This is a genomic window from Pseudidiomarina aquimaris (assembly GCF_003987395.1).
Taxonomy (GTDB): Bacteria; Pseudomonadota; Gammaproteobacteria; order Enterobacterales; family Alteromonadaceae; genus Pseudidiomarina; species Pseudidiomarina aquimaris.
The window spans coordinates 1-57671 of record NZ_PIPT01000006.1 but is presented as its reverse complement, the minus strand read 5'-3'; the positions used below and the strand labels follow the sequence as shown (position 1 = coordinate 57671).

Sequence of the window (57671 nt, the reverse complement as noted above, 5' to 3'; positions counted from 1 at the left end):
TTTGTGACGCTTTGCGGCTCGCGATATCGGCGGGCTCAGCTTGCAGCTTCTCGATATACGCTTGTGCATGCGCCGCAAAATCAGCAGGTAAGTCTCCTGCTAAGCGACGTTTTAGTTCTGCCGCCAGCTCTGGATGCGCTTGCGCATAGGCATCAAAGCGCTGGTTCCATTGGTTTTCTTGTGCGGCACCGCTGTCTTTAGCGGACCAAGCTTGATAAACATCGTCAGGCACTTCAAAGGCCGCATAGTTCCAGCCCAGTTGCTCGCGCGCCGCAGCAATTTCGTCGGCACCCAATGGTGCACCGTGGCAGCTTTCAGAGCCTTGCTTGTTTGGCGCACCAAAACCGATGATGGTTTTGCAAATAATCAGAGTCGGCTTTTCACTTTCGCTGCGCGCAGCCTGGATAGCTTTATCAATTGCTTCCGCGTCATGACCGTCAACGTCACGGATAACATGCCAGCCGTAAGCTTCGAAACGCTTGGCCGTGTCATCGGTAAACCAGCCTTCAACTTCACCATCAATCGAGATGCCGTTATCGTCATAAAAGGCAACTAGCTTGCCAAGACCAAGCGTGCCCGCCAACGAGCATACTTCATGTGAAATACCTTCCATCAAGCAGCCATCACCTAAGAAGGTGTAGGTGTAATGGTCGATGATGTCGTGGCTTGGGCGATTAAACTGTGCGGCAAGCACTTTTTCCGCTAAGGCCATCCCCACCGCATTTGAAATTCCTTGGCCTAAGGGGCCTGTCGTTGTTTCAACACCCGGCGCATAACCATATTCTGGGTGACCCGGCGTTTTTGAATGTAATTGGCGGAAATTCTTCAGCTCATCAATGGGCAAATCGTAACCGGTTAGGTGCAGCAGCGAATAGATCAGCATCGAACCATGGCCGTTTGATAAAACAAAACGGTCGCGGTCGGCCCAATTGGGGTTTGCAGGATTATGTTTCAGGTAGTCACGCCACAACACCTCGGCGATGTCGGCCATTCCCATCGGTGCACCAGGGTGCCCAGAGTTGGCTTGTTGCACGGCATCCATGCTCAGTGCACGAATAGCGTTGGCGAGATGCTTGCGTTCAGAAACTGCTGTCGTCATAACGAAAAACCCCAAATTGCTGCTTGAGAAAATGCTCACTAGGTGCGCGTATTCTCCACAATTCGGGGCTTCTAAGCAAATTAGATATCAGCGCGTAAGGCTTCAGCTTTGTCTGTTTTCTCCCACGGGAAGTCATCACGACCAAAGTGACCATAGGCTGCCGTCTGCTGATAAATCGGGCGTTCAAGGTCAAGCATTTGAATCAAGCCGTACGGGCGCAGATCAAAGTGCTTGCGTACTAAGGCAATTAATTGTTCTTCGCTGTAAGGGCTGGTGCCAAAGGTTTCGATGCTGATCGACGTTGGCTCAGCCACGCCAATTGCATAAGAAACTTGAATTTCACAACGCTCAGCAAGGCCCGCAGCCACGAGGTTCTTCGCCACATAACGCGCCGCATAAGCGGCACTGCGGTCGACTTTCGATGGATCTTTACCTGAGAAAGCGCCACCGCCGTGACGTGCCATGCCGCCATAGGTATCAACGATGATCTTACGTCCTGTTAGACCGCAATCGCCCATCGGTCCACCAATGACAAATTTGCCGGTTGGATTAATAAAGATACGCTCTTGCTTCGCTGGGAACCATTCTTCTGGCAGCACAGGTTTGATAATTGTTTCAATCACCGCTTCACGTAAATCAGCCTGACTAATCCCTTCCGCATGTTGCGTTGACAACACCACGGTATCAATTGCGACCGGTTTGCCATCTTCATAAACAAAGGTCAATTGGCTTTTCGCGTCGGGACGCAACCACGGCAAGGTGCCGTTTTTACGCACTTCAGCTTGGCGCTGCATCAGTCGGTGCGCATAAGTAATCGGGGCTGGCATCAGCACATCGGTTTCGTTAGAGGCGTAGCCAAACATCAAACCTTGGTCACCGGCCCCTTGCTCTTCTAACGAAGCGCGATCCACACCTTGATTAATATCCATCGATTGTTTGCCGATGGCATTCAATACTGCACACGAAGCACCGTCAAATCCCATATCGGAATGGGTGTAACCAATATCACGAACGGTATTGCGCGCCAGCTCTTCGATATCGACCCAAGCTTTGGTCGATACTTCACCACCAACGAGAACCATACCGGTTTTGACGTAGGTTTCGCAGGCGACGCGAGCGCGAGGATCTTGCGTAAGGATCGCATCGAGTACCGCATCTGAAATCTGATCGGCAATTTTATCTGGATGTCCCTCTGATACTGACTCAGAAGTAAAAAGGTGCTTCGCCATAGTGTTTTATCTCAACTTGTTTCAAGCCTAAAAAATTGGGCGTAGTTTATCGAAACCACGCCCAACTTTCCACATTTAGACGTCTAAAAGTCTTTATTTCTGTTTTAGCGTCGCCATATCAATTACAAAGCGATACTTCACGTCACTTTTCAGCATCCGTTCGTAGGCTTCATTGATGTCGTCCATGGCAATCATTTCAATATCGGAGGTGATGCCATGCTCGGCACAGAAGTCCAGCATTTCCTGGGTTTCAGCGATGCCACCAATCAATGAGCCCGCTAAGCTGCGACGCTTCGAAATCAAATTAAAGACGGCGGGTGATGGATGATGCTCAGCTGGAACGCCAACTAGGCACATTGTGCCATTGAGGCGCAACAGCGATAAATAAGCATCGAGGTCGTGCGGTGCAGCAACAGTGTTGAGGATGAAGTCGAGCTTGTTGGTCCACGCCTGCATTTGCTCTTCATCTTTTGAAATTACGACATGATCAGCACCTAAGCGCTTGCCGTCTTCGACCTTACCCGGTGAGGTGGTGAATAGCACTACTTCCGCACCCATGGCTGCGGCCAATTTCACTGCCATATGGCCAAGTCCGCCCAAACCAACGACACCGACTTTGTGGCCTTTGCTTACGCCCCAGTGGCGTAACGGTGAGTAAGTCGTAATACCGGCACACAACAACGGTGCTACCCCAGCTAACTCGAGTTCATCAGAAACCTTCAGAACAAAGCCTTCTTTAACGGTGATGCGGTTTGAATAACCACCAAAAGTGACGCCACCTAAGTGCTTGTCTTCACCGTTGTAGGTAGCGACAAAACCATTCTCACAGTATTGCTCGTGGCCTTCATCACAGCTGTGGCAATGGCCGCACGAATCAACCATACAGCCCACACCGACTGTATCACCGACCTTAAACTTTGCGACTTTGTCGCCAACACGGGTAACTTTGCCAACAATTTCGTGGCCTGGCACACATGGAAATACGGTGCCGCCCCACTCGTTGCGTGCTTGGTGTAAGTCAGAGTGACAAACACCACAGTAGGCAATTTCAATTTCTACATCTTCGGCCGTTGGGTCGCGACGTTCAAACTCAAAGTAATCAAGATCTTTATCGGCAGCTTGTGCTGCATAGCCTATAGCTTGTGGCATGTTGTACTCCTTATTACGGTTGCGGATAAAGCAAGGCTTCATTCACTGTTTGTGTCAGTGGGTGGTAGCCAGGCTTTGCCTGCTGGTAAATTTCTCGTGCCCATTTCAGGTTTTCTGGGCTCTTCGCCAATTCACGATAAAGCGGGCTGACCAGTTTATTACGACCGATCGTCAGCAAGTAGTTACGCAAACGATCCCGCGCTGGTTCATAGTCTTTTACAATCGACAATTTTAACCAAGCGTGAGCGATTTCAGCATTCTTACTCTGGGTCAGGTTGAACTGTTCGTCTAAGCGGCGCATGTTGACGCTAGAGATATCGAGCGGCAGGTTATTAATGAAATGCAACCACTCATGGGTCGTCCAGTCTTCGGTTTTAAGTTGACCGCCTTTGAGCCAACGTTGCATTTGCTTCTCTACTTCGGCAAAGGCATTCGAGGTAGGTTTTGGCGCATCTTCCGGTAGCCCTGGTTGGTGAATCCACTCGTTCACTTTATCCATCGATACTACGCCTGGATTTTTGGCTAACAAGTTACGTGCCAAATACTCTTTGAATTCAGCAGTCGAAATACTTTGGAAGGCAAAGTCGTCAAAATATTGACGCAAGAAGTTATCAAACGTCTCGCGACCAAATTTGTTCTCCAAATACACCAAGAACAACTGCCCTTTCACATAGGGAACTTGCGAGAACACATCATCCGGATGCCGTGTACCAAGCTCAATATTCAGCACAGTATCCTTAGGTGCTAAGCGCTCCATATTCTCGAGTAGGTCTTGATAGCCAAGCGCCAGTTCCATTTGCGCACGACGTTCGCCAAAGAGGGCTTCCATGATGCGGTTTTCAACGTAGCTAGTGAAACCTTCATTCAGCCACAAATCGCGCCAGCTGGCGTTGGTCACTAGGTTACCCGACCACGAGTGCGCCAGCTCGTGCGCAATCAAATTGATCAGCGTGCGGTCGCCGGAGACCACGGTCGGTGTAATGAACGACAAACGTGGGTTTTCCATGCCGCCAAATGGGAAGCTCGGCGGTAGTACCAGCAAGTCATAACGATCCCAGCGATAAGGACCATACATTTCTTCTGTCGCAGTGATCATCGCCGGGGTATCAGCCCACTCCCAGGCGGCATCATCAACGATGTAAGGTTCGGCAAATACCGCCACGTTGTCGCTGATTTCTTTTACCACCAGCTCACCAGCGGCGATGGCAATCAAATAAGGTGGAATCGGCTGTGGCATGCTAAACGAGTAATTGCCATCAAGTTCAGCATCGAGCTCGTTGTCAGCACTCATGACCGCAAGCATACCTACTGGCGTGCGCAAGGTTGCGTCATAAGTAAGCCGCAGTGCAGGTGTATCCTGAATAGGGATCCAGCTGCGCGCATGGATTGGCTGTGACTGACTGAACATGAATGGAAACTTGCCACTCTTGGTTTGCTCTGGTGTCAACCACTGCAGACCACTGGCGGTCGGTGCCGTGTGATAATGAATACGCACCTTATCGCTCTCTTCGCCGATACTAACAGTGAGCTCTTGGCCGAGGGTTTCGTGCGGTTCCGCTAGGGTAAATTGCGTTTCCTGCCAAGCGTTGTCCTGCCAAATCTCCGCTTTACTGATTGTCAGTTCGCGGGTGTCCATATGCACTTCTGTGGCATCACCGTGACGTACCAAGTCATACGTTGCGGTACCACGTAATTGCTTGGCTTCAAAGTCGACGGTTAAATCGAGCTCAAGATGTGGCGTTGCCACTTCCTGTAACTGAGCATAACTATGCGCGTCTTCCGCCAACGCGCTTTGCGTTGTGGCGGCGGCTACGAGTGTTGCCGCTAACGCCCATGGTTTTAGGTTGTACGTTGTCGCCATGTTGGGTTTCCTTCTGATAAGATGATGACGTTAGTTAATTAGGACCATGTTATGCGAGTACCGCGAATTTATCACCCTTTGCTTCAGCCTTTACCGGAAAATAGTGAACAACCCAGCTTAGCAGAGGGCCAAGTGTTCGCTTTAGACGACGAAGCCGCTAATCATGTCGGCCGCGTATTGCGTATGAGTGCGGGTCAAGCGCTGCAAGTCTTTACCGGTGACGGCTATGATTACAGTGCCGAGATTGTTAGTGCCAGTAAAAAGAACGTAGAAGTCCGTATCACTGGTATCCAGCTTAATAACAGCGAATCACCAGTTAAGATTCACTTAGGGCAAGGCATCTCGCGCGGCGACCGTATGGACTTTGTACTGCAAAAATCCGTAGAGCTTGGGGTGCATAGTATAACGCCACTATTTACCGAGCGCTGTGGCGTCAAACTTAGTGGTGAACGGCTCGAGAAGAAGCGTCTGCAATGGCAGAAAATCGTGGTCAGCGCGTGTGAACAAAGCGGCCGCGCTTTCGTACCTGAAGTACAGATGCCGGTTACGTTGCCGCAATGGTTGGCGAATTTACCTCCAGCTTTGCGCCTCACGCTCGACCCGCAGGCCACGAAAGCGTTGCGTGAGCAGCAGGTCATCAATCAGCAAATTCAATTGCTGGTGGGCCCAGAAGGTGGGTTAACAGACACAGAAGTTGCCGCGGCGGCAACTGCCGATTTTCAACCCGTGCAACTTGGCCCACGCGTTTTACGAACAGAAACAGCAGCACTCACCGCGTTATCAGTAGTGCAATATCAATTCGGCGATCTCGCCGGCAGTGGCAATTAATTTAAGCAGGAGTTCGAGCCATGAAGTTAGCAATGATTATGGATCCAATCGCTACCGTAAAAACCTACAAGGATACGAGCTTCCGCTTGCTACTCGAAGCCCAAGCGCGTGGCTATGAGTGTCATTATTTAGAAATGCACGACCTGTCCTTGGTGCAAGGCAAGCCAATGGCACGGAGTCGTCCGGTCAAAGTTGTCGACCAAAAAGAAAACTTCTATCAGTTGGGCGACAGCGTTGAACAGCCGCTCGCGGATTTCGATGTGGTCATGATGCGTAAAGACCCACCTTTTGATACCGAGTATGTCTACGCCACCTATATGCTCGAACTTGCCGAACAAGCGGGGGCGCTGGTCGTCAACAAACCACAGAGTTTGCGCGACTGTAACGAAAAGCTCTTTACCGCTTGGTTTGCTGATTTAACACCGCCGACGATTGTCACCCGCCGTGCCGAGCAGATTCGTGCGTTTCACCAAGAGCACCAGGATATTATTTTGAAGCCCCTTGATGGTATGGGTGGCGCATCGATTTTCCGCGTTGGGCCCGATGGCAATAACCTGGGCGTTATTATTGAAACACTCACTGATCATGGCGCACGATACGCGATGATCCAACGCTACATGCCGGAAATTAAAGACGGTGACAAACGTATTTTAATCATCGACGGCGAACCGATGCCCTACTCTCTGGCTCGCGTACCATCGGCAGGTGAAACCCGGGGTAACCTAGCTGCGGGCGGTAGTGGCCGTCCACAGCCATTGAGTGATAGTGACTGGGAACTCGCACGACGGGTTGGGCCGGAACTGAAGCGCCGCGGCTTATTGTTAGTGGGGCTTGATGTGATTGGCGATCGTATTACCGAGATAAATGTGACGAGCCCTACTTGTATGCGCGAGATTGAGGCCGCATATGATATCAATATCGCTGGGCAGCTTTTTGCCGCTATTGAAGCGCGCATCAATGCATAAAGCATAACAGCGCAAAAGGGCTACGAGGTTTATGGAAGCACTCACAAATTTACAGAATCATTTTCTAATCGCCATGCCCGATATGGAAGACCCGTTTTTCCATCGGTCCGTGACCTATATCTGTGAACATAACGCAGAAGGAGCCATGGGCCTCGTGATCAATCAACCGATTGAGTTGAATGTGGCGAAGGTTCTGGAGCAGCTGGAAATTGTTGTACCGGAGCAGTCGAGCATGTTTGATAAGCCGGTATTCGCTGGAGGCCCGTTAGCGCGGGACCGCGGTTTTGTATTGCACGGCGTGAGTAATGATTGGAATAGCTCGGCGCATATCAGCGACGACATCATGATCACGACTTCGAAGGATATTCTTGAGGCCATGGGGCGTGACCAGGCGCCGGAAAACTTTATTCTGACGTTAGGCTATGCTGGTTGGGAAGCGGGACAGCTCGAGCGTGAACTCGCGGAAAATAGTTGGCTAACCATTCCTGCAGATCCCGACATTCTTTTTCATACGCCAAGTAACGAAAGATGGCAGCGGGCTACCGAGAAGCTCGGCTTCCATGCTTGGCAACTGGGCCCAGGTGCGGGACACGCATGAGCCAACTCCTCGGTTTTGATTTTGGTACCCATAATATTGGCGTCGCTGTCGGGCAAACCATTACCGGCACAGCGTCGCCTTTACCGGCGCTGAAAGCCAAAGATGGCCAACCCGACTGGCACAAAGTTGAGAAAATCATTGCCGAATGGCAACCCAAGTTACTCGTCGTTGGACTGCCACTTAATATGGACGGAAGTGAGCAGCCACTTACCGATTTGGCGAGAAAATTCGCAAACCGCTTGCATGGCCGCTTTGGTTTGCCAGTCGAATTACAAGACGAGCGTTTGACCACAGTCGCAGCCAAAGAAGAGTTATTTGCTCGCGGCGGTTACCGCGAGCTAAGTAAAGATAAGATTGATAGCGCTGCTGCGCAGTTAATTCTCGAAGACTATCTTTCGCACTTATAAACAGTCACGTTAGAGATTCTCTTCGGCATACTGCGCCAAGTTACTGCGCACTACTCCGTTTAAGTTCACCGTAGCGCTCCCCGGATAGTCTTTAAAGCGTTCAACGATATAGGTTAAACCCGAGGTAACCGCGGTCAAATAGTAACTATCAATTTGCGCTAAGTTACCCGAACAAATGATCTTGGTGCCCGTACCGCAGCGGGTAATAATGGTCTTCAATTGCGACGCGGTTAAATTTTGCGACTCATCGAGCAGTACGATGGCATTCTGGATGCTTCGACCGCGCATAAAGTTTAGTGACTTAAACTGAATGTTGGCTTTATTCATGATGTAGTTGAGGCTGGAATCCATACTCTCATCATGCTTATGTAAAACCTCTAAAGAGTCAGTGATCGCCGCTAACCAAGGCGCCATTTTTTCCTCTTCGGTGCCGGGTAAGTAACCAATAGATTCAGCAATCTCAGGCGTATTACGGGTGACGATGATTTTCTCGTAAATACCCTGCTCAATCACAAGTTCAAGCGCCGAAGCAAGCGCCAATAGCGTCTTACCACTACCGGCAGGACCAGTGAGGATCACTAGGTCGATACTTGGATCAAGTAACGCATTCATGGCCATAGCTTGATAAATATTCTTGGGATGAATGCCCCAAGCGTGATAGCTCATCATGCGCTCAAAACCTAAATCATGTAGGCGCACATGTTCTTTATCATAGCCGACGACCTTAGCAGCGAAATGTTCTGTCTCGTCGATCAAATATTGGTTGCGAAACACCGTGGGTAGGACCTCACGTTCCACCTCATGGAAAGTCTCGCGGCCTTCTTGCACGCTGGTTACCTCGCCAACGTTCTGCCAGAAGTCGCCCTCGAGCTCGACAAAGCCCTTCGACAGGAAGCGAATGTCGTCAATGAGCTGGTCAGTACGGTAATCCTCAACATACTTAATACCCGCACCTTTGGCCTTGAGGCGCATGTTGATGTCTTTGGTCACCAATACCACTTTCGTGCCGCTGTGCTTTTTCTGCAGCTCAAGCGCTGCCTGAATAATACGATGATCGTTCTCAGATAAGTTGAGCACCGAATCGGTTTGCTTCAATTGGTAATCTGGGAAAATCGCTAACGTTCCTTCGGCATGATGCGCGCCTTGCATACGACTTAACGGCACACCGGCCAATATTTCTTCCGGACTTGCATCTTTCAGAGCGTCTTCGAGAGATCGAATGGCAACGCGTGCTTCGCGACTTACATCTTTGTGACGGTCTTTAATATTGTCGAGCTCTTCCAGCACGACCATGGGGATGACGACGTTATGTTCTTCAAAGTTCAGGAAAGCGAGGGGTTCGTGGAGTAAAATGTTGGTGTCTAACAGATAGTATTTGGGCGTCGTTTCTGTCATGCGCAACCTCAAGCAGCAGGAATGTTTAGTTATAATATTTGCGTGCCTAGCAACTTTAAGACTAGCGCAGTTTTCATGAAAATGGTGTGAACATTGAAAAAAATTTCGCTACCATGTGCGCCCTTTTTGTAAGTGGTCGTTAGAAGAGGTAATTTGCATGACTCAAAGCACGGTACAAGACCCTGCACAAGCGTTTGTCGCTGGCCAACGTTGGCTAAGTGAGACTGAACTCGAGCAAGGGCTCGGCCTGATCACGCAGGTGAACGGCCGCATGTTGACTGTGCTATTCCCCGCCACCGGCGAGCTGCGTCATTATGCCTCGCAACAAGCGCCCTTGGCGCGTTATCAATTACTACCTGATGATCGTGGACAACATGCGGAAGGTTGGTGGTTTCGCGTCACCGAAGTTGAGGTAAAGAACCATATCCTCACTTATCATGGCCTCCGCGAAGACACCGATGAAAGCGTCAGCTTGCCAGAGGCCCAATTGGCCGCGCAAGTTGCAACCCAGCATCCACTCACGCGAATCTTGGCCGGTAAAGCTGACCGCCTTGATATGTATCGGTTGCGCCAGCAAGCACAACAGCACCTACAGCGCTGGCAGCAAAGCAAAGTGACGGGCTTACTCGGAGCCCGCGCACAGTTGCTCCCGCATCAACTCTATATTGCCTATACGGTCGCCGATCGCTTCCAACCACGTGTGCTGCTAGCCGACGAAGTCGGCTTAGGTAAAACCATTGAAGCCGGTATGATCTTGCAACGCCGCCTGCTAACCGGGCGCAGCCAGCGTGCCCTTATCATTGTGCCAGACAGCCTCTGCCACCAGTGGTTAGTCGAGTTGAAACGTCGCTTTGCTCTGAGCTTCAGCCTATTTGACGCTGAACGCTGCGAGGCGCTGCGCGGTGAACATGAGAATGTGTTTGCCGCTGAGCAACTTATCCTGATACCGCAAAGCATGCTCGAGACGAGCGAATGGCTGGAGCAACTGACCACTGCAGACTTCGACCTACTGATTGCCGATGAAGCGCACCGCCTTGAGCCGGATTCTGAGCATTTTGATGCCTTGCAACAGCTCACCCAAGCGATTAGCAGTGTATTGTTACTTACTGCGACGCCTGAACAGGCTGGTATGCAGGCTCACTTTGCCCGATTACAATTGCTCGACCCCGATCGCTTTCACGATTTTTCCGCATTCCTTGCGGAACAAGAAAGTTATCAAGCGTTAACGCCCATGGCGGAGGTGCTTGCGAAACATGGCGCCGAAAAACTTCTTGACCGTCTGCTCGATTACTACGGTACAGGGCGTCTCATGTTCCGTAACAGTCGCGCCCACATCGGCGGCTTTCCAGAGCGCCACTTGCACACCTATGAACTCACTGAACTTGAGCTCGAAGGTGCAAGTGCTTTTGTGGGCAAGGCGCAATGGCTACAGCAACTGCTTAAACAGCACAAAAACGAAAAGATTGTTTTGATTTGCGGTTCGTCGCTGACGGTGCAGGAGCTCTACGACTATCTACGCATCGAGCATGGCATTCATGCGGCGGTCTTCCACGAAGGAATGTCGCTGGTTGAACGCGATCGCGCGGCGGAGTTTTTTGCCAGCCCAGAAGACGGCTGCCCGATTTTATTGTGTTCCGAAATTGGTAGCGAAGGCCGTAACTTTCAGTTTGCACAGCATTTAGTCCTGTTTGATTTGCCGCAGCACCCCGACCTATTGGAGCAACGCATTGGCCGTTTGGACCGTATTGGCCAACGCGGTGCGGTACAGATCCACGTGCCGGTTCTTTTGGGTTCACGCGATGACATTTTACTGCAATGGTATGAAGCGATGGACGCCTTCGCCCAACCAAATGCAGTTGGTGCGCTGGTGCACCAAGCCTTCGCCGCGCAATTGACCGACTTTTTGACGGCTGTTGCCAATGACGAACCGTACGATGACACGGCTTTCGAAGCCTTGTTAAGTGCTACCACTGAGCGCGCTGCTGAGTTGCGTGAAAAAATTCGTAACGGCCGTGACAAACTGCAAGAACTCAATGCTTTCCGGCCGCAACAGGCCCAAGCCATTGTCGCTGAAGTTGCTGCCAGTGAACGCAGTGATGAACTGGCGAATTTCATGCAAGAGTTTTGGGCACGCTTCGGTGTTGATTATGACGCTTTAAATGAAGAAAGCGGTTGGCTGCGCCCAACCGAACACATGCGAGTGACCCTGCCTGGACTGCCAGATGAAGGGATGACGGTCACCTTTTCGCGCGACTATGCTTTGGCCCATGAGCCTGTTGAGTTTCTCACTTGGGACCACCCGCAAGTACAACATGCGTTGGAATTGTTGACGCGCGATAGTTACGGCTCGACCTGTGTCGCCTTAATGCAAAATCGCGCGTTGCCAGCCGGCGCATGGTTTGTTGAATTGAACTTTAGCAGCCAACTGACGACCGCTCCGGCACTGGTCGCACATGAATTTTATCCGCAACAAAACTTGCGGGTCCTGCTGGACAGTCAAGGGCGCGACCTTACCACAAGAGTGGCTGCAAGCGCCCTCGATCAGCAGTTGCAGTTCGTCGACAAAAAACAAGCGCGGCAGCTCATGCAACAGTTACGCCAAGCCCTGCAGCAGCATATTAAAGCCGCATGGCAACCCGCCGAGACGCAGCAGCAACAGCGCTTGCAACAGGCACAAGCTGAACTCGAAAACTATATGGCACAAGCCAAGCAGCGCCTCAACCAACTCAAACAGCGCAATCCAGCGGTACGGCAAGCGGAGATTGATGGCGTCGAGCAGCGCCATGAGCAACTCACACAGGCACTTAAGCAGCCGTTGTTACAGCTCGACAGTGTGCGCGTCATGGTAAACTTACCGACATGACATTGCTCCATTACGCCCCGCCAACCACCCCCTATTTGACCTTAGTGCATCAGGACGATGCTTTGGTGGTGGTGAACAAACCTGCGGGCCTACTCAGTGTGCCGGGTAAAGATCCCGCGCACCGCGATTCCGTCTCAGCGCGCGTCACCCGAGTGTTTCCCGAGGCGCGCATCGTGCACCGCCTCGATATGGCGACCTCTGGGTTGATTGTATTTGCCTTAGGAAAAACGGCACAGGCGCATTTGCAGCGACAATTTGAACGTCGCCAAGTGCGTAAGTATTACCGTGCGCGCGTCGCTGGAGAACTGCCGGCAGACGCTGGCAGCATTGAGCTGGCGATGCGCTGCGATTGGCCGAACCGGCCACGGCAAATGTTAGATCTGGTAGCAGGTCGTCACGCGCAAACGCGCTACAAAGTCGTGCGTTATGCCGAGGGAGTCAGTGAGGTGTTGCTGTTTCCCGTTACTGGGCGCTCGCATCAGTTGCGCGTGCATATGCAGGCTCTGGGGACGCCGATTCTCGGCGATAAGTTTTACGCTGACGCTGCCGCCTATGCCGCAGCGCCACGCTTATTACTACATGCTGAAGAGATTGGTTTTTTACACCCGCAAACCGAGCAGCCGATTAATTTCCATTGCCCTGCTGACTTTTAATAAGTTCGTAAGCTGCTTGAATTTCTTGTGCTTTTTCTTGGGCAGACTCGCGCATCTCAGGCGGTAAACCTTGCGCGGCGAGTTTATCTGGATGGTGTTTCGCCATGAGTTTACGATAGGCTTTCTTCACCTCCGCAAAGCTTGCTTGTCGCGTGACCCCAAGAATGGCATAAGCATCATCTAGGCGTTCGCTAGGGCTTTGCGTTGCACTACCTTGGTAGCCACCGCCGCCTTGCCCGCCACGAAATCGCTGCCCCGCTTGCGCCATTTGCAGCCACATATCCAATTGTGCACGGCGAAAACCAAGCGCTTGGGTGACACGCAAGAGCACGTCATATTCCGCTTGTTCAAGTTTGCCATCGTGCAGCGCAACAACCAGAATTTGCTCAATGAAAATTTGCAGGAGGTCTTTGCGCCAACCCACCTGACGACGGAATTCCGAAACTTTGCTGACAAGTGGATAGTCAGCGTTCTTCCCCTCACGAAATGCTGCCTGCGCTTGCGACTTGGCTGATTCATCCAATTTTAGGTGCTGCATGAGAGCCGAAACATAATTGATATCTTGCTCGGTAACACGCCCCTTGGATTTCGCCAAGTGGCCCAGCACCGCAAATAAAGTATCAATAAACGACTTTTGCATCGCGGCGCCGCCACCTTGACGCATGTTCTGCTCGAGCGCTTTATCGAACCAATGACCAATCAAAACGCCTAAGAAAATTCCTGGCCAGCGCAGCAACATAAAACCAAAAAAGCCACCCAGCACTTTACCCCAAATCATGTCTACTCCTTATTAAAAACATGCTCATTGTGCGTTGTCGCTACTTACTTTGGGCAAAAGCCGGCATGACACGCTCTGTCAAAAACGCACGAAAATCGTCGAACTCCGCGTAGATAGCCGCAATATCGTGGAGATAGGCCAAATTTCGCGGAATATCTTGTAAATAGCCAGGATTGCCATCACGTTCGTAGCGGCGAGCGAAAAGCCCACTTACATAACAGTGACGTTGCATCCCCATTAAATCAAACCAACGTTGCCAGGTGGCCCGGTCAACCTGCAAATCATTGCGGATGTCGCGCAAATAATCGTAACAGTCTGTCGCCAACTGCTGGACTTGTGTTTGTGGCCAGCGCACATAACAGTCACGCAGTAAACTTACCGCATCATAAGTAATCGGCCCTATTGCGGCATCATGAAAGCCAGTAAAGGCCAATTGACCCTCGCCCTGCACCAAAATATTTCGCGCGTGCAGTTTGCGGTGTACTCCCACCTGCGGTTGCGCTTGTGCATTGTCGACGAGGCGGTCACAAAACCCCTGCCATAGATCTTGTTCGCTGGCTGTGAGTTGTAGCTGTAAGTGCTCTTTGAGTAGCCACTGGGCCATGAGTTCCAATTCAGCGCGAAGTTCTTGCTCAGCGAAAGATGGCAACGCCCCTAATTCAGAATCTTGTACCTGCATGATGTTGGCAAGATGCGGATAGACTTGCGGGTACCAGTCGGTGAGTGTCGCCTCACTCAAATGACTCAAGAGCAAGCTGGAGCCCAAATCCGTCATTAACATAAAACCACGCTGCTCATGCACGGCCACCAACTCAGGCACTAAAACTCCACGCGACTTATAGCTGTCGGCCACCGCCATGTAACTGCGTAACGCTTGCTCAGTATTCTGCGTGTCGACCGCGATAAAGCTTCGCACACCATCAGTCACACGGTAATAACGCCACGGTCGCGCATCACCGAAAACCGGCTGCAAATCTTGCTGCGGCTGCCCGGTGACAGACTCGCACCAAGCTTGCAATTGCACTTCTCGCTTATTTTCCACGCTATTTCCTCGCTCACAAATGGCAGGCTTAGTTATTTTGCTTTATCATACCTTCCACATTGGAAAGGACAACGTTGAGTCAGCTATCGCATGCATAACATTACCAAAGGAGCCTGCTTGGGCATCAGTTTCGCGCTTACGGTGGGTTTCACCAACAGTGCGGTAGCTCAAGACAATACAGACTTTCTGCAGCAATGCCCTGTGCGCTCACCGCTTTTTGCCACGACTAAGTTAAACCCAATTAAAGATTTAGCACCAGAAGCCATTGGCGTGCGTGCCGATGCAGCAGACATTGATTCTGAGACTACTCTGGCATCATTTACCGGCAACGTACAAGTTCAACTTAACGATCAGTTTCTCTTCACTGAGCAAGCGACGGTTAATCAAGCCTCGGGAAATATAAACGCCAGTGGTGCGACCCAATTCACCGATGGCTACGTGCAGGTGAGTAGTGACAACTTTCGGCTCAATTCAGGAGATAACCGTGCCTACCTTGCGGGTGCGCAATATCAGCTGCAGACAACTGGAGCGCACGGCACTGCTGAGTTACTTTCTATTTCACCCGAGCAAGTGTTGTTAGCCGGCTCGACGTTCACGACCTGTCCTACAGATCAACCTGCGTGGCAACTAAGCGCCGATGAAATTAATTTAAGCGAAGATGAAGCGTGGGGCGAAGCTTGGCATGCGAAGTTTGAGCTGTTTGGGGTCCCAGTGCTCTATGTGCCCTATATTAATTTTCCGATTACCGATGAACGCAAATCGGGTTTTTTATTCCCAACCGTGCGCTCGTCACAAAAAAATGGTTTCGAGTTTGAGCTCCCCTACTACATCAACATCGCGCCCAATCAGGATGCCACTCTAACACCTCGCTACATGGCTGAACGAGGGCTGCAGATGAAAGCCGAGTATCGCACTCTAACCGAGGGTGGGTCAGGCCAAGTAAACCTCGCCTACCTCGATAACGACGACAGCTTAGAAAGCGACGCCTCACGTTATCTTTGGCGTGTTGAACATGAGCAAAGTTGGAGCCCTAGCTGGCGTTCTTATGTCAATATTCTCGACATCAGTGACGACGACTACCTCAACGATTTGGGCAGCCAATTCGCCGGTCGAGCCGATGCCCAACTCTATCGCCACGCCCGCGTTGATTACCACACCGACAATGCGCAAGTTATGCTGCGCGCTGAGGATTTTGAAATTCTGGGTGATTATCGTTCGCCGTATCGAACCACTCCGCAATTGACGACATTTTTTAATTGGCAGGATTCGCCTGCTCTTGAAGTAAATCTTTTCTCAGAATTAACGCATTTTCGTAACCAAGATAACAGTAATGATTATGCCACGCGTTTTCACATTGAGCCGGCCGTCAAGTTCGCCTATGAAAAGCCAGCCTATGATGTATTGAGTGAGTTGCGCTACAGCTACACCTATTATGACCAAGCCGCCTCGAGTAGCTTCAATAATACGACGCTCAGCGAAAATCCATCGCGTAGCATTCCACAATTTCGGCTACGTGGACGGTTGAATCTCGAGCGCGATTTCGCTTGGGGCGACCAAACCTATCAGCAGACCTTACAACCACAGATTCAATATCTGTATGTGCCCTATCGCGACCAGTCCGATATTGGCATTTACGATTCGACATTGATGCAGGATGACTATCAAGGTTTATTCCGTGCAAGACGCTTTTCGGGGCTTGACCGCATCGCCGATGCCAATCAAGTCACCATTGGTGCCTCAACCAGCATCTTTAACGAAAATGCACGAGAAATGGTACGTTTTAGTGCCGGACAAATTTACTATTTTGACGATAGCCGAGTGAGCTTATTTGACGAAAACAGTCAGATTGCCGACGATCGCTCTGACCTTGCCTTCGAAACGCGCTTTCGTTTTAACGACCGCTTATTCTTAAATGCTGCCATGCAATACGACATGGAGCAAAATAACACCCGCAAAAGTCAGACTGCGGTTGAATATCGCATCGATGAGAGCAACCTTATCCAGTTCAGTCATCGACAAGTTACAAATATTCTTAATGACGACATCGAACAATTAGGCTTACAGACGGTCTATCAAGTGAAAGCCAACTGGCAAGTCGCCGCAAACTGGTTTTATGATCTTGAACAGAAACGTACCAACGACGCGCTTCTTGCGTTACAGTACAACGATTGTTGTTGGGCGATACGGGTGAGTGCTTACCGACGTATCAACCGAAACTTAGAATTACAAGCAACTGACCCGATGAATCGGCAACCAGAGTTCGATACAGGCGTCAGTGTACAATTTATTATTAAGGGGCTAGGGTCCGATAACAGTAACCTGTTTGAACTGATTGAACAGAGCCTGTTCGGTTATCGCCACCCGTTTTACTTAAGCAACTAGGTAGTTTTCATGAATAAGATGTTGAAGATAGTGAGCATTGCGTGGCTGACCCTCGCAAGTTTGACCGTGCCAGCGCAAGCTAACGAAGTGCTCGATCGTGTTGCCGTTATCGTAAATGATGGTGTGATTTTGCAAAGCGAAGTTGAAACCATGCTGGTGCAGATCAAGCGCAACGCTGCGGAGCAAGATATCCAATTACCAAGCGACGACGTGCTCCGCGTACAAGCTATCGACCGTTTAGTTTTGCAAGAGATTCAACTTCAAATTGCGCGCCGCAACGGTATTGAAGTGAGCGATGCACAACTCGAGCAAACCATCGCTAGCATTGCCCGTGAGGCAGGAATGAACGTGGAAGGCTTACGTGCCGAAATCACTGGCTTAGGTTCAACTTGGCAAGGCTATCGTGAGTCGATTCGCCGCGAAATGATCATCGGCGAATTACAACGTAACGCCGTGCGCGACCGTGTTTATATCTCGCCACAAGAAATTGCCAACCTCACCAGCATGATGGAAGAGATGTCGAGCAACGAAGTTGAGTATCGTCTTAGCCATATCCTTATCGGTTTGCGCGATAGTAGCAGCAGTAGCGAAGTTCAAGCCGCACGCGAACGCGCCGAGAGCGTTTTAAGTTCATTGCAAGATGGCCGCGATTTTGCAGCAACAGCGATCAGCTCATCTGCGGGCTCACGCGCGCTGGAAGGTGGTGATTTAGGTTGGATGAATATCAATGCGATGCCAACACTCTTCGCCGAAGCGGTGCGTGGCAAGCGCAAGGGCGATCTTATTGGCCCTATCAAAAGTGGCGTCGGCTTCCATATCTTAAAAGTTGCCGACACGCGCGGCATTGAAACCGTTGAAATCGAAGAAGTAAAAGCACGTCATATCTTGTTGCGTACTTCGGTTATTTTGTCGGATAACCGCGCCAAAGAACAATTAAGCACCTTCCGTCAGCAAATTATGAGCGGCGAAGCAGAGTTTTCTGAGCTTGCGCTCGAGCACTCTGATGACACCGGTTCTGCGAGTCAAGGTGGCGACTTAGGTTGGAATGAGCCAGGAATTTTTGACGAAAACTTCAAACAAGTCGTGGAGTCTGCGGAGATTGGTGAAATTAGCGAGCCATTCCGTTCACAATTTGGTTGGCACATTGTCGAAGTGCTTGATCGCCGCGTACAAGATGCGACTGAACGCAGCAAAGAAAACCGTGCCTACCAGTTACTCTACCGCCGGAAGTATCAGGAAGAGTTAGAAAACTGGCAGCAAGAAATGCGCGACCAAGCCTACATTGAAGAGATCACTGACTAAGTATGATGCGCATCGCCTATAGCAGCGGGGAACCCGCCGGCATTGGCCCAGACATTGCTGTGCTGCTAGCACAGCAAGAATGGCCTTGCGAAGTGGTGGTATTAGGTGATCAGTACGTACTCCAAGACCGAGCCAACCAGCTCGGTCTTGCCGTTTCAATAGTACCTTATGAGGCGTCACGTCCGCCGCAGCAATGGCCTGCTGGCACCCTTATTGTCGCCCACCATGCTACTACCGCGGCGGTCACTGCTGGGCAGCTGGACGCAGCGAACGGCCATTATGTTGTCGAGCTGCTGCAACACGCGGGACAAGGTTGCCTGACAAATGAATTTACCGCCGTCATGACCGGCCCAGTGCACAAGGGCGTCATTAACGACGCCGGCATTCCTTTTAGCGGTCACACTGAGTTTTTTGCCGAGCTCAGCCAGACGGAACAAGTGGTTATGATGCTTGCGACGCCAGGCCTACGCGTTGCTTTGGTGACAACTCATTTACCGCTCGCACAAGTGGCCGAGGCGATTAAGCGCCCATTAGTTGAGAGTGTTCTTCAGATTGTGCATGACGACCTGCAAAGTAAATTCGGCTGTACGCAGCCAGCGATCTTAGTTTGTGGCCTGAATCCTCATGCGGGAGAGCAAGGACACTTAGGAAGCGAAGAAATCGAGCATATCGAGCCGGCGTTGCGTCACTTGCAGCAGCAGGGCTTAAATGTCAGCGGGCCTTGGCCTGCCGATACTGTCTTCCAGCCTCACTACCTTGAAAATGCCGATGTAGTCGTCGCAATGTTCCATGATCAGGGGCTGCCCGTGCTAAAATATCGAGGCTTTGGTAATGCCGTGAATATCACGCTCGGATTACCTTTTATTCGCACTTCAGTGGACCATGGTACCGCACTAGACAAAGCTGGTACCGGCGATATTTCCATTGGCAGTGCGCGTTACGCATTGCAAACGGCCATCGAGATGGCGGACCTGCAGCAACGGAATAAATGAGAATTAAATGAGTAAAACCCACCTCGGTCATCGCGCCCGTAAACGCTTTGGACAAAACTTTTTACACGACACAATGGTCATCGATGCCATTGTGGATGCCATTAATCCACAAAACGATGAGCAATTGGTGGAGATTGGCCCAGGTCTCGCCGCCCTTACCGAGCCTGTGACCGAGCGTATTGACCACTTAACTGTGGTAGAGCTCGACCGCGACCTTGCCGATCGGCTTGAGCAACATCCGTTTTTGCAACATAAGTTAACGGTGCATCGTGGCGATGCCCTGAAAACCGATTTCCGGCAGTTCCAATCTGATTCCAGCAAGTTACGCGTGTTTGGGAACTTGCCGTATAACATCTCGACGCCGATTATTTTTCACCTTTTGGATCAGCTCGATGCGATTCAAGACATGCACTTTATGCTGCAAAAAGAAGTCGTTGACCGCTTGGCCGCCGAACCAGGTAGCAAAACCTACGGTCGCTTATCCGTTTCTGTGCAACAAGCGTGCGCTGTTGAGCCCGTACTGACAGTGCCTGCCGGCGCTTTTACGCCGCCGCCAAAAGTTGAGTCGGCGGTCGTGCGCTTAACGCCTTACAGCGAACCGCCTCATCCTGTGCATGACCGTAAAACGCTACAGCAGTTGTGTTTAGTCGCGTTTAACCAACGCCGCAAAACCATTCGCAATAACCTTAAGCAGCACATTCCAGCCGAACAGCTGGAAGCACTTGGCATCGACCCAGGCGCCCGTCCAGAAACCTTAAGCGTCGCCGATTACTGTCGGTTGGCGAATTGGTATTATGAACAGCAAGGAGACTTATGAGTACGATAGCTATTGACGTCAAAACCCATTACCTTGCCGCGCAGTCTGATCCTGATAACGGGCAATATGTGTTCGCCTATACCATCACGATTACCAATCAAGGTGAGGCCAGCGTGCAGTTGCTGAATCGCGCATGGCGCATCACCGACGCCGACCATAAAATTACCCGCGTTGCTGGTGATGGTGTGGTTGGCGAGCAACCGCATATTGCCCCGGGCGAATCTTACAGCTATACCAGCGGTACTGTACTCGCGACGCCTATCGGCACCATGGAGGGGCACTACGGAATGATTCATGCGGACGGTAGTAAATTCGAGGCCAAGATCCCATCGTTCCGTCTCGCTGTACCGAACATACTGCATTAAGTCGAAACCACGATGGCACGCTATTTCGTTGGCGACCTCCAGGGTTGCGTACAACAACTCGATGAGTTGCTTACCAAGGTCAATTTCAATCCACGCTTTGACGAACTCTGGTGCGTCGGTGATATTGTAGCCCGTGGGCCCGACTCACTTGCCTGTTTACAGCGTTTGGCCAGTTTGGGCGATGCACTGAAATGCGTGCTTGGGAATCATGATCTCAACCTTCTTGCTGTGCTCTGCGGCATCCGCAAAGCCAATCCGAAAGATCACCTCGATGCGATTCTCGCCCTACCGGAACAGCAACAGCGTCAATGGATCGACTTCCTCGTAAAGCAGCCGCTTATTCAACATGCTGATGACGTTGTCATGACCCATGCGGGACTGTTTCCGCAGTGGAGCCTTGCGCAAGCTAAGGCCCTCGCCCAAGAGGTGAGCGAAAGCCTACAACGCGCGTGGCGCCACGATAAACTCGGACTTTGGCTGGATAAGATGTACGGCAACGAGCCCGCATGTTGGTCGACACAATTGAGTGGCCCAGAGCGTATCCGCTTTGTCATTAATGCCTTCACTCGCATGCGTTTTCTAGATGCGAAGCAGTGTCTTAATATGACGATTAAAACAGCTCCAAATGACGAAACCCGCGCACAAGGTCTGCAGCCATGGTTTGATTACTGGCAACCGCAGCAATTTAGTATCGTTTTTGGTCATTGGGCAGCGTTACAGGGGGCAACGCAACGAGATGATGTGATTGGCTTAGACACGGGTTGTGTCTGGGGCGAGCATATGACACTTATGCGCTGGCCCGATGGCCAGCGCTGGCATGCAGAAAACAATTAGTTCAGTGTGACGCGCGCAAACTTACGCTTACCCACTTGGTAGACAGCGGTCGTTCCAGCTTGCACCTGTAACTTGGTGTCCGTTACTTTTTCACCGTCAATTTTCACCGCACTTTGTTTGATCATGCGCATACCGTCTGAGGTTGAGTTAACTAGGCCTGCGTCTTTCAGTAAGTTACAAATACCGAGGCTGCCTTCTTCACTCGCAAGCTCCAGTTCTGGCATATCATCAGGAATAGCATTTTTACTGAAGCGCTGAACAAAGTCTTGCTCTGCTGCATCAGCTGCAGCCTCATCATGAAAACGCGCAATGATCTCTTTCGCTAATAACACTTTATAGTCCCGTGGATTCGCTCCATCTGCAATGGCTTGCTTAAAGCTAGCGATTTCATCCAGCGGGCGGAAGCTCAACAGCTCATAATAGCGCCACATCAACTCATCAGAGATTGACATCAGCTTGCCGAACATATCGTTCGGGGCTTCGGTAATACCGACATAATTCCCCAATGATTTCGACATCTTTTGCACGCCATCGAGACCTTCGAGTAAAGGAACCATGATGACTGTTTGTGGCTTCTGGCCTTCTTCTTTTTGCAGTTCACGCCCCATCAATAGATTGAAACGCTGGTCAGTGCCGCCCATTTCTACGTCGGCTTTGAGCTCAACCGAATCCCAACCTTGTACTAGCGGGTACAAGAACTCGTGAATCGCGATTGGCTGGCCAGTGTTGTAACGCTTCTTAAAGTCGTCGCGTTCAAGCATGCGCGCAACGGTCTGTCGGGCAGCAAGCTTGATCATATCGTCAGCACCAAACTTACTCATCCACTCTGAATTAAAGCGCACTTCTGTTTTGGCTGGATCGAGAATTTTGAACACTTGTTCTTTGTAGGTCTGCGCGTTGGCTAACACGTCGTCCCGCGATAAAGGTTTACGCGTAACATTCTTGCCTGTCGGGTCACCGATCATGCCAGTGAAATCACCAATCAGGAAAACAACTTTGTGGCCGTAGTCTTGAAACAAGCGGAGTTTATTAATCAATACGGTATGGCCAAGGTGCAAATCGGGTGCTGTTGGGTCAAAACCGGCCTTTATCACTAGCGGTTTGCCCTGTGCTAACTTTTCTTTAAGCTCTTCTGTTAGCAGAATTTCTTCGGTACCACGCGCGATTTCGGCAAGCGCATCCGCTACTGACATTGCCATGCTCTCGATTCTCCTGATGATAAAAACAAACGACCTATAAGTGCGTTAAACGGCTCATTGTATGCTATTTGCGGCGTTGTTTTAAGCGCAAATAAAGGTAAAGCGACTGGAAAATCATCAAACTTCGTATTATTCTGCAGTGAAACCTATTTTAAATTAGGCTGTCGTAACGTTCATGGTAACGGACATAACGTAACCGCAGTAACGTAACGAAACTATAAAGTGCGCTAACCTCAGGAAGTTTATGAAGGTCATTACCCAACGAATGGCAGGGCTGTTTGCACAGCTTCCGCGCCGTCATCAAGTTCTCTTGTCTGCAGTGGCGTTGACCACGCTGACGCTTGTGTTGCTGCCCTCCGATCCAGCAACTGCATCGCGTAATACATCCGATCCAAGCCTCGCCGATAAGCAACTTATTCTGGGCGAGCGTCTAGAAGTACCTATTCAAGTGAAAGCTGGCGTAAAAGCACCGGCAGCACAGGTACTCAGTAACCGTCAACTACCCGCGGTAGATGACACCAGTGCCGCCGATACCGTTGTCGCTGAAGAACCGGTGCAGCCGACCGTGCATTGGAGCGGTTACGAAGTAAAATCTGGCGACAGCCTGGCACGCATTTTTGATGTCATGGGCTTTACCCCTCAACAGCTGTACAAGCTAACCCAAGATGATCAAGCCGAAAAATACTTACTGAAAATTCATCCTGGCGATACCTTGCGCTTCGCTAAAGATCCAGATGGAGAGCTGGTTCAGTTGGCGTTTCAAATAAGTCCAATTGAAACTCTTATCGTCAGCCAGACTGATAAAGGCTATGTCAGCGAAATAGCCACCAAAGAAGTACAGATTCAAGAAGCCTTCGCTTACGCCGAAATCGATTCTAATTTCTGGAATGCTGGTATCAACGCCGGCCTTACCGACAATCAAATCATGAGTATCGCCAACATTTTTGGTTGGGATATCGACTTTGCTTTGGATTTGCGTAAAGGCGACGAATTCTCGGTTATTTATGAGAAAGAGTACGTCGATGGCGAGTTCGCTGGCTACGGCAAGGTGCTTGCAGCTGAATTCGTTAATCAAGGCAATAAATATCAGGCAATTTTACATGACAACGGTGAGTACTACGCCGCCGACGGCAAAGCCATGCGGAAGTCGTTTTTGCGTTCACCGGTTAAATTTACCTATATTAGCTCAAGCTTTAACCCGCGTCGCTTACACCCAGTTACCGGTCGCGTACGACCGCACAATGGCACCGACTATGCTGCCAACGTCGGCACCCCAGTAATGTCATCGGGTGCAGGTAAGGTTATTGCCAGTGCCTACAACAATCTGAACGGTAACTACGTCTTTATTCAGCATGGCGAACGTTATGTCACCAAATACTTGCACTTGAGTAAGCGCTTGGTGAAACGCGGCGACCGCGTGAAACAAGGCGAAGTGATTGGTCGTGTCGGCGCTACGGGCCGTGTAACCGGCGCTCACTTGCATTACGAGTTCCTCGTGGACGGCGTCCATCGCAATCCGCGTACCGTTAAATTCCCGCAAGCAGAATCATTGACTGCGCAAGAATTACCAGCGTTTAACAAGATTGCTGAACAGCGGTTAGCCATGTTGGCTGACCAGAAACGTGTTCAGCTCGCCATGCGCTAGCGCGAGTTATGGCGTCCCAACCAGAACTCTATATCGGGCTAATGTCAGGCACCAGCATGGACGCACTTGATGCCGTGCTGGTGGATTTTCAAACGGGCCAGCCGCGCCTTATTAAACACCTCGATACTCCTCTTGGCGAGCCACTCCGCAGTGAACTACTCAACCTATGTAGTCCTGGCGCCAATGAGCTGCACCGGCTTGCACTGGCCGATCGGCAGTTCGCTGAACTCTCTGCAGAGCTTGTCTTGGCATTATTACAAGCGACTGGCTACAAGGCCGACAGCATAAAGGCGATCGGCAGCCATGGCCAGACCGTACGCCATATGCCAGATGCAATCTCAGCCTATACGGTCCAACTTGGCGATCCTAATACCATTGCAGCGCTGACTGGTATTCCGGTGGTCGCCGATTTTAGACGCAAAGATATCGCACTCGGTGGGCAGGGGGCGCCACTGGTTCCGGCGTTTCACGATGCGCTTTTTCGGCAACACGCAAAAGCAGCAGAGGCACTAGCTATTCTGAATCTGGGCGGTATCGCCAATATTTCCGTGTTACCAGCTAATTCAACAGAGGTGTTGGGCTTTGATACCGGCCCTGCCAACACCTTGCTTGACCTATGGTACCAACTGCAACATCCCGATGCCGCCGATAGCTTTGACCGCAACGGTGCCTATGCGGCTAGTGGTGACGTGAACCCACGGCTGTTGGCCAAGTTTATGCAAGACCCCTATATTCAGCAGACACCGCCGAAAAGCACGGGGCGCGAATACTTTAATCAGAGTTGGCTAGAGGATTATCTAGAGCAGCTCCCCCACTGGCACGGCGCCGACTTACAAGCGACGCTTGCTGAGTTCACCGCACAGTCGGTTGCGCATGGCTTACAGCAATGCCTAAAAGCCGCAGATTTGGGAGCAATCTCGAAGGTCTATGTGGCAGGTGGTGGCGCCTTTAACGACGACTTAATACAACGCTTAGCGCGTAACTATCCGCAGGCCAGTTGGCATTCCGTCGCCGAGCTGGGCGTTGACCCGCAGCATTTAGAAGCTATGGCTTTTGCCTGGCTAGCACGTCAATTTATGCAGCGCCAGCCGGGCAATCTACCAAGTGTGACGGGCGCCAGCCGCGCCACAGTCCTTGGTGGGCTTTTCCTTCCTTAAAGCTTGGCGAATGCGTCGCGGGTAAGGTTTTCGTTGTTACCGTTCTCACCCACGACAATGCTGTCTTCAATGCGCACACCGCCGTATGGACGTAGCTCGTCAATACGTTCCCAATTCAATTCTTTCGCATCGGCATGGGCTTCAAGCAGTTGGTCCACGACATACAAACCAGGCTCGATAGTGAACACCTGTCCGGCTTCAATCGGACGCAGCAGACGTAAGAATGGATGACGCGGGTCACGGTCATACAAGTCACCGCGGTCGTTACGTAAGAAGCCGCCGACATCATGAACCTGCAGACCAATAAAATGACCTAAACCGTGCGGGAAGAAAGCACTTGAGAAACCTTGCTCGTAAATATTCTCAGCAGAGCCGCGCACTAAATCGAAGTCACTCAAGATTTGCGCGATCTTCAAGTGCTGCGAAACGTGCAGTTGATAGTAGTCAAGACCCGGCTTAATTTCAGTCAATAACTCTTGCTGAGCCGCGTCTACAGCCTTCACTAGGTCGGCAAAAAAGCCGGTCTCACTGCGACTATAGGTACGCGTGATATCTGCACAGTAGCCTCGATAGGTCGCCCCAGCATCAATCAAGAACGAGCGGCTTTCGGCAGGTGCAGTGGTTTCGTAGACGTCATAATGCAGAATCGCACCATGTTCGTTCAATCCAACGATGCTGTTATAAGGTAGTTCGCTCTCACGGAAGTTAATTGCCGCCAAATACGCGTGATGAATCTCGAGTTCGCTTTTACCAGCAAAAAACGCCTCTTTTGCCGCTAGGTGGGCTTTCGCCGCACGCTCGTTAGCGACGCGTAAGTTCTCGATTTCCCAGTCGGTTTTTAAGGCACGGTGAAAGTGCAGATGATCAATCAGCTGTTGTGGATTGCGCGCCCGCACCGGCCAGCTCTTTACTGGCTCAGCGAAGTCTTCGCCTAGGAATGCGGTCGTTTTGATTTTGTCACCCAAGTAAGCGGTCAGCTTATCAAGTTCATCAATCACCACTAACTCAACGTGTTCTTGCCACTCAGCAGGGGCAATTTTTACCGCCGCATGCCAAAAGTCACGTGGCTGGAACAAAAACACCACCGGGCGTTCACCAGGCGTATAGAAAATTGCGCTTTTCGGGCTATCTGTGACAGGGATCCAATACTTGAATAACGGATTCACTTTAAACGGCGCAGCGTTGTCGTCTAAAAACGCCACTCGAGGTTGTCCTGCGTAGACTAGGACTGACTCAAAATCGGTCGCAGCCAAGGCTGCATCAAAACGTGCTTGAACCGTCGCAATATGCGCCGCGTAAGAATTCATGAGGACCTCGCTTGCGAGTTATACAGAGAAGCTAGCGCCACAACCGCAAGTGGTTGTCGCATTAGGATTGTCCACGAAGAAGCGTGCACCTTGTAGGCCTTCTTCGTAATTGACGGTGCCGCCCACTAAGTACTGAAGACTCATCGGATCGACCACCAGGATCACGCCATTTTTTTCAATTTCCATGTCACCAGGATTTACTTTCTCGTCAAAAGTAAAGCCATACTGGAAGCCTGAACAACCGCCCCCGGTTACGTAAACACGCAACTTTAACGCCGGATTCTCTTCATCGGCGATGAGGGTTTTCACTTTATTGGCTGCCGCTTCTGTAAATTGAATTGGCATCGCTTGTGCTGCATCAGTCATTCGAATACTACCTCCACTAATAAGGCGTCTATTTTCGCTTACCTGACTATAGTGGTCAAGTATTGTCCCCAGTTAGTTCGCTCCACAAAAACAACCGCTCTAACTCGCGTGGCGAACCGTCGTCGAGCACAACACGCAGGCGCACTTGCTCAGCAGCAAAATCGGTGGGTAACTTAAAACTGCCGGTTTGAGCTTTGAAGTACCGCATGGTAAAGCTTTGCTCGTCAGGACTGAGCCCAGCGAGCTCATAGAGATCGAATACCATAGGCTGATTCGCTTCGCCGCGCCCCTCGAGCGTAGCCTCGATAGTGCCTTTGACAAAGCCTCGCTGCCGCTCGGTTTGCAACACCGCAAAGCGGAATTGATAATGCCCCTCCTCACTCAGGCGTTTGAGCTCAAAGTCATCGACCACGACGCCTTCGGCGGTTAATTCGGGCGCCATAATTTTTTGATAAAAACTCAATTCGCGTTTGAGCGCTAAGGCTTCATCTTGCGCAGCGGCAAGCTCCTGTTGCAACTGTTGACTCGCCGCCTGCTCGATCCCGAGCTCAACTTCCGCCATATGCTTTTGATAGTCCGCCGTTTCAGCTTGCTCATACAGCGTGGCTTGGCGCTCTTCCAGATCCGCTACGCGCTGCAGCAAGTACCAGTTTTGTCCAGCACCGAGTAAATAGCCAATCGCAACGCCGGCTAAACCGAACAAAACGAAGAATATGTATTTTTGCTTCTCATTCATAACGGATGTTCTTATCATGGGTTGCACGACATGGTACCAACATTTTAGGAATGAACAATGACATTGCTTTGGGTTAAAGGCCTGCATCTGGCATTCATGGTGGCTTGGTTTGCTGGAATCTTCTACCTTCCGCGCTTGTTCGTTTATCACGCGCAAACTGAGTCGAGTGAAGTCAGCGCGCAACTCAAAGTCATGGAACGGCGCTTGCTCTACTTTGTCACTCCTTTCGCCATTTTAACCCTAGTGTTTGGCCTTTGGCTGATTTTTGCCTATGGCAGTGCTTGGTTCGCGGCCAGTGGCTGGATGCATGTAAAACTGGTCATCGTCGCATTGCTCTACGGCTATCATATTTACTGTTTTAAATTACTGGCTGATTTTGCCCACGACCGCAACCGCCGCAGCCACAAGTTTTACCGCGTGTTTAATGAAGTTCCGGTGTTGGCACTTTTTGCCATTATTCTGCTCGCAGTGTTGAAGCCTTTTTAATCGGCAGCGTTCTTTTTACGGCGGTTATTTGCTATCATTGCGGCCCAGTGTTTGAACACCTTTTCTCAACTCACTGAGGCCTTACGCTATGAATTTTACCGGCGCCAACATTCTCTCTGTCGAGCAGTTTAACCGCGATAGCATCGATCAAGTTTTTCAAGTGGCGGATCGCATGTTGCCGTATGCGCGTCGGCAAAAGCGCACGCGAGTTCTCGATGGTGCCATTCTCGGTAATCTGTTTTTCGAACCCTCTACCCGTACGCGGGTCAGCTTTGGCACCGCATTTAATCTACTGGGTGGTGAAGTCCGTGAGACGACGGGCATGGAAAGCTCAGCCTTAGCCAAAGGCGAGTCACTCTATGACACAGCGCGCGTCCTCAGTAGCTACAGTGACGTGATTGCCATGCGCCACCCGAAATCGGGCTCGGTTGCCGAGTTTGCCGAGGGGAGTCGCGTGCCGGTGATTAATGGTGGTGATGGCGCCAATGAGCACCCAACCCAAGCCCTCCTCGATTTGTACACGATCAAGAAAGAGCTGGCATATCACGGTCATGGTATCGATGGCATGCACATTTGCATGATGGGAGACTTGAAGTTCGGCCGCACGGTGCACTCGCTCTCACGCTTACTCGCATTGTATGACAATATTCGTTTCACACTTATTTCGCCACGTGAGTTGATGATGCCCGATAGCGTCATGAACGCACTTGAAAAAGCTGGCCATCACGTCATGGTAACCGACCAAGTGAGCGGGAGTTCGGATGCCGATATTGTCTATCAAACTCGCATTCAACAAGAACGTTTCACTTCACCGGCTGAAGCTGATCAATATCGCGGAAAGTTTCGTTTAAACAGCGATATTTATACCAAGCATTACAAACCCAATACTGTCATTATGCATCCATTGCCTCGTGACTCACGCGCAGAGGCCAATGAACTCGATAATGACCTGAATCAGAACCCGAATTTGGCTATTTTCCGCCAGGCGGACAATGGCGTACTGATACGCATGGCGTTATTTGCGCTTACCTTAGGTGTTGCTGACCAAGTTGAAAAATACGAATGTGAAGTCAACTGGTATAGCGACAAGCGCAACGTCTAACTAACGAAAAGAGGATCACGATGTCTCGATCTGAAGACTTATTTGCCCAAGCCCAACTCACCATTCCTGGCGGTGTAAACTCACCTGTACGTGCTTTCAATGGCGTCGGCGGTTCACCTATTTTTATCGAGCGTGCCGATGGCGCATATATGTACGATGCAGATGGTCAGCGCTACATTGACTATGTCGGCTCTTGGGGCCCGATGATCCTCGGCCACAATAATGCTGCCATTCGCGAAGCAACGCACGCAGCAGTGGAACGTGGCTTGAGTTTTGGTACGCCAACCGCCAGTGAAATCACCATGGCAGAGAAGATTATCTCGTTGGTACCGTCGATCGAAAAGGTTCGCATGGTGAATTCAGGTACTGAAGCGACCATGACCGCTATCCGTCTAGCACGTGGTTATACCGGGCGCGACAAGATCTTGAAGTTTGAAGGCTGTTACCACGGCCACGCCGATGCCTTATTAGTGAAAGCAGGTTCTGGCGCACTTACCCTGGGCGTACCTAATTCTCCCGGGATCCCTGAAGACTTTGCCAAGCATACGCTGACCGTTACCTTCAACGATCTTGACTCAGTGCGCGCTATCTTCAAAGAGATGGGCGACGACATCGCCACTATCATTGTCGAGCCAGTGGCTGGCAACATGAACTGCATTCCACCGGCGCCAGGCTTCTTAGAAGGCTTGCGCGAGATCTGTGATGAATACGGCAGCGTGCTGATCTTTGACGAGGTCATGTCCGGCTTCCGTGTTGCGCGTGGCGGCGCTCAAGAATTCTATAAGGTGACGCCTGACTTAACCACACTCGGTAAGGTCATCGGTGGTGGTATGCCGGTCGGAGCCTTCGGTGGTAAACGTGAAATCATGGATTACATTGCCCCGGTAGGGCCGGTGTATCAAGCGGGCACGCTGTCAGGCAACCCTGTGGCAATGGCGGCTGGCCTTGCCGCACTTAATCAACTCGACGATGCTGAGTTGTATCCACAGCTAACAGCGAGAGTAGAACGCTTAGTCAACGGCATGCAGCAGCTTGCCGATGATGCCGGAGTGCCATTCACGACCAATCGTGCGGGCTCAATGTTTGGCTTTTTCTTTAGCAAAGACAAGCAGGTTAGCAGCTATCAACAGGCCACCGAGTGCAACATGGAACACTTCAAGAAGTTCTATCACAGCATGCTCAAGCAAGGCGTGTACTTGGCACCGTCAGCTTTTGAAGCAGGCTTTATGTCTGCAGCGCACACCGACGCCGACATTGACGCTACCTTGGCGGCGGCAAAAGTAGCTTTCGCCGAGCTGTAAGCTAGCAATTAGGTCGTGGTGGTTAGAAAATTTTCTCCCACCACGACTTTTCTTCAAGCACGCCTTCACAATTCATATCTTCCGCTACACTCACCGGAAAAGCAGGAAACGTTCGTTGCTGACGGCAATCGGCAGGAATCGCCACCCCCGTTTGCGGATGAAAGGCTTGGTATTGCAACGGTGCTGGTAAAGCTACGTCGAGAGACTGCACGCCCAACTCACTGAAGGTATTAGCGACGACCGGCAACGCTCCTGTTGCACCAGTCAAGTTGATCGGTTTGTTGTCATCACGCCCTAACCAAACTGTCATCAACTGCTGCGCATCATAAGCAACAAACCAACTGTCACGATAATCATTGGTGGTACCGCTTTTACCCGCTAAGGCATCACGCCCAAACAACGTCCCCAAACGCTTCCCGGTGCCGTCATTTACCACGCCGCGCAAGCCGTAATTCACCAGCGCCGTGGTTAACGGATCAAACACCTCGCGTCCTGCGCTTGGCCGATGCTGATACAGACGCAGACCGTCATGGTTGGTCAGTGAGTCAATGGTTGTGTAAGGGCGATAGCGACCGTAATGCGCCCAGACACCATAGAGTTCGGTCATTTGCAGCGGGGATAACTCGACTGAGCCTAAGGCCAGTGAGGGCACATTTGGAATCGGGGTGGTAATCCCGGCTTGTCGCAACTTGCTAACCACCGCCTCGATTCCCACTTCGAGTGCTAATTTTACCGCTGGAACATTACGTGATTGAGCTAAGGCATCATAAAGCATAATGTCGCCAACGAATTCACCGTCATAATTTTCTGGCTGCCATATGCGGCCATCGACCTCTTCTAGGGTAATGGGGGTATCTTCTAGAATACTCGCGAGGTTATAGCTGCCTGGCTGCGACAGTGCCAGCCCATAGAGTGTTGGCTTCATTAACGAACCCACTTGACGCATCGCCCCAGTAGCTCGATTGAATCCCAATTGCTGGTGATCGCGGTCGCCGACCAGTGCGCGCAAACTGGCTTGCTGATGATTCGCGATGACTGCCGCTACCTGCAATTCTTTACTTTCACTTAAGCGCGGGAGTTGCTCAGCAATACTTTTCTCCAATGCCTGTTGCGCAATTGGGTCGAAGTAAGTAAACACTCGCAAACCTTGTTCATTCCACTCTTGCGGCACTTGCAACTGACCCAGTTCCTGTTTGACTTGGGCTAAGTAGTGCGGCGCCCAAGTTCTTCCCTCACTTGCACGGCGAGGCGGTACCAACGGCTCCTCTAACGCGGCCAAATACGAACGCTGGTTGATCAGCTGCTGCGCAAACATCAACTGTAAAATCATATCGCGGCGCTCCCGTACGCGGTCTGCGTAACGATACGGGTTGTAATAGGAAGGTCCTTTGACAATCGCCACGAGCATAGCTATTTCGGCTGCACTTAGTTCTTCCACTTGCTTGCCAAAGTAGAAGCGGCTGGCCAGCCCAACGCCATGAATTGCACGGCCACCGTCCTGACCGAAGTAGATCTCATTAAAGTAGGTTTCTAGGATTTCATCTTTACTAAAGCGGAAGTCAATTATCAGCGCCATCAGCGCTTCATTGGCTTTGCGCCACAAAGTTTGTTCGCGGCTCAAGTAGAGATTCTTCACTAACTGCTGAGTTAAAGTACTGCCGCCTTGCACCGTATCCATCGCAGCTAAATTAGCCAGGGCAGCGCGGCCAATGGAAGAGAGTGATACACCCGCATGATGGTAAAAATCACGGTCCTCTACTAAAAGTAACGTCTCAATAAGCAAGCTTGGCAAGCGCTCAAGGCCAACGATCAGCCGGTCCTCGCCGTTTTCACCGGTAACTTGTCCTAACACCAAGGGATCAATTTGAAAGCGATTTAGCTCTCGGCCGTCGGGCAAACTTTGGATTCCGGCAATGACGCCACCACGGGCAAAGCGTACACGCACTTTTTGTGCCATCGCTGGGCCATCAGCAAAATCGAACGGCCGCCGGTGCAGTTCGATTGCGCTGCCTTGGTCATGATAGGAGCCACTTTGTGTGAGTGTGGCATCTTGGCGGTAACGCAACTGCTGCAACTCTTGCAATAGCTGCTGCGGACGCAAAGGTTTGTTTGGCGCAAGTTCTAGCGGGCGGGCATAAACAATTGCTGAGGCCTCATAGCGCTCAGTCGCAAAGCGTTGCGTCAGGGAGCTGTCTAGATAAATGACATAGAAGCAAGTAACAGCCAAAACTGCCAACGCTAATTTAGCAAAGAGAACCAATATAAAACGCATATACCTTCCAGTACCGAGTTATTTCGACTGTGCAATCATCCGTTTTGTCTTTTGCGTCGCCTGCGCCTGCAACGGATCATCTGGCCAAGGATGCTTAGGATACCGCCCTTTCATCTCTTTTTTTACTTGTTGATAGGCATTTTGCCAAAAACTTGCTAAATCAGCTGTGCGTTGTAAGGGTCGCTGCGCTGGCGAGAGTAACTCAAGCACCAACGTAACCTGCCCTTGACATAGCTTAGGCGAAACGGGCTCACCGAAAACCTCTTGCAACTTAAGCGCCACTGCTGGTGCGTCGCCTTGATAGTTAATCTTATGCTGCAAGCCACTCGGCGCCTGCCAATGCGTGGGGCAAAGTTGCGCTAAGCGCTGTTGTTGACCGTAGTCTAAGCGCGCTTGCAGCGCAGCTAACGGCGACCATTTGCGTAACTGGGCAAGGCTCTGTATATCGTGCCAATAAGGTCCCGCCCAGCTTTCGAGCTGCTGTCTGAGCGCCGCTTCGCTAAACTCCGGCCATTGCTCGTTTGCTGGCAAATGCTGCTGAGCCAAGCGCACGCGGGCAAGAAATTGCTGGCTTTTAGGCTCTTGCAGCAACTCTTGTAGCAACTCTCGCTGTTCCTGTACCAGCGCAACCAACAAGTGCACCCGTTCTGCAACCGTCGGTTGCTGTTGTGCCGGGCGCTCAGCTAATACTAAGGCGCCGAGTCGTTGGCGTTCAAGCGCTTGTAGACGTTGCTGTGGCCCTTGCCACGCCAATTCAGTCTGCCAAGTAACGGCTAACGCTGGGTGCGCGAGGTCAGCACTACTTAGCGGCACAACGTCATCGATAATGGCATCCGCATTGCGCTCACTCAGGCGCATCGACAAAATTAGCAGTAGCGCGTCGCCGCCGCGGGTATCTTGCTCATGAAATTGGGCTCCGCCCCCATATGCGACGAAATAGTTTTTGTCGTTATCGCGAGCAGTTCGCCGCTGCGCCACACGATCCGGAAATCCCCATAAGGCAAGTTCGATAACTGCCGCAGAGCTTAACTCCTGAACTGGCTCAGCGACCTTGAGCTTACGTAACCACCACTGCCACCGTTGACGGGCGGGTTTACTTAACTTTTTTGCAGGTACTGGAAAGTGAGCAGATGACGTCGGATATTCTAACTGTGCAAGCAGCAAAGCTGCTTCTGCTCGCATCGGTTCAGCCTGTGAGGTTGCAGCAACGGCAATTCGCGCTAACCGCGGTTCAGTGCCCTGTGCGGCGACTTGCTGACCTATCGAAGTGAGCACACCGCGGTCATCAACGATGCCCAGCTTTTGCAACAGCTGTTCGCCGACCTCGAGGTGAACTTCATTCGGTGGACTAAGAAATTGCAACTCCCCAACATCACTCCCCCAACGTTTCGCCTCGAGCACTATACCCGCTAAGTCTTCCGTTTCGAGCGCGGGCGCATCGTAGTCGCGTAGGCCTTGGGTTTCGCCTTCTGCCCAAATACGCAAACAATGACCGGGCCCCAGTCGACCAGCTCGACCGGCACGTTGGGTAGCTGCAGCCTTGCTTATGCGCTCAGTTGCCAAACGCGTCAGACCATGACGAGGGTAAAAAGTCGCGCGGCGCTCGCGACCACTATCAACGACCACATCGATACCCGGAATGGTTACACTGGTCTCAGCTATATTGGTCGCCAATACAACCTTTTTCTCGCCGGCAGGGACAGGGCGCAACGCTGCCTGCTGCTCGGCCAGTGCAAGTTGTCGATGCAATGGTTGTACCTGGATGCCCTCACCCAGTGCAAGGCCCTCAGTTAAGCGTTGGATCTCACGCCAGCCTGGTAAAAACACCAACACGCCGTGCTCGGCTAGCTGCACCGCCTCGCGTACCACGGTTGCGGTATGTTGCAGCCAGTCGCTACGCGGCGGCACCGGACGGTAATGATAGGTGATAGGGTGTTGGCGTCCGGCACTCTGCAAAACCTTGGCGTCGCCTAGCCAAGCGGCAATTTGTTCAGCCGGGAGCGTTGCCGACATAATCAATAGGCCAAGATCAGGTCGCAGCGGTAACGCCTCAAGCAACATGGCCAAACCCAGGTCGCTAAACAGGTTACGCTCGTGAAATTCATCAAATAGCACCAAACCCACCCCATTGAGTTCTGGGTCCTGCTGCAGATATTGGGTAAAGGTGCCTTCGGTAACAATCAGCAGGCGCGTTGCGGCACTACTGCGTTGCTCGCCGCGGACATGGTAGCCGACCAGCTCGCCGACCTGCTCACCTAACTGACGGGCAAGATAATGGGCTATTGAAATTGCTGCTAAACGGCGCGGTTGCAGCAGGATAATCCGTTGCTGCTGCCACTCTTCTGCGGCCAGCAAAGCAAGAGGTAAAGCGGTGGACTTGCCGGCACCGGGCGGCGCCTGCAAGACCACTTTTTGCCCCGGTAACAGCGCGATGACCTCAGAGAGTAGCGCCGTTATCGGTAGCTCATTGAATTGTGTTGCGGCCAACTTAGTCCTGCAGTAATGCCGCAATAGTGCGCACGCCTAGCGCAGTGGCACCGGTTGCCCACATTGCATTGGCGCTGTTGTGATAGGCGCCCGCGATGTCGAAATGTAACCAGCCCTTACCGTCATTCGGCGCAAAGCGTAGCAAGAAGCCCGCCGCATTGCTCGCACCACCAGTACCGCCACCTTTTTGTGGGCGGCTGTTGGCGCAATCTGCAAAGGCTGATGGAGTATTTTCCTTATGCCACGGCTGTAAAGGTAGGCGCCACAAGTTCTCACGTTGCGCTGCAGCAGTACTCAAAGCTTTGTTGGCGAGCTCATCATCGACACTAAACAAGGCGTTGTACTCATTGCCCACAGCCACTTGCGCGGCACCCGTTAGGGTTGCTGCATCTATGACGCGTTTGGCGCCAACTTCGCCAGCATATTGCAAGCCATCCGCTAGCACCAAGCGGCCCTCGGCGTCGGTGTTAACGACTTCGACAGTCAGCCCATTTTTGTAGGTAATGATATCGCCGAGTAAATAAGCGCTGCCGTCGACCAAGTTCTCCGCGCAACACAGCACCAGCTGCACACGCTTTTGCAAGCCTTGCTCGATAGCCAAGCCCAAAGCGCCAGCAACTGTAGCCGCACCACCCATGTCGCATTTCATGGCTAACATGCCTTCACTCGACTTCAGGCTGTAACCACCAGAGTCGAAAGTGATGCCCTTGCCCACCAAAACCGTATCGATCTCAGCGTCGGCGTTACCTGTAGGATTGTAGTCAACGACCAGCATGCAAGGGGGGCGCTTACTGGCGCGGCCTACGGTATGAATGCCCATCCAGCCTTCCTGCAAGAGTTCATCGCCTTTAATGACGCGACTACTTACTTTCTCTGGCGCTAAGCTTTCTAACTTTTCGGCGACCCGTTGTGCTAACGCTTCTGGGTAAATGTCCATCGGCGGTAAGTTCACCAGCTCACGTGTCCAATTCACCACATTCCGCGTTTGCGTCAGCGCTTCACTATTGCTCGCCCACTCTAGTTTGTTGGTACTACGCGTGTCGGTGTAGCCATTGGCAAAGGCCCACTGGCGCTCAAAATCCCAGCCTTCACCACTTAATTTCGCCGAACTCACACCGAGGTTGTCCAACTGGCGCCCTGCTTTTTGCACTTTGCGTAAGTTCTCGCTTTCATCTTGCCCTAAGTAAATGGTCGCGCCCTGCTCTCCGACAATCACCGGTGCGGACTTTTTCCAAGCAGAATCCGAAAACTCTTGTTGAACAACAAAAACAGCAAGTGCAGTAGACATGGTTACTAGCTCCCAGTATGGTTGCGAATGAATTGAAGTATATCCTATCTAAGCTACATGAGGCTGACAATGCAGTTTGACAACCCCTTGCAGCAGGCTTTTTTAGTGCGCCGCTACAAGCGTTTTTTAGCCGATGTTTATCATCCCGAGTGGCCTGAGCATAATAGCCCCGACGATCCGTTAACGGTGCATTGTCCGAATACGGGGGCGATGACCGGCTGCGCTGAACCCGGTATGCCGGTATGGTTGAGTGATTCCAACAACCCCAAGCGCAAGTATCGCTACACGTGGGAACTAGCATCGACAGCCGATGGCGACATGATTTGCGTGAACACCCACCGAGCTAACTCCGTCGTCGGTGAAGCACTCGAGCACGGCGTGCTAAGTGAACTTGGTAAGCTCACGCAACTGCGGGCCGAGCAACGTTATGGCTATGATAACCGCCGCATTGATTGGTTGGCAGAGAATGTCGCTGGGCAGCAGATCTTTATTGAAGTCAAAAGCGTAACTTTGGCGCAAGAACAGCAAGGTTACTTCCCAGATACCGTCAGTCAACGCGCCAGCGATCATTTGCGCAGCTTGATCACCATGGTCGAGGAAGGGCACCGAGCGGTCGTGTTGTATTGCGTTTTTCATGGTGCCGTGCAACAGGTCAGCGCAGCTGAACATTGTGACCCGAGCTACGCTGAAATGGCTCAGCTTGCAAAACAGAAAGGCGTTGAGTTTTATGCACTTGAATGCATGATAAGCGCCAGCGGAATTAACCCAAAAGGACTTTTACCGGTCATTTAAGAAACAACCTTTTGCACAAATAAAATTGCGCAGGGTTGAGCTTTCTGGTATATGTACCGACCTTTTTGAAGAACCCTCTCATATAGGAGATCCACAATGCCTCAAGGAACGCCGAAAAAAGCTCATGGCATTTTGGCACAAGCTGGCTTGGAACCATACCAAGAGCAGCCGAATGAAGAGTACATGAATGAGAAGCAACGGGCGCACTTCCGCAAGATTTTGGAAGTTTGGCGTAACCAGTTGCGTGAAGAAGTGGATCGCACCGTGCATCATATGAAAGATGAAGCGGCAAACTTCCCTGATCCTGTTGATCGCGCGGCACAAGAAGAAGAGTTTAGTCTTGAATTACGCACGCGTGACCGTGAACGTAAATTAATCAAGAAAATCGAGAAAACACTGCAGAAAATTGAAGCTGATGACTTTGGCTTCTGTGACCAGTGTGGCATCGAAATCGGCATCCGTCGTTTAGAGGCACGCCCTACTGCTGACCTTTGTGTCGACTGTAAAACTCTTGCCGAAATCAAAGAGAAGCAACTTACTGGCGCCTAAGGTGGCCATTGACCTTCCTTATTGTGGACGCTTCGCCCCGACTCCGTCGGGGCCACTTCACTTCGGCTCGTTGGTTGCCGCCGTCGCTAGCTACCTTGACGCTCAAGCCCACTGCGGTAAATGGCTAGTACGTATTGAAGATGTTGACCAACCGCGCGCGGTTGCCGGCGCTGACAGCATTATTCTAAGACAACTTGAAGCCTTTGGCTTGCATTGGGACGGCGAGGTCATGTACCAATCACAACGCGATGAAGCCTACCGTATCGCGCTCCAGCAACTGCAAGCACAACACCTTTGCTATTACTGCACCTGTACCCGTAAACAAATCAAAGCACGTGGCCCCTACTACACTGGCTATTGCCGCGATAAACAGCGCAATGCCGAGAATGCAGCGATTCGCATCCTCAACGATCGGCCCATTGCGAACTTTTACGACCGTTGGCAAGGCGAGGTGAACATCGAGCCGAACTTCGCCGCAGAAGACTTTGTGCTTTTTCGCCGCGACCAACTTTACACCTACCAACTGGCGGTAGTCGTCGACGATATTGCACAAGGTGTTACTGACTTGGTGCGTGGCGTCGATTTACTTACCCCCACCGCTTGGCAACTGACACTCTGGCAACAGTTTGAGGCGCGCCAACCACGGCTTATGCACGTTCCTCTCGCGCTGGATGTTAATGGCCGTAAACTGAGTAAGCAAAATCATGCGCCCGCGCTGAACGCTAAGGAACCTAAAGAGCAATTAGCCCGTGCAATTGCTTTTCTCGGCTTAGGTGAGGTCGACACCGGAAATGACATTCAGCAACTTTTAGCTGAGGCGAGTCAGGCTTGGGCGGCAAAGTATCTTTCCTGAAAGCTGCGGACAGGCTACAATACGCTGGTTTTTAATACAGTTGTCGATTAGGGAGACACCACCATTATCAAACGCATGAAAGCCCTCGCTAAGAAAGCGCTTGGCGCCAAACCACAAAACAGCGAGCTGCCCAAGAATATTCTTGCTAAACCCTTGGTGATCTCCCGTGATCAACACCCTATTTCGCGTAAGGATATCGCAGAGCCTGCGTTGAAGGTTCTCTATCGTCTGCACAATGCCGGTTATGAAGCCTATCTTGTCGGCGGTTGTGTGCGAGATCTCCTGCTCGGCCTCAAACCTAAAGACTTTGATGTTGCGACCAATGCAAGTCCTGAACAAGTTCACAAACTCTTTCGCAATTGCCGCCTTGTTGGACGCCGCTTCCGCTTAGCACACATCATGTTTGGCCGCGAAGTGATTGAAGTCGCAACCTTCCGTGGCCACCATGACGACGACGGGGATGCGCAAAAGCACGCCAAGAGTGACGCACAAGGTATGCTCGTACGAGACAACGTTTACGGCAGTATCGAAGAAGACGCCCAACGCCGCGACTTTACCGTCAATGCCTTGTACTACAACATCGCTGACTTCGCGATTTACGATTTCGCTAATGGTGTCCGCGACATTGAAGCTGGCGTACTACGTATGATCGGCGATGCCGAGACGCGCTACCGTGAAGATCCCGTGCGCATGCTGCGGGCGATTCGTTTCGCCACTAAGCTCTCCATGCGCATGGATGACAGTGTCGCCAAGCCGATACACGAACATGCTTCGTTACTGCAAAACATACCTCCAGCGCGTCTATTCGAGGAATGTCTAAAGCTATTTACCGCAGGTAAAGCGTTAGCCAATTTTGAGATGCTCAGCGAATACCATTTGTTTCAGCAGCTCTTCCCGATGCTAAAAAGCTATTTGCAGACGCCGGACGAAGCGCCCTACCAAATGTTACGGCAGACCTTCGCCGACACCGATAGTCGCATTCAGCAAGGGTTAAGCATCACGCCAGCCTACCTGTTTGCTGCACTTTTATGGTGGCCACTCCAGGCGCGTATGGAACAACTGATGTTCGAAAGCGGCTTGCCGCCGGTGGACGCTATGAATATCGCTGCCGCAGATGTTTGGGGCCGGCAGGTTCAGACCGTATCGGTGCCGAAGCGCTTTACGATTCCTGCGCGCGAAATCTGGCAGATGCAGCAACGCCTCGAACGCGCCAAGGGCAAACGTGTGCAAACGTTACTTGGCCACCCCCGCTTCCGTGCTGCCTATGACTTTTTACTCTTGCGTGCCGCAACTGCGACCCCTCTCGAGCGCAAGAAGCTTAGCGAGCAAGCGCAGTTTTGGACCGAACAACAAAAAGGCATGCAGCCTGCCGACAAACGCCATGACGATGCGCCCGCCCCGCGCAAAAAGCGCGGTCGACGCGGCGGTCGACGCCGCGGGGGGCCTCGCAAGCGTCCAAGCGGTGACAACAACAAATCATGAACACGGTTTACATAGCGCTCGGCGCTAATTTAGGCGAGCCGGTAGAGACTCTGCGCGCGTTGTTGCAACGTTTGCATCATGTGCCCGAACTCGCCCACGTGGAGTGCTCGAGTCTCTACCGCAGCGCACCAATGGGGCCACAAGACCAACCCGACTACGTAAATGCCGTATTGCGCGCAGAAACCAACCTTGCGCCGTTAGCCTTGCTTGACCTTTTGCAACAACTCGAAGACGCGTTTGGTCGCGTACGCAGTCGACGCTGGGGCGCCCGTACCCTCGATCTCGATCTGTTGCTATTTGCCAACTTAGAATTGCAACATCCACGCCTAACCGTGCCCCATCCAGGGATGGCGGAACGTGATTTTGTATTGGTGCCTCTGCACGAGCTTGCACCCGAACTGACCCTTCCTGATGGACGCAGTATAGCAGCGTTGCTCGAGGGCCTACCGAGCCATGACCTAGTGAAAATTACCTGATACAATCGAGGCTATCGTCCTCTAAAGGTAAGGATCTGAAATGGCTGCAATGACCATCGCCAAACTCGCTAAAATGAAGGCGGACGGCGAGAAAATCGCTTCACTCACTGCTTACGATGCCTCTTTTGCGAAGTTATTTGCACAACAAGGCGTCGACTTCATGTTGGTCGGCGACTCACTGGGTAATGTTGTCCTCGGCGAATCCAGCACCTTACCGGTAACAGTCAACGATGTCGCCTATCACACCCGTGCCGTTCGCAACGGTGCACCCGATGCCTTTGTTATGGCCGATATGCCATTCATGAGTTATGCCACGCCGCAACAAGCCTGCCAAGAGGCGGCCAAGTTAATGCGCGCAGGCGCCAATATGGTCAAACTCGAGGGCGGTGACTGGCTCCTTGATACCATCCGCCAATTGGTCGAACGCAGTGTTCCTGTTTGTGCACATTTGGGCCTGTTACCGCAATCCGTCAATGTCCTCGGTGGCTACAAAGTCCAAGGCAAAGAAGCGAGTGCAGCAGAAAATACCCTGCGCCAAGCCTTGGCTCTGCAAGAAGCAGGAGCCCAGCTGTTAGTGCTTGAATGTGTGCCAAGCTCTCTTGCCAAGCGCATTACCGAGGCGCTCGACATTCCCACGATTGGCATTGGTGCAGGCCCCGACTGTGACGGGCAAATCCTCGTCATGCACGATATGTTGGGCATGAACAGTGATTATTTGCCAAAATTTGTGAAGGACTTCTTAGCCGAAGCAAATGACCTTGCCGGTGCCGTCGATTTGTACGTGAAGCAAGTCAAAGAAGGCAGCTTCCCTGGCCCCGAACACAGCTTCAAAGGTTAACTCATGCAATTGTTCAAAAGCTTGCAAGAATTACGTGCTTGGCGCGCACAGCAAACTGGCCGCATCGCCCTAGTACCAACCATGGGTAATTTGCATGAAGGGCATCTAAAATTAGTGGATCTCGCCAAACAACACGCCGACGTGGTCATCGTCAGTATTTTCGTTAACCCGATGCAGTTTGGCGCCAATGAAGATTTGGACAACTATCCCAGAACCCTAGATGCCGATTGCCAAGCCTTAGCCGAGCGCGGTGCGCACGGTGTCTTTGCGCCACAGGTGAGCGATGTTTATCCACGTGGCTTAGCTGTTCAAACCTATATTGAAGTTCCCAAAATCTCCGAAACATTGTGTGGCGCAAGTCGTCCCGGCCACTTTCGCGGGGTCGCGACCATCGTCGCGAAGCTGTTCAATATGGTGCAACCGCATACTGCGGTATTTGGGGAAAAAGACTTTCAGCAACTGCAGGTCATCCGTCTCATGACGCAAGATTTGAGCTTGCCTGTTGAAGTCATCGGTATGCCGACTGAGCGCGCTGAAGATGGACTCGCACTGAGCTCGCGCAATGGTTATTTGTCGCCTTCGGAACGCCAGCTTGCGCCGGTTATCTATAAGACCTTAACAGCGCTTGCAGACGCCATTCATCAACAGGGAATTGATGATGAAATCGCACTCGCAGGCGCGCGCCATGAACTTGAAGAGCATGGCTTTCGAATTGATTACTTAGAATTGCGAAGACGCTCCGATCTGCAACCGGCTCGGGGAGACGACCATGAGCTGGTGGTATTGGTTGCAGCATTTCTAGGCCGCACTCGCTTGATCGACAACTTACAATTCACACGCCACGCTTAGGCTTGGCGCGCTAACAGCCCAAGTTCGCGCATCTCAGTGTGCAACGCACCGCGCAAACTCATGGCTTCGTTGGCGATAGCACGCTGTTCCTCTAGGACTTCGCGTAACATGTCGGTTGTCGTCAGCGGGTTGGCTAAGACAACGCGAAAGACCACCGTCGGTTCACGCTGATATTGGCCTGGATTTAACTTGGTTCGCGACACAAACGAACGTCCCGTTTCCCGCTGTCGCTTCTGAATAAAGCGCGTGATTGCATTCAAGTGCGGGGTCAGGCGCTTTACTTGCTCTGGAGTCGCTTGCTGTAAGGCAGCCTTCACTTGCTTTGGCACAAAACGATAGGTCAATAAGCACAACTGTGGCTCAGTGATCACCTCAAAGTCATCTTGCGCAGCAATCAACTCGGCGAAAGCTTTGGCCTTTTCGATGCTCTTGTCGATGAGCAACTCATAGCCGCGTCGTCCCATCACATGCATGGCTGAGTAGACCAGCATCGCCATGCCCGGGCGTGAGCCTTCCATGGTGTGGGCACCCAGATCTTTCGAGCCATGGCGTATCACGTATTCCGCGTGGTGCTCAATCGCACGTACCATGCCAGGTTCTTTAAACAACACCATGCCTGCACCCATTGGCACGTACATTTGTTTATGTGCGTCAATCGTTACGCTATCTGCACGCTCGACGCCAGCCAATAGCTCACGGTGTTTGGCCGACATGAGCGTTGCGCCGCCCCAAGCAGCATCAACATGGAAATGTGCGCCAATTTCCTCGGCGTAGTCAGCCAGCTCACTCAATGGGTCGATATGTCCGGTCTCGGTCGTTCCGCCAACGCCCACAATGGCCATTACCTTGCCACCGTCGGCGGCCACTTGCTCGCACGCCTCGCGCAATTTATCCATACGAATGCGATTATGATCATCGGTCGCGACACCAATCAGGTTTTGGCGACCAATGCCAAGCACATCCGCAGCTTTGGCCAATGAGTAATGCCCACGCTCAGAGACCATTACGGTCAAGCGACGATAACCATAGTGCTGCAAGCCCGCCGCTAGACCTTCGGCAGCAACGCCGGCAAAGCCTGTAGTGGGTTTAAGTAACAGGTTGCGTGCAACCCAAAGCGCGGTAATGTTGGCCACCGTACCACCGGAACACATCGCCCCCAGCGAGTGCTGAGCACTGTGCATCCAACGTCGGTAGAATTCGGCATCGCGTCCGTAAACCAGATTATGGAGCATGCCGAGCACGTTACGCTCGAGCGGGGTGAAGGCCTTCGAAGTCTCAATTTTCACCAAGTTTTGATTTAGACCTACCATCAACTTTGCCAACGGCAACAAGAAATACGGTAGGGCTGAAGTCATGTGACCAATGAAACGCGGCGAAGAGGTGTGGACCGAGTGGGCAACTAAGTTATTCAGCAAGAACTCGGTGTGATCAGACACATAACGTGGCTGCTCAGGGACCTCGCTAGCGGAGAAATTTTGCTCGATCTCATGCAAAGGTTTCTCACGCGCGACAATATGCTCACCAAGAAAGCCCATCAAATTTTCTGACAGATCTTTTTCAATACGACCGAGGGTCGAATCCGGCGCCTCCGGTAGCGTGAAGATTTTTAATAGTGCTTCTTCACTTACCTCAGCAAAAACTTGGTCACTCAACACGTTATCCTTAGAGTTGAAACTCAAACGTTACAGAACTGCTTATTCTGCCTCGATCGCTGAAAAATAGCGACCGTCTTCAGGGAGGTTAGCATTCAATTGCCAAAGTTGCTGGCCACTGCGTTGATATTTGCGTTCAAAAGGGGTGATTGGCGCATGTTTAGCAAGCAACGGTTGCAGCTGTGCGGCACAGTTCACCAAAGCGAGGCTACTCGCTACCTCGGTCAAGTAGGTCACCCAATTTGAGCGCATCACCAATTCACCGCCAAGACCTAGAACATAGGGCCAAACTGGACTCCCATGCCAACGACGGCTGAGGTGAGCGGCCTTGGGCCAAGGGTTCGGATACAAAATATAGTGCTTGCTCAGTTGCCAGTGTTGCTCAACCGCAAGGCGCCAAAAGTCTTGCAAATCTGCGCGAACCAACAGATAGCGTTGACCTTGCGCAGAAGTTTGATAGTTCGCATGACGTTGTAGGCGATGTGCGGATTTATCGACACCAATGACCAGCGCATCAGGATACTCTTGCGCCAGCCATGCCGTGCTCTCGCCAACGCCGCAACAACTATCAAGGATTACCGGCCCCTGCCACTTGGCGACTTGCTCCGCCGCTTGCTCAAAGGCTGCCCTATTATGCTCTTGGATAGGCTTCTTGAACGGCGAGCGCAAATGGCGCATGACGACTTGGGTTAAATCGTCATGATTGCCATGTTGATTGGTGGTAACTGGGCGTGATTCCATTGCCGTCACGAGCGAATCCCTACACCGCGTTGTAACAAGATATATGCGGTCAAGAAAAAGGCCACGTTAAAGGCGATAATCACGCCTAGCGCAACCCCAACATTGACGTCTGAAACACCCAAGAAACCATAACGGAAGGCATTTACCATATAAAGTATCGGATTGGCCTGAGCAACGGTTTCCCAAATACCTGGCAATAAGCTGATACTGAAAAATACCCCGCCAAGATAAGTCAGCGGCGTCAGCACAAAAGTTGGCACAATCGAGATGTCATCAAACGTCTTGGCATAAACGGCATTAATCAAGCCAGCGAGCGAAAACAAGGTCGACGTTAAAATCACTGTTAGGATAAGAATCCCAGCATGGTTAATACTGACATTTTCGACAAACGCGAACGACACGATGGTGACAATAACCGCGACAATGAGCGCCCGCGCCAGCCCACCGCCAACGTAGCCGGCAATAATCACTGGCGTTGATACGGGAGCTACCAGCATCTCTTCAATATTGCGCTGAAACTTAGCACTGAAAAATGACGATGCTACATTTGAATACGAGTTGGTGATCACCGACATCATGATAAGGCCTGGCACGATAAATTCCATGTAAGGCCGACCACTCATCTCACCAATGCGCTCGCCCACGATGCTGCCGAAAATAATAAAATACAGCGTCATGGTAATCGCTGGTGGTACCAACGTCTGAATCCAAATACGTAAAAACCGCGTGCACTCTTTAATCCAAATCGTTTTCAATGCGATGAAACTATAAGACGATGCCATTACTTCGCTCCTGCTGCCGATTTGTTTGCGCGCCCACGCTCCACCAGGTCAACGAAGAGCTCTTCGAGGCGGTTGGCTTTATTACGCATGGACAGAACTTTAATCTCCTGTGCACTCAATTGCTCAAATACCTTATTGAGTCCCTGCGACTTTTCCACATCGACTTCGATGGTATGGTCATCGATTTGGCGCATGGTAAAACCATCGAGTTGCGGTTCGATGCGTTGCTCTTCACCACGACTTAAGTCCAAAACAAAGGTCTCGCGATTCAAAGTCGTCAATAAACGCTTAATAGAGGTGTTCTCGACAATGGTGCCTTGGTCGATAATGGCAATATTGCGGCACAGCGTTTCCGCTTCTTCTAAATAATGAGTGGTAAGGATAATCGTAATACCTTGCTTGTTTATTTCCTCAAGGTAGTCCCACATACTGCGGCGCAGCTCGATATCTACACCAGCGGTAGGTTCATCCAAAATAAGTAAGCGTGGCTCGTGCAATAATGCCCGGGCGATCATCAGGCGACGTTTCATCCCGCCTGAGAGCATCCGCGCCGGCGCATCGCGCTTATCCCACAAGCCGAGCTGCTTGAGATAATGCTCTGCACGTTCATGGGCGACTTCGCGAGGCACACCATAATAACCAGCTTGATTCACCACGATTTGGCGGACTGTTTCGAACTGGTTAAAGTTAAACTCCTGCGGAACCAGCCCAATTTGGCGTTTCAGGTCAACCAATTGTGTATCTAGGTCATAGCCAAAGACACTGACCTCCCCGGAGGTCTTGTTGACCAAAGATGAAATGATTCCAATGGTGGTCGATTTGCCGGCGCCATTTGGCCCCAACAAAGCAAAAAAGTCGCCTTCAGCAACTTCTAAGTCGATCCCTTTCAAGGCCTCAAATCCGCCTTTGTATGTCTTCCGTAGGTCTTTAATAGATAGAGCTTTCATGTACTTTTACGACTCCTCACGCGTTGCCGCTGACTGATCGTAGCCCCAACGCGGTTGCAGTTCCTGCGAGAGCTGCAGATGATCAAGAATTCGAGCAACCACGAAGTCGACTAAGTCGTCGATGCTTTGCGGCTGATGGTAAAAACCCGGTGCTGCCGGCATTACGGTCACGCCTAACTGTGCTAATTTCAGCATATTTTCCAAATGAATTGCGGAAAGTGGCATCTCGCGTGGTACCACGATCAATTGCCCACGCTCTTTGATAACCACATCGGCGGCGCGCTCGAGTAGGGTATCGCTTGCACCTTGTGCAATAGCCGACAAGGAGCCTGTCGAACAAGGACAAATAACCATACGCTTAGGCGCTGCCGAGCCTGAAGCCACCGGCGAGAACCATTGCTCTTTGCCGTATATTTGCAACTGTTCTGGACCTACCTGAAAGTGCTCACGCAAGGCGTCACCCATCGCTTTCGGTGCGGCAGGCAATTGCCAATTCAACTCAGTCGCAAATACCACTCGAGCTGCGCTCGACATTAACAGGTGAACCTGTTGTTTTTGTTGCAGCAGACATTCTAACAAACGCACCGCATAAGGTGCACCTGACGCTCCAGTTATCGCAAGCGTGATTGCGTTATTCTGTGGACTCATGGGTAAGTTCCTCAGCTTCTTTTAATGCTGCAAGTAGCCTCTGGTGAAGACCGCCAAAGCCGCCATTGCTCATAATTAAAACATGCTCGTGTGGCGCTAACGTACGTTGCAACTTCGCAAGTAGTTCATCAACACTATGACTGATGTTGGCATTGGGCACGTAGTCGCTTAGTTGCCACTCAATCCCTTCCGGTTGCAGCAGATAACACGCGTCTGCAGACGCCAGCGCAGGCGCCAACTCAGCGGCATGCACACCACGTTTCATGGTATTGGAGCGCGGCTCGAGCACAGCGACGATACGCTCTTTACCTACTTTAGCACGCAGGGCATCAAGCGTTAGTTTAATCGCTGTGGGATGATGGGCAAAATCATCGTAAACTGCGACTTTGTTAGGCTCTCCCAACAGCTCTAGACGTCGCTTGGTGTTCTTAAATTCGCCCAACGCCGCTGCCGCAACATCGAGCGGAACGCCGACATGATGTGCTGCCGCGATGGCCATAACACCGTTAGCAGCGTTGTGGGCGCCAACCACCTGCCATTCCACTACAACGCTCTCACTTCCATGACGCACCTCAAACTGCGTTGCGTCATCACTTAACAGCTTAAACTGCCAATCACCGCCAAGCGTTTTGAGCTCGCTCCAGCAGCCTTTATCCAGCACTGCCTGTAGGTTGTCATCCTGTGCTGGATAAATAATCTGGCCATGTCCAGGAATAATTCGCACCAAGTGATGAAACTGCGTTTGAATTGCGGCAAGATCTGGGAAAATATCCGCATGGTCGTATTCGAGGTTATTCAAAATTAGTGTCGACGGCTGGTAGTGCACAAACTTCGATCGCTTATCAAAAAACGCCGTATCGTATTCATCTGCTTCAATGACAAAGAAGTCGCTATTACCCAACTGCGCCGAGCAGCCGAAGTTAGCCAGTACGCCGCCAACCAAAAACCCAGGTTGATAACCTGCATAGGCCAAAATCCAAGTTAGCATGCTCGAGGTAGTGGTTTTACCATGTGTACCCGCAACAGCTAGCACCCACTTCTCCTGCAGTAACTCATCGTGTAACCACTGTGCTCCGGATCGATAAGGAATACGTTGGTTTAACACAGCCTCTACCGCCTCATTGCCGCGGCTCAACACGTTACCGATGATCACCAAATCAGGTCGAGGATTCAGCTGTGAGGCGTCATAGCCTTGGTAAACATCAATACCTAATGCAGCCAGTTGATCACTCATCGGCGGATACACGTGGGCATCACTGCCAGTTACATGATGGCCCAGCGCTTTTGCAAGGGCCGCAATGCCGCCCATGAAAGTGCCACAAATGCCTAAAATATGAATGTGCATAGAAATTTAGCTCGTTCTACAGTTTCGGTGCCCGAAAAAATGCGGCTAGTGTAGCATGCAAGTCACTTTTACGGAGATTCTTGCAGGCAATTTACCTAATTTTGCGGTAAACTTAGCCGCGATTTTGAGCAGCCCACCAAATGAGGATGTTATGCAGCGTTTAATTCCGACGTTACGCCGTGATCAAGTCGCAGAAGGCCTTATCTCAGTCATAAATACCCTGCAGATTTGCGCCAAAGAAATCTCCTACCGACTTCATCAAGGTGAACTTGCCGGCGTGTTAGGTTCTACTCTTGATGAGAATATTCAGGGCGAAACCCAGAAAAAGCTCGACGTTCTTTCTAACCAACTGCTGAAAGATATCCTACTCGAGAACAAATTTGTACGCGCAGTTGCCTCTGAGGAAGAAGAAGGAATCGTCGATGGCTTCGCTGACGGTAAGTACCTTATCGCATTTGATCCACTCGACGGCAGCTCCAATATTGACATCAATAGCATGGTGGGAACCATCTTTTCGGTATTACCAGCGCCAACTAACGAGCGCTCTGGCGCCGACATGTTCTTGCAGCCAGGTCACCAACAATTGATGGCGGGCTACGTGCTATACGGCCCATCGACAATGTTAGTATTCACTACAGGTAAGGGGCTTCGTGTTTTCACGCTCGATACCACAGTCGGTGAATTTTTGCTAACCGACGAGAATTTAGAAATACCTACAGATACCTGTGAATTTGCCATCAATATGTCGAATTACCGCCATTGGCAACCTGAAATGCGCAGCTATATCGATGATTTATTAGCAGGTGAAACAGGGCCGCGCTGTAAAAACTTTAATATGCGCTGGATTGCAGCAATGGTTGCAGATGTTCATCGGGTTCTCTGTCGTGGTGGTCTATTCACCTACCCATGGGACAACCGCAAGCCAGGCAAGCCGTATAAATTGCGCTTGATGTACGAAGGTAATCCGATGGCGTATCTGGTCGAGCAGGCGGGCGGTAAAGCCCACAGTGGCGAGCAACGCATCATGGACATCGAACCAAATGATATTCACCAGCGTATTGGCGTTATACTGGGCTCAGCCAATGAAGTTGATACCTGTTTAAGTTATCTACAAGGTTCGCAATCGAAGCCAAGCAACGTATAATAAGCGGCCAAAATTTTATTCTGACATTAAGTTATCAATAGGAAAAACCATGAGCTTGAGTGATGTGAGCGCAGGCAAGAACCTGCCAGATGAAGTAAATGTGATCATCGAGATTCCTGCCAATGCAGATCCGATCAAGTACGAAGTCGACAAAGACACCGGTACACTATGGGTTGATCGTTTCATGGCAACGCCAATGTTCTACCCTGCGAACTACGGTTTCGTAAATGACACTTTGTCACTCGACGGCGACCCAGTCGACGTGCTTGTGCCTACTCCTTACCCTCTGCAAGCTGGCTCGGTTATCAAATGTCGTCCCGTGGGCGTATTGAAAATGACCGATGAGTCGGGCGAAGACGCAAAAGTTATCGCGGTACCAATTAGCAAACTCAGCAAAGAATACGATCACATCCAAGATGTGAACGACCTGCCAGAATTGCTGAAAGCGCAAATTACACACTTCTTCGAGCGTTACAAAGAGCTCGAGAAAGGTAAATGGGTGAAAGTTGAAGGCTGGGGCGATATCAACGAAGCAAAAGAAGAAATCGTTTCTTCGTTTGAACGCGCTCAAGCTAAGTAAGACCTATGAGCACCTGCATTGAACTGAAACAACTTCAGTTTAAATGGCCGGGTGCTCAGTTACCGCTGCTGAGCATTCCGGAACTGACCATCGCACGCGGTGAGCGTGTGTTGTTGCGGGGTGCCAGTGGCAGCGGTAAATCGACCTTGCTTGGTCTCATTGCCGGTATTCATACAACAGGCGCTGGGCAAGTTAAGGTTCTCGGGCAAGATTTGGCTGGTTTGAATCAGCATCGCCGAGACCAATTGCGAGCCAACGAAATCGGCTATATTTTCCAGCAGTTTAATCTTCTTCCTTATCTCTCAGCACGCGCTAATGTGACTTTGGCTTGTCAATTTGCTCCAGCCCGGCGCAAGCGTCTTTCTCAGCAGTCGATAGAACAAGAAGCAAAGCAATTATTAACGCGCTTAGGTCTCACGCCCGAGCAGCAACAGCAGCCCTCGCATCAACTCAGCGTTGGGCAACAACAGCGCGTCGCTGCGGCACGTGCTCTGCTTGGTAGTCCAGCGCTTATTATTGCCGATGAGCCAACCTCAGCGCTCGATCAAGCGCATCGAGATAACTTTATTCAGTTACTTTTTGAAGCTTGTGATGCACAAAACACAACGCTCTTATTTGTCACTCATGACGCTACACTTGCGCCGCTATTTCCGCGCGCCATCGAGCTAAGTGAGATCAATCAAGGAGCCGTCGCAGATGTTTAAGTTGGCGCTCGCGAGCCTTTGGAACCGCCGTGGCAGTGTCTGGTTAACCGTCATTGCTATTGCCGTCAGTACCTTACTTTTGTTGGGCGTCGAGCGCATACGGGTACAAACCCAAGAGAACTTTTCCAATACCATTTCTGGCACGGACCTTATTGTCGGTGCGCGTACTGGCTCGACCGAGCTGCTGTTAAGCAGCGTGTTTCATATTGGAAATTTATCCAACACGCTAAGTTGGCAAAGTTACGAGCACCTGCAGTCGCTTCCCGGTGTTAGCTGGCATATTCCAATGGCCATGGGCGATAGCGTGCATGGCTACCCTGTCATCGCCACGACTGACGCGTTGTTTGAAAACTTTAAATATGGCAATAAGCGGCCTCTTTCATTCGCTGCTGGAGGTGCTTTTGCGGAGCAAAATGAGGTGACCGTTGCCGTGCTCGGTGCGGAAGTTGCACGTGAACGCCAACTGTCAGTGGGGAGTGATTTAATTGTCGCACATGGCACTGGAGAGATTAGTTTCAGCCAGCACGACGCTCACCCTTTTCAGGTGGTTGGCGTGCTTGAGCGGACCGGAACGCCGATCGACCGCGGGGTCTTTATTCCACTCACCGCGCAAGGCTTAGTGCACGGCGAATATTTGCCCGACTCGGGTGCAGAAGAACATTCTCACGACCATGAGCATGAGCATGAGAATGAAAACGTCGTCACAACTGAGCCGCCTGTTTACACATTAAGCGCAGTACTGCTCGGCCTCGAGAATCCAGCCCTCGCATTGCGCTTACAACGTACGATCAATACCTATCGAGGTGAAGCGTTATCAGCCATTATGCCAGGCTTGGCGCTGCAGAATTTTTGGCGCACCCTAAGCCTGTTTGAACGCGCACTGGTAGCCATTTCAATACTCGTCGTCATTACTGGGTTGCTCGGCATGTTAACGACATTGTTAGCAAGCTTGCGTGAACGCCGCCGCGAAATGGCGGTCTTACGTTCTATCGGTGCAGGCCCGATTACGATTCTCGGATTATTAGTCGTCGAAGCGTTTGTGGTCACTTTGGTCGGCGTGACGCTTGGGACGGCTGGGCTCTATACGGTATTGCTATTCGGCGCCGAGCTGTTGCAACAGCAAATGGGTATTCAAGTCAGTGCCAGTGTCTTAACCTTGCGCGAGATCTACCTGTTGCTTGCCATATTAGTGGCCGCGACCTTACTCAGTTTATTCCCGGCATGGCGAGCCTATCGCAATGCCTTGGCAGATGGTTTAACGGTGAAATTATGAAGTCGTTTTTTGCAAGTTTACTGGCACTCTGTGTGTTTGTCGCAATGCCTGTGCAGGGGCAAGAGTTTGTCGAAACTGAATGGAAAGACTTGGTCCCAGAAGGGTACAAGCCCCCACCAGTGCGTAGTCAAGCCTTCTACGATATGAACCCAGAAGCGATGGGGCAACCCGAGCTAAACGCGCCGGTAGTTGAAGCGCTCGATGGTAGAAAAGTACGCATTCCCGGTTTCGTTGTGCAATTGCAAGCCGAGGACAGTAAAGTCACCGAGTTCTTGTTGGTGCCCTATGAAGGGGCCTGTATCCACGTTCCGCCACCACCACCGAATCAAGTTGTATTGGTGCGGTTTCCTGAGGGCTACCCGATTCGTCAGGCGTTCAACCCTGTCTGGGTAGAAGGAACAATTAAAGTTGAACGTGCTGAAGGTGATTTGGCCGTTGTCGCCTATCAAATGGATGCTGTAAACGTAGCGCCGTATCAATAACGGCGCTCGCAAGCTTTATTGAACTCCCTTAGAAATGGAATTCGATACCTAGGTATGGACCTTTGTATTCTAGGTTTGAGTAAACACCGTCGAGGTCGTCAAGTTCAACATTGAACACGCGATAACCTAGTTGCAAATTAACATCGACTGCTAAGTTCTCAATCGGACGATACTCAACACCGAATTCATAATCTTCAACTTTCGAGTCTTCAATACTAACTGCATTGGCAAGACCATAAAGCGTGAGATCTGTGGCCGGAATGCCAACCCTAAGCTGACTGTAGAGCGTCGGGATCCAACCGTCAGTGCTCTGCCCTTGCAACGTTTGTTCGCCACGAACTTCAATACTGCCATCCACCCGCTTAGCGGTCACCCCCAAGTCAAACGACACTAGGTCGTTATCAAACAGCTCATAATAGAGCGTGTAATCGGTGTGGCTCAAGTCAGCGGTATAGTTAACACGGCTATTGGCTGCGAAATTCGTACCGAAGAATGAAAAGTCTTCATTCAATAGTTGGCTGCCGTCTGTTACCAAATCATTGTGGCGAACTTTGACGTTAGGGAATAGTGGAATAGGATGCTCAAAGGCAATATAAGCACTACCTTGTTGATCGTCGGCAAACGAAAAGTCAGAAGTGGAACGCTCGGAACCGAATGAGCCACTGGTATCGGCTTTCCATGTCTGAGCCCCTGCGTAGACACCGAAAACTGTATCGGCATTGGCTTGGGGGGCGGCTATGAGTCCACCAGCACTGATCACCAATGCTAGCGAGAGTGTTACTTTGCGCATGCCTTACTCCTTTACGCTAAGGTTTATTTGAGCGGTCGTACTTCGGCCACTACGTCTAGCGCATCAGCATCAGCGAATTGCAGTTGAAAAGCAACGCTACTACCCACTTTAAACGGATTTTTTACACCAAAGAACATGACGTGATAACTTCCGGGTTGGAATGTCACTTGTTCACCGGCAGCCAACGTCAATTCCGGGACGCGACGCATACGCATCATGCCTTCGTCATTCATCACATGTTGATGCACTTCGCTAGCGCGAGCGACATCGGTCTTTACGCCCACCAATGTCACAGCCGACGTGCCTTGGTTCTCAATGACAAAATAACCGGCGCCATTTTCAGTACCTGGAATAGTCGGCTTGACCCATGCATCGCTCACTACGACTTCTGCCCAGCCGCTCAACGGCAGGACCAAGCATGCGGCGAGCGCTAATTGACGAATTACTTTCACAAGTTTCTCCCCATAATGAATCATGGGGTTAGTTTACACAGCTTTGGGGCGTTTTCGCACTAACAAATACAAAATGCCCAACAACAATAGATACGGCCACAGCCAACTGAATAAGACAGCGACTAAGGCAACTGCAGCGACTGCGACCGCTACCGCAATACTACCGCCAATGGCAACGACTAACGCAAAAGCTCCGAGTGCAATGGCTACCAATAATAAGCCAGTCACACCAATGCTAATGACCAAACCGACTACGGCGCCGATAAGTCCCAGAATCTCATCGCCAAACAAAAAGAAAGCTAGAACAGCAGCGATAACCCAAAGCCAAGTTGATTGTTTACGCATTTTTTTCTCCAACTAAAGACAACTTCAAGAGGTTGCTAAATTTTTATCCTCTCTTGGATATTCAATAATCGTGCCATCTTTTAAACCTCTGTTTTTCTTAGGGTTAGACTAAAGTTAAAGTGTTTGGGCATAAAAAAACCGCCACAAAGTGGCGGTTTTCACACAATCGAAAAACTCTAACGTTAGAAGTTGTACGTCAACTCAGCGTAGTAATAACCGCCGTTAAAGCCAAACGGAGCATTGGTATTCGGATACATAAAGATTCCGTTGAATTGGCTTGCCGGACGTTGCTTGTCAGGATACTCATCAAACAAATTTTGTACCCCAGCACTTACTGTTAACTGGTCGGTGAGTAGATACTTCGCCGATAGATCAGTCACCCACTTCGCACCAAACTCGGTTTGTACGCCTTGGCTGTTCTCCAGTACGTAATCACCAAAGTAATTAAAGGCTACGCGCGTTTGTAGATCTCCCAAAGTATGGGTGAAAGCAACGCTGCCGCTATTACGCGGAACTGAGCGTGTCATTCGCGTGCGCTCGACGCCGTCGAACAAGTTATCCTCAAGTCCGTCTAACAAAACGGGTAGATTGATATCGTCAATCTCGGTTTTGTTGTAACCATAGGCCAATTGCGCACGCAGCGAGCCCATATCATCAAGCTCAAAGGTTTGTGACGCCACAACATCAACACCACGCGTTGTTGTATCGACTGCGTTCACGAAGAAACGTGCGTTATCTGCGCCACTGGCAGCTAATGCCTCAGCTACTGCGTCAGAATCTTGAGGGCTCAAATCACCAGAGAGAATGATCCGATCATCAATTGCGATCTGGAAGGCATCGATGGTCAAGGTAAAACCCTCGTAGCCGTTATAAACCAAACCTGCACTAAAGCTCTGAGACTCTTCAGGCTCTAAACCTTCAATCCCTAATGCACTTGCCACCGGACTGATGTTGTTAAAGGTACCGCTTTGCTCTGGTTGCAACCCATCACCACGGTCGACAAATAACGTCGAGATATTAGAGAAATAGAGCTGTTGCACACTAGGTGCGCGGAAGCCAGTATTTGCCGTCGCACGAACCGCCCACTGGTCATTCAGATCATAGCGACCTGATACCTTCCAACTGGTATTACTACCGAAGTCAGAATAGTCTTCATAGCGAACCGCTGCGCCCCACTGGAAGTTGGCGGTCAGCATATTTTCGACTTCGAGGTAGAAACCTGTATTGTCACGCGACTGGTCCACTTCTGACTCAGGTTTAAAACCGGTAAAGCCTTGGCTGCCGCCTGGGCGATTATCGTAGCCACCATTGATATACGAGGCTTCTTCACCGGCGGCAATTTGGTAACTATTTTCACGATAGCTGACGCCAAATGCCACAGCGAGATCTGAGTTGTTGACGAACGGGAAGAAACGCTGAAAATCTATCGTTGCATTGAGCTCATCCGTTGTTAGTGTTCCGGCATCAAACTGAGTTTGTGAGCTCGGACCAATGGATGCGTTCAGCGAGTTCTCTAAACGATATTGGAACTCGCTTTCCCCGTAGCCTGCACTGGCATCAACATCCCAGCCGGCAAGGTTGAAACGATAGCCAACGTAACCCGACATATCTTGGGTTTCTGGGCTCAACAACGGTAAGAAACCGTCTGGATAAATTTCGAGGATATTACGGTTATCAAGGGCGCGACGATAAAATGCGCCGCTTTGTGAGGTACGGTCACTCACCCCACCAAACGCATAGAATTCACCTTCGCCAGCCGCAATGGCGGCATTGAAAAAGACGGCTTTGTTTTCAAAGGAGGCAGCACCCACATGGTGATTCAAACGGTCAAATGTAGCTTCGCGTGGGTCCAACTCGCCGTCGACCAATGGATACTGTTGACGTGGATCAAGACCGGCACGATTAGTTTTGTTCTTGTGGTGATATTCAGCAGATAGCGTAAAGTGACCATCGTCACCCAGTGCGAATCCGGTGCTACCATGAATTTTGTACTGCTCACCATCACCTTCATAGGTTTGACCGGCATTTGCGGTGATCGAACCGCCTTCAGACTGGTCTTTCAATACAATATTGATTACACCCGCAATCGCATCTGAGCCGTACAGTGCCGCAGCACCATCACGCAATACTTCAATGCGTTTGATTGATGAAATTGGGATAGCGTTCAAATCAACGTTCGAACTACCACGACCGGTGGTACCATTCAAATGCACCAACGCACTCATATGACGGCGTTTACCGTTCACGAGAACTAAGGTGTGATCAGGAGATAAGCCACGTAAAGACGCTGGGCGTACGGCATCAGAACCATCGGTGATCGATGACGAAGGGAAGTTAAAGCTTGGAACCGCATACTGGAGCGCACGTGCAGTTTCGGTGATACCGCTCGCGGTGAGCTCTTCACCTGAAATAATATCAACAGGTGCAGTACCATCAGTAGCGGTACGCATCGATAAACGCGAACCGACAACCTGAATTCGCTCCTCCGCTTCAACCGTCGCGCTCGTATCTTCTTGCGCTATAGCGGTTGTGTTCATTAAGGTTAAGCTCGACAAGGCGCCGGTGCTTAACATTGCAAGCAACGTTTTATTCTTCTTCATGATGTTTACCTCTCCTAGACTAGTACTTCTTATAGTCTTACAAGCATAGCAACGGATCATGCAATTGCTTAGTTGACTTTAGTCTAAGAAAGAACGAAGAGCGATGTTCGATGTATGCTGTTCGCTGTTTGTTTAAATACAAAAGCGTTACTCGTTATTCGTCCGTTCGGCTATGCCTCACTGTTCGTCCACTCACTGCGTTCGCTGTTCGAACAGCGCAGCGGACGAAGCACGAACAGCGTAGCGCACGAACAACGCAGTTGTCTTTGAGGCATAAAAAAACCCCAGTCCATCTGGACTGGGGTTCTCTATTTAAAGCCTGGCGGTGTCCTACTCTCACATGGGGAAGCCCCACACTACCATCGGCGCTGAAGCGTTTCACGTCTGAGTTCGGAATGGATCAGGTGGTTCCACTTCGCTATGGCCGCCAGGCATAAACTTG

53 protein-coding genes and 1 rRNA gene (1 of these 54 running past the window's edge) are annotated in these 57671 nt (G+C 51.1%); 29 read left to right on the top strand and 25 right to left on the bottom strand.

What is annotated here, in order from left to right; genetic code table 11:
- The 4 genes from tkt to CWE21_RS08500 all read right to left on the bottom strand — a co-directional run.
- Window positions 1–1099, bottom strand: the 5' portion of a protein-coding gene (gene tkt, locus CWE21_RS08515) for a transketolase (RefSeq protein WP_126834018.1). 914 nt of this gene lie to the left of the window's left edge; only the first 1099 of its 2013 coding nucleotides appear in the window; the start codon lies at window positions 1097–1099; its stop codon lies beyond the left edge, outside the window.
- A gap of 80 nt (window positions 1100–1179) precedes the next feature.
- Entirely contained in the window at window positions 1180–2328 is a 1149-nt protein-coding gene (gene metK / locus CWE21_RS08510) for a methionine adenosyltransferase (protein ID WP_126834017.1), read from the bottom strand.
- 93 nt (window positions 2329–2421) lie between these two features.
- Window positions 2422–3477 (bottom strand): NAD(P)-dependent alcohol dehydrogenase, encoded by a 1056-nt coding sequence (locus tag CWE21_RS08505; RefSeq protein ID WP_126834016.1) that lies wholly within the window; start codon window positions 3475–3477, stop codon window positions 2422–2424.
- A 13-nt stretch (window positions 3478–3490) separates the two neighbouring features.
- On the bottom strand, window positions 3491–5338 hold the full coding sequence (locus tag CWE21_RS08500; RefSeq protein WP_126834015.1) for a M1 family metallopeptidase: 1848 nt from the start codon (window positions 5336–5338) through the stop codon (window positions 3491–3493).
- A 51-nt stretch (window positions 5339–5389) separates the two neighbouring features.
- Here CWE21_RS08500 and CWE21_RS08495 point away from each other — a divergent pair, with 51 nt between their 5' ends.
- The 4 genes from CWE21_RS08495 to ruvX are packed head-to-tail and all read left to right on the top strand — an operon-like array spanning window position 5390 to window position 8136.
- Window positions 5390–6166 carry a 16S rRNA (uracil(1498)-N(3))-methyltransferase gene (locus CWE21_RS08495; protein ID WP_126834014.1) on the top strand — a complete coding sequence of 259 codons (777 nt, stop codon included), beginning with the start codon at window positions 5390–5392 and terminating at the stop codon, window positions 6164–6166.
- Between the two features lie 20 nt (window positions 6167–6186).
- Window positions 6187–7131 (top strand): glutathione synthase, encoded by a 945-nt coding sequence (gshB, locus tag CWE21_RS08490; RefSeq protein WP_126834013.1) that lies wholly within the window; start codon window positions 6187–6189, stop codon window positions 7129–7131.
- Between the two features lie 31 nt (window positions 7132–7162).
- Window positions 7163–7729, top strand: a complete 567-nt coding sequence (locus CWE21_RS08485) for a YqgE/AlgH family protein (RefSeq protein WP_126834012.1) — start codon at window positions 7163–7165, stop codon at window positions 7727–7729.
- Window positions 7726–8136 carry a Holliday junction resolvase RuvX gene (ruvX, locus tag CWE21_RS08480; protein WP_126834011.1) on the top strand — a complete coding sequence of 137 codons (411 nt, stop codon included), beginning with the start codon at window positions 7726–7728 and terminating at the stop codon, window positions 8134–8136. The genes CWE21_RS08485 and ruvX overlap by 4 nt, the downstream gene beginning before the upstream one ends.
- Before the next feature lie 9 nt (window positions 8137–8145).
- On the opposite strand, the gene CWE21_RS08475 is transcribed toward ruvX, so the two are convergent.
- Window positions 8146–9531 carry a PhoH family protein gene (locus tag CWE21_RS08475; RefSeq protein WP_126834010.1) on the bottom strand — a complete coding sequence of 462 codons (1386 nt, stop codon included), beginning with the start codon at window positions 9529–9531 and terminating at the stop codon, window positions 8146–8148.
- 157 nt (window positions 9532–9688) lie between these two features.
- Here CWE21_RS08475 and CWE21_RS08470 point away from each other — a divergent pair, with 157 nt between their 5' ends.
- Together CWE21_RS08470 and CWE21_RS08465 are read left to right on the top strand one after the other, a co-directional pair.
- Window positions 9689–12394 carry a helicase-related protein gene (locus CWE21_RS08470; protein WP_126834009.1) on the top strand — a complete coding sequence of 902 codons (2706 nt, stop codon included), beginning with the start codon at window positions 9689–9691 and terminating at the stop codon, window positions 12392–12394.
- Window positions 12391–13047 (top strand): pseudouridine synthase, encoded by a 657-nt coding sequence (locus CWE21_RS08465; RefSeq protein ID WP_126834008.1) that lies wholly within the window; start codon window positions 12391–12393, stop codon window positions 13045–13047. The genes CWE21_RS08470 and CWE21_RS08465 overlap by 4 nt, the downstream gene beginning before the upstream one ends.
- On the opposite strand, the gene djlA is transcribed toward CWE21_RS08465, so the two are convergent.
- Both djlA and CWE21_RS08455 read right to left on the bottom strand, forming a co-directional pair.
- Window positions 13019–13825 (bottom strand): co-chaperone DjlA, encoded by an 807-nt coding sequence (djlA, locus tag CWE21_RS08460; protein WP_126834007.1) that lies wholly within the window; start codon window positions 13823–13825, stop codon window positions 13019–13021. The genes CWE21_RS08465 and djlA overlap by 29 nt on opposite strands.
- A gap of 40 nt (window positions 13826–13865) precedes the next feature.
- Complete coding sequence (locus CWE21_RS08455; protein ID WP_157982748.1) at window positions 13866–14867, bottom strand: aminoglycoside phosphotransferase family protein; 1002 nt, start codon at window positions 14865–14867, stop codon at window positions 13866–13868.
- Between the two features lie 117 nt (window positions 14868–14984).
- Between CWE21_RS08455 and CWE21_RS08450 the strand changes: the two genes are divergently transcribed.
- Genes CWE21_RS08450 through CWE21_RS08425 form a run of 6 tightly spaced genes read left to right on the top strand, consistent with a single transcriptional unit; the run spans window position 14985 to window position 21559 of the window.
- Window positions 14985–17249 carry an LPS-assembly protein LptD gene (locus tag CWE21_RS08450; protein ID WP_198675091.1) on the top strand — a complete coding sequence of 755 codons (2265 nt, stop codon included), beginning with the start codon at window positions 14985–14987 and terminating at the stop codon, window positions 17247–17249.
- A 9-nt stretch (window positions 17250–17258) separates the two neighbouring features.
- Complete coding sequence (surA, locus tag CWE21_RS08445; RefSeq protein WP_126834004.1) at window positions 17259–18551, top strand: peptidylprolyl isomerase SurA; 1293 nt, start codon at window positions 17259–17261, stop codon at window positions 18549–18551.
- A gap of 2 nt (window positions 18552–18553) precedes the next feature.
- On the top strand, window positions 18554–19543 hold the full coding sequence (gene pdxA / locus CWE21_RS08440) for a 4-hydroxythreonine-4-phosphate dehydrogenase PdxA (RefSeq protein WP_126834003.1): 990 nt from the start codon (window positions 18554–18556) through the stop codon (window positions 19541–19543).
- A 7-nt stretch (window positions 19544–19550) separates the two neighbouring features.
- Window positions 19551–20360: a 16S rRNA (adenine(1518)-N(6)/adenine(1519)-N(6))-dimethyltransferase RsmA gene (gene rsmA / locus CWE21_RS08435; RefSeq protein WP_126834002.1), complete on the top strand. Its 810-nt coding sequence runs from the start codon at window positions 19551–19553 to the stop codon at window positions 20358–20360.
- The gene (gene apaG, locus CWE21_RS08430) at window positions 20357–20725 is read left to right on the top strand and encodes a Co2+/Mg2+ efflux protein ApaG (RefSeq protein ID WP_126834001.1); all 369 of its coding nucleotides are present in this window, start codon (window positions 20357–20359) and stop codon (window positions 20723–20725) included. The genes rsmA and apaG overlap by 4 nt, the downstream gene beginning before the upstream one ends.
- Window positions 20726–20737: 12 nt before the next feature.
- Complete coding sequence (locus CWE21_RS08425; RefSeq protein WP_126834000.1) at window positions 20738–21559, top strand: symmetrical bis(5'-nucleosyl)-tetraphosphatase; 822 nt, start codon at window positions 20738–20740, stop codon at window positions 21557–21559.
- Here CWE21_RS08425 and tyrS read toward each other — a convergent pair.
- Window positions 21556–22758, bottom strand: a complete 1203-nt coding sequence (tyrS, locus tag CWE21_RS08420) for a tyrosine--tRNA ligase (RefSeq protein ID WP_126833999.1) — start codon at window positions 22756–22758, stop codon at window positions 21556–21558. The two genes, CWE21_RS08425 and tyrS, sit on opposite strands and share 4 nt — an antisense overlap.
- A 244-nt stretch (window positions 22759–23002) precedes the next feature.
- On the opposite strand from tyrS, the gene CWE21_RS08415 reads away from it, so the two are divergent.
- Together CWE21_RS08415 and CWE21_RS08410 are read left to right on the top strand one after the other, a co-directional pair.
- The gene (locus CWE21_RS08415; RefSeq protein WP_241970257.1) at window positions 23003–24403 is read left to right on the top strand and encodes a peptidoglycan DD-metalloendopeptidase family protein; all 1401 of its coding nucleotides are present in this window, start codon (window positions 23003–23005) and stop codon (window positions 24401–24403) included.
- A gap of 8 nt (window positions 24404–24411) precedes the next feature.
- Window positions 24412–25560 (top strand): anhydro-N-acetylmuramic acid kinase, encoded by a 1149-nt coding sequence (locus tag CWE21_RS08410; RefSeq protein ID WP_126833998.1) that lies wholly within the window; start codon window positions 24412–24414, stop codon window positions 25558–25560.
- On the opposite strand, the gene pepQ is transcribed toward CWE21_RS08410, so the two are convergent.
- From pepQ to CWE21_RS08395, 3 genes are read right to left on the bottom strand one after another with little or no spacing between them, the layout of a single operon-like run.
- Entirely contained in the window at window positions 25557–26867 is a 1311-nt protein-coding gene (gene pepQ, locus CWE21_RS08405) for a Xaa-Pro dipeptidase (protein ID WP_126833997.1), read from the bottom strand. The two genes, CWE21_RS08410 and pepQ, sit on opposite strands and share 4 nt — an antisense overlap.
- Before the next feature lie 18 nt (window positions 26868–26885).
- Complete coding sequence (gene erpA / locus CWE21_RS08400) at window positions 26886–27233, bottom strand: iron-sulfur cluster insertion protein ErpA (protein WP_126774004.1); 348 nt, start codon at window positions 27231–27233, stop codon at window positions 26886–26888.
- Window positions 27234–27288: 55 nt separating this feature from the next.
- A complete protein-coding gene (locus tag CWE21_RS08395) occupies window positions 27289–27969 on the bottom strand; it encodes a DUF6776 family protein (RefSeq protein ID WP_126833996.1) in 681 nt (226 codons plus the stop codon).
- Between the two features lie 57 nt (window positions 27970–28026).
- On the opposite strand from CWE21_RS08395, the gene hemJ reads away from it, so the two are divergent.
- The 3 genes from hemJ (at window position 28027) to hemL (ending at window position 30858) form a co-directional block, all read left to right on the top strand.
- Window positions 28027–28455: a protoporphyrinogen oxidase HemJ gene (gene hemJ, locus CWE21_RS08390; RefSeq protein WP_126833995.1), complete on the top strand. Its 429-nt coding sequence runs from the start codon at window positions 28027–28029 to the stop codon at window positions 28453–28455.
- 88 nt (window positions 28456–28543) lie between these two features.
- Window positions 28544–29557 carry an aspartate carbamoyltransferase gene (locus CWE21_RS08385; protein ID WP_126833994.1) on the top strand — a complete coding sequence of 338 codons (1014 nt, stop codon included), beginning with the start codon at window positions 28544–28546 and terminating at the stop codon, window positions 29555–29557.
- Between the two features lie 20 nt (window positions 29558–29577).
- Complete coding sequence (gene hemL, locus CWE21_RS08380) at window positions 29578–30858, top strand: glutamate-1-semialdehyde 2,1-aminomutase (protein ID WP_126833993.1); 1281 nt, start codon at window positions 29578–29580, stop codon at window positions 30856–30858.
- Window positions 30859–30880: 22 nt separating this feature from the next.
- Here the strand turns inward: hemL and mrcB are convergent, their stop codons facing one another.
- Genes mrcB through pepB form a run of 3 tightly spaced genes read right to left on the bottom strand, consistent with a single transcriptional unit; the run spans window position 30881 to window position 36905 of the window.
- On the bottom strand, window positions 30881–33130 hold the full coding sequence (gene mrcB / locus CWE21_RS08375; protein ID WP_126833992.1) for a penicillin-binding protein 1B: 2250 nt from the start codon (window positions 33128–33130) through the stop codon (window positions 30881–30883).
- An 18-nt stretch (window positions 33131–33148) separates the two neighbouring features.
- Entirely contained in the window at window positions 33149–35617 is a 2469-nt protein-coding gene (gene hrpB / locus CWE21_RS08370; protein WP_157982747.1) for an ATP-dependent helicase HrpB, read from the bottom strand.
- A gap of 1 nt (window position 35618) precedes the next feature.
- Complete coding sequence (gene pepB / locus CWE21_RS08365) at window positions 35619–36905, bottom strand: aminopeptidase PepB (protein ID WP_126833990.1); 1287 nt, start codon at window positions 36903–36905, stop codon at window positions 35619–35621.
- 69 nt (window positions 36906–36974) lie between these two features.
- Here pepB and sfsA point away from each other — a divergent pair, with 69 nt between their 5' ends.
- The 7 genes from sfsA (at window position 36975) to panC (ending at window position 42744) form a co-directional block, all read left to right on the top strand.
- On the top strand, window positions 36975–37697 hold the full coding sequence (gene sfsA, locus CWE21_RS08360; protein ID WP_126833989.1) for a DNA/RNA nuclease SfsA: 723 nt from the start codon (window positions 36975–36977) through the stop codon (window positions 37695–37697).
- Window positions 37698–37793: 96 nt separating this feature from the next.
- Window positions 37794–38246 carry an RNA polymerase-binding protein DksA gene (gene dksA, locus CWE21_RS08355; protein WP_126774019.1) on the top strand — a complete coding sequence of 151 codons (453 nt, stop codon included), beginning with the start codon at window positions 37794–37796 and terminating at the stop codon, window positions 38244–38246.
- A gap of 7 nt (window positions 38247–38253) precedes the next feature.
- Window positions 38254–39099 (top strand): tRNA glutamyl-Q(34) synthetase GluQRS, encoded by an 846-nt coding sequence (gluQRS, locus tag CWE21_RS08350; protein WP_198675095.1) that lies wholly within the window; start codon window positions 38254–38256, stop codon window positions 39097–39099.
- Window positions 39100–39258: 159 nt separating this feature from the next.
- Window positions 39259–40581, top strand: coding sequence for a polynucleotide adenylyltransferase PcnB (gene pcnB, locus CWE21_RS08345; protein WP_417680937.1), 1323 nt, complete (start codon window positions 39259–39261; stop codon window positions 40579–40581).
- Window positions 40578–41057, top strand: a complete 480-nt coding sequence (gene folK, locus CWE21_RS08340) for a 2-amino-4-hydroxy-6-hydroxymethyldihydropteridine diphosphokinase (RefSeq protein ID WP_126833987.1) — start codon at window positions 40578–40580, stop codon at window positions 41055–41057. The genes pcnB and folK overlap by 4 nt, the downstream gene beginning before the upstream one ends.
- Window positions 41058–41097: 40 nt before the next feature.
- Window positions 41098–41895, top strand: coding sequence for a 3-methyl-2-oxobutanoate hydroxymethyltransferase (gene panB, locus CWE21_RS08335; RefSeq protein WP_126833986.1), 798 nt, complete (start codon window positions 41098–41100; stop codon window positions 41893–41895).
- Window positions 41896–41898: 3 nt separating this feature from the next.
- Window positions 41899–42744, top strand: coding sequence for a pantoate--beta-alanine ligase (panC, locus tag CWE21_RS08330; protein WP_126833985.1), 846 nt, complete (start codon window positions 41899–41901; stop codon window positions 42742–42744).
- Here panC and panP read toward each other — a convergent pair.
- From panP to mpl, 6 genes are read right to left on the bottom strand one after another with little or no spacing between them, the layout of a single operon-like run.
- Window positions 42741–44396 carry a pyridoxal-dependent aspartate 1-decarboxylase PanP gene (gene panP / locus CWE21_RS08325; RefSeq protein ID WP_198675090.1) on the bottom strand — a complete coding sequence of 552 codons (1656 nt, stop codon included), beginning with the start codon at window positions 44394–44396 and terminating at the stop codon, window positions 42741–42743. The two genes, panC and panP, sit on opposite strands and share 4 nt — an antisense overlap.
- Window positions 44397–44438: 42 nt before the next feature.
- Entirely contained in the window at window positions 44439–45146 is a 708-nt protein-coding gene (gene trmB / locus CWE21_RS08320; RefSeq protein WP_198675089.1) for a tRNA (guanine(46)-N(7))-methyltransferase TrmB, read from the bottom strand.
- The gene (locus tag CWE21_RS08315; protein WP_126833983.1) at window positions 45143–45919 is read right to left on the bottom strand and encodes an ABC transporter permease; all 777 of its coding nucleotides are present in this window, start codon (window positions 45917–45919) and stop codon (window positions 45143–45145) included. The genes trmB and CWE21_RS08315 overlap by 4 nt, the downstream gene beginning before the upstream one ends.
- A complete protein-coding gene (locus CWE21_RS08310; protein ID WP_126833982.1) occupies window positions 45919–46866 on the bottom strand; it encodes an ABC transporter ATP-binding protein in 948 nt (315 codons plus the stop codon). Before CWE21_RS08310 ends, CWE21_RS08315 begins: the two co-directional genes overlap by 1 nt.
- Before the next feature lie 6 nt (window positions 46867–46872).
- Window positions 46873–47514, bottom strand: a complete 642-nt coding sequence (locus CWE21_RS08305; protein WP_126833981.1) for a flavin prenyltransferase UbiX — start codon at window positions 47512–47514, stop codon at window positions 46873–46875.
- On the bottom strand, window positions 47498–48859 hold the full coding sequence (gene mpl, locus CWE21_RS08300) for a UDP-N-acetylmuramate:L-alanyl-gamma-D-glutamyl-meso-diaminopimelate ligase (RefSeq protein ID WP_126833980.1): 1362 nt from the start codon (window positions 48857–48859) through the stop codon (window positions 47498–47500). Before mpl ends, CWE21_RS08305 begins: the two co-directional genes overlap by 17 nt.
- Before the next feature lie 151 nt (window positions 48860–49010).
- On the opposite strand from mpl, the gene CWE21_RS08295 reads away from it, so the two are divergent.
- The 5 genes from CWE21_RS08295 to CWE21_RS08275 are packed head-to-tail and all read left to right on the top strand — an operon-like array spanning window position 49011 to window position 53042.
- Entirely contained in the window at window positions 49011–50003 is a 993-nt protein-coding gene (locus tag CWE21_RS08295) for a class 1 fructose-bisphosphatase (RefSeq protein ID WP_126833979.1), read from the top strand.
- Window positions 50004–50052: 49 nt separating this feature from the next.
- Window positions 50053–50583, top strand: coding sequence for an inorganic diphosphatase (gene ppa / locus CWE21_RS08290; protein ID WP_126833978.1), 531 nt, complete (start codon window positions 50053–50055; stop codon window positions 50581–50583).
- A gap of 5 nt (window positions 50584–50588) precedes the next feature.
- The gene (locus tag CWE21_RS08285; RefSeq protein ID WP_126833977.1) at window positions 50589–51287 is read left to right on the top strand and encodes an ABC transporter ATP-binding protein; all 699 of its coding nucleotides are present in this window, start codon (window positions 50589–50591) and stop codon (window positions 51285–51287) included.
- The gene (locus CWE21_RS08280; RefSeq protein WP_126833976.1) at window positions 51280–52560 is read left to right on the top strand and encodes an ABC transporter permease; all 1281 of its coding nucleotides are present in this window, start codon (window positions 51280–51282) and stop codon (window positions 52558–52560) included. The genes CWE21_RS08285 and CWE21_RS08280 overlap by 8 nt, the downstream gene beginning before the upstream one ends.
- Complete coding sequence (locus tag CWE21_RS08275) at window positions 52557–53042, top strand: DUF3299 domain-containing protein (protein ID WP_126833975.1); 486 nt, start codon at window positions 52557–52559, stop codon at window positions 53040–53042. Before CWE21_RS08280 ends, CWE21_RS08275 begins: the two co-directional genes overlap by 4 nt.
- Window positions 53043–53070: 28 nt before the next feature.
- Here CWE21_RS08275 and CWE21_RS08270 read toward each other — a convergent pair whose 3' ends face one another.
- The 5 genes from CWE21_RS08270 to rrf all read right to left on the bottom strand — a co-directional run bounded on the left by CWE21_RS08270 (window position 53071) and on the right by rrf (window position 57661).
- The gene (locus CWE21_RS08270; RefSeq protein WP_126833974.1) at window positions 53071–53832 is read right to left on the bottom strand and encodes a TIGR04219 family outer membrane beta-barrel protein; all 762 of its coding nucleotides are present in this window, start codon (window positions 53830–53832) and stop codon (window positions 53071–53073) included.
- Between the two features lie 23 nt (window positions 53833–53855).
- Complete coding sequence (locus CWE21_RS08265; RefSeq protein WP_157982746.1) at window positions 53856–54284, bottom strand: copper chaperone PCu(A)C; 429 nt, start codon at window positions 54282–54284, stop codon at window positions 53856–53858.
- Between the two features lie 33 nt (window positions 54285–54317).
- Window positions 54318–54629: a hypothetical protein gene (locus tag CWE21_RS08260; RefSeq protein ID WP_126833972.1), complete on the bottom strand. Its 312-nt coding sequence runs from the start codon at window positions 54627–54629 to the stop codon at window positions 54318–54320.
- A 182-nt stretch (window positions 54630–54811) separates the two neighbouring features.
- Entirely contained in the window at window positions 54812–57229 is a 2418-nt protein-coding gene (locus tag CWE21_RS08255) for a TonB-dependent receptor plug domain-containing protein (RefSeq protein WP_420821126.1), read from the bottom strand.
- A gap of 317 nt (window positions 57230–57546) precedes the next feature.
- Window positions 57547–57661, bottom strand: a 5S ribosomal RNA gene (gene rrf, locus CWE21_RS08250).
- Window positions 57662–57671: the final 10 nt, after the last annotated feature.

Bases quoted from the DNA above. Each gene is read 5' to 3' on its own strand.
- CWE21_RS08485 (WP_126834012.1), top strand. From the start codon at position 7,163: ATGGAAGCACTCACAAATTTACAGAATCATTTTCTAATCGCCATGCCC.
- CWE21_RS08470 (WP_126834009.1), top strand. From the start codon at position 9,689: ATGACTCAAAGCACGGTACAAGACCCTGCACAAGCGTTTGTCGCTGGC.
- CWE21_RS08385 (WP_126833994.1), top strand. From the start codon at position 28,544: ATGAATTTTACCGGCGCCAACATTCTCTCTGTCGAGCAGTTTAACCGC.
- ruvX (WP_126834011.1), top strand. From the start codon at position 7,726: ATGAGCCAACTCCTCGGTTTTGATTTTGGTACCCATAATATTGGCGTC.
- CWE21_RS08475 (WP_126834010.1), bottom strand. From the start codon at position 9,531: ATGACAGAAACGACGCCCAAATACTATCTGTTAGACACCAACATTTTA.
- CWE21_RS08305 (WP_126833981.1), bottom strand. From the start codon at position 47,514: ATGAGTCCACAGAATAACGCAATCACGCTTGCGATAACTGGAGCGTCA.
- metK (WP_126834017.1), bottom strand. From the start codon at position 2,328: ATGGCGAAGCACCTTTTTACTTCTGAGTCAGTATCAGAGGGACATCCA.
- folK (WP_126833987.1), top strand. From the start codon at position 40,578: ATGAACACGGTTTACATAGCGCTCGGCGCTAATTTAGGCGAGCCGGTA.
- panB (WP_126833986.1), top strand. From the start codon at position 41,098: ATGGCTGCAATGACCATCGCCAAACTCGCTAAAATGAAGGCGGACGGC.
- CWE21_RS08255 (WP_420821126.1), bottom strand. From the start codon at position 57,229: ATGAAGAAGAATAAAACGTTGCTTGCAATGTTAAGCACCGGCGCCTTG.
- CWE21_RS08270 (WP_126833974.1), bottom strand. From the start codon at position 53,832: ATGCGCAAAGTAACACTCTCGCTAGCATTGGTGATCAGTGCTGGTGGA.
- tyrS (WP_126833999.1), bottom strand. From the start codon at position 22,758: ATGGCAATGTCAGTAGCGGATGCGCTTGCCGAAATCGCGCGTGGTACC.
- CWE21_RS08260 (WP_126833972.1), bottom strand. From the start codon at position 54,629: ATGCGTAAACAATCAACTTGGCTTTGGGTTATCGCTGCTGTTCTAGCT.
- pepQ (WP_126833997.1), bottom strand. From the start codon at position 26,867: ATGAATTCTTACGCGGCGCATATTGCGACGGTTCAAGCACGTTTTGAT.
- apaG (WP_126834001.1), top strand. From the start codon at position 20,357: ATGAGTACGATAGCTATTGACGTCAAAACCCATTACCTTGCCGCGCAG.
- CWE21_RS08465 (WP_126834008.1), top strand. From the start codon at position 12,391: ATGACATTGCTCCATTACGCCCCGCCAACCACCCCCTATTTGACCTTA.
- CWE21_RS08415 (WP_241970257.1), top strand. From the start codon at position 23,003: ATGAAGGTCATTACCCAACGAATGGCAGGGCTGTTTGCACAGCTTCCG.
- CWE21_RS08275 (WP_126833975.1), top strand. From the start codon at position 52,557: ATGAAGTCGTTTTTTGCAAGTTTACTGGCACTCTGTGTGTTTGTCGCA.
- mrcB (WP_126833992.1), bottom strand. From the start codon at position 33,130: ATGCGTTTTATATTGGTTCTCTTTGCTAAATTAGCGTTGGCAGTTTTG.
- pepB (WP_126833990.1), bottom strand. From the start codon at position 36,905: ATGTCTACTGCACTTGCTGTTTTTGTTGTTCAACAAGAGTTTTCGGAT.
- CWE21_RS08410 (WP_126833998.1), top strand. From the start codon at position 24,412: ATGGCGTCCCAACCAGAACTCTATATCGGGCTAATGTCAGGCACCAGC.
- CWE21_RS08495 (WP_126834014.1), top strand. From the start codon at position 5,390: ATGCGAGTACCGCGAATTTATCACCCTTTGCTTCAGCCTTTACCGGAA.
- hemJ (WP_126833995.1), top strand. From the start codon at position 28,027: ATGACATTGCTTTGGGTTAAAGGCCTGCATCTGGCATTCATGGTGGCT.
- CWE21_RS08295 (WP_126833979.1), top strand. From the start codon at position 49,011: ATGCAGCGTTTAATTCCGACGTTACGCCGTGATCAAGTCGCAGAAGGC.
- hemL (WP_126833993.1), top strand. From the start codon at position 29,578: ATGTCTCGATCTGAAGACTTATTTGCCCAAGCCCAACTCACCATTCCT.
- mpl (WP_126833980.1), bottom strand. From the start codon at position 48,859: ATGCACATTCATATTTTAGGCATTTGTGGCACTTTCATGGGCGGCATT.
- sfsA (WP_126833989.1), top strand. From the start codon at position 36,975: ATGCAGTTTGACAACCCCTTGCAGCAGGCTTTTTTAGTGCGCCGCTAC.
- surA (WP_126834004.1), top strand. From the start codon at position 17,259: ATGAATAAGATGTTGAAGATAGTGAGCATTGCGTGGCTGACCCTCGCA.
- ppa (WP_126833978.1), top strand. From the start codon at position 50,053: ATGAGCTTGAGTGATGTGAGCGCAGGCAAGAACCTGCCAGATGAAGTA.
- CWE21_RS08315 (WP_126833983.1), bottom strand. From the start codon at position 45,919: ATGGCATCGTCTTATAGTTTCATCGCATTGAAAACGATTTGGATTAAA.
- rsmA (WP_126834002.1), top strand. From the start codon at position 19,551: ATGAGTAAAACCCACCTCGGTCATCGCGCCCGTAAACGCTTTGGACAA.
- CWE21_RS08505 (WP_126834016.1), bottom strand. From the start codon at position 3,477: ATGCCACAAGCTATAGGCTATGCAGCACAAGCTGCCGATAAAGATCTT.
- CWE21_RS08500 (WP_126834015.1), bottom strand. From the start codon at position 5,338: ATGGCGACAACGTACAACCTAAAACCATGGGCGTTAGCGGCAACACTC.
- gshB (WP_126834013.1), top strand. From the start codon at position 6,187: ATGAAGTTAGCAATGATTATGGATCCAATCGCTACCGTAAAAACCTAC.
- CWE21_RS08285 (WP_126833977.1), top strand. From the start codon at position 50,589: ATGAGCACCTGCATTGAACTGAAACAACTTCAGTTTAAATGGCCGGGT.
- djlA (WP_126834007.1), bottom strand. From the start codon at position 13,825: ATGATTTGGGGTAAAGTGCTGGGTGGCTTTTTTGGTTTTATGTTGCTG.
- pdxA (WP_126834003.1), top strand. From the start codon at position 18,554: ATGATGCGCATCGCCTATAGCAGCGGGGAACCCGCCGGCATTGGCCCA.
- CWE21_RS08395 (WP_126833996.1), bottom strand. From the start codon at position 27,969: ATGAATGAGAAGCAAAAATACATATTCTTCGTTTTGTTCGGTTTAGCC.
- CWE21_RS08310 (WP_126833982.1), bottom strand. From the start codon at position 46,866: ATGAAAGCTCTATCTATTAAAGACCTACGGAAGACATACAAAGGCGGA.
- panC (WP_126833985.1), top strand. From the start codon at position 41,899: ATGCAATTGTTCAAAAGCTTGCAAGAATTACGTGCTTGGCGCGCACAG.
- CWE21_RS08425 (WP_126834000.1), top strand. From the start codon at position 20,738: ATGGCACGCTATTTCGTTGGCGACCTCCAGGGTTGCGTACAACAACTC.
- erpA (WP_126774004.1), bottom strand. From the start codon at position 27,233: ATGACTGATGCAGCACAAGCGATGCCAATTCAATTTACAGAAGCGGCA.
- CWE21_RS08280 (WP_126833976.1), top strand. From the start codon at position 51,280: ATGTTTAAGTTGGCGCTCGCGAGCCTTTGGAACCGCCGTGGCAGTGTC.
- dksA (WP_126774019.1), top strand. From the start codon at position 37,794: ATGCCTCAAGGAACGCCGAAAAAAGCTCATGGCATTTTGGCACAAGCT.